The sequence below is a fragment of the Pseudomonas putida group bacterium ESBL64 genome (genome assembly GCF_045277175.1).
Taxonomy (GTDB): Bacteria; Pseudomonadota; Gammaproteobacteria; order Pseudomonadales; family Pseudomonadaceae; genus Aquipseudomonas; species Aquipseudomonas alloputida.
This window is the reverse complement of sequence record NZ_CP145799.1, coordinates 3,168,688-3,224,366: the sequence shown is the minus strand read 5'-3', so window position 1 is coordinate 3,224,366 and position 55,679 is coordinate 3,168,688. Positions and strand designations below refer to the sequence as shown.

Genomic DNA, 55,679 nt, shown 5'->3' with positions numbered 1-55,679 from the left:
GGCAGTGACGCTGATGTCGGCAGTACTGCTGGCGGGCATGCACTATATGCCGGCCTGGGAGCAGGGCATCATGCTTGAGCGCTTCCTGCGGCTTGGGGCGCTGATCCTGGCGGGCGTCGTGACGTATTTTGGCTGCCTGTACCTGTGTGGCTTCAGGCCCCGGCATTTCGCTCGCAAGGCCTTGCACTGAGGCTTTTGGCGGGTCAGGCGTCGGTTTTTCGCATTCCACGCCGCCCTTGGGCGCTGCTGCCTGTCACCAGCGCCCGGGTGTGGTTATAATCGGCCACTTTATGAGCAAGAAGCGCGTTATGCAGCTGGTTCGAGGTCTTCACAACCTGCGCCCCGAGCACCGGGGCTGTGTCGCCACCATTGGCAACTTCGACGGGGTTCACCGCGGCCACCAGGCAATCCTGGCGCGCCTGCGCGAGCGCGGTCAGGCCTTGGGCCTGCCGACCTGCGTGGTGATCTTCGAACCGCAACCACGCGAGTACTTCGCACCCGATACCGCGCCAGCGCGCCTGGCCCGGCTGCGCGACAAGATAGAGCTGCTGGCGACCGAAGGTATCGATCGGGTGCTGTGCCTGGCGTTCAACCAGCGTCTGAGCAAGCTCAGTGCCGATGCCTTCGTCAAGGCCATCCTGGTCGACGGCCTGGGCGTGCGTCATCTCGAAGTGGGCGATGACTTCCGCTTCGGCTGCGACCGCGCTGGCGACTTCGCTTTCCTGGTCGAGGCCGGCAACGCGTATGGCTTTACCGTCGAGGCCGCGAACACGGTCATCCAGGATGGCCTGCGGGTCAGCAGCACCGAAGTGCGCAAGGCCTTGTCCGAGGGCAACTTCGAGCTGGCCGAACACCTGCTGGGCCGCCCGTACCGCATTACAGGCCGCGTGCTGCACGGCCAGAAGCTGGCCCGCCAGCTCGGCACACCAACCGCCAACATCCAGCTCAAGCGCCGTCGCGTGCCGCTGTCCGGGGTATACCTGGCCAGCATCGTGATCGACGGCAAAGCTTGGCCGGGTGTCGGCAATATCGGCGTGCGCCCCACCGTTGCCGGTGATGGGCGCCCGCACCTGGAGATTCATCTTCTGGACTTTGCCGGCGATCTTTACGGCCGGCGCCTGACGGTGGAGTTCCACCACAAGCTGCGTGAAGAGCAGCGATTCGCCTCCCTGGAGGCGCTGAAGTCGGCGATCGATGCGGATATCGCCGCCGCACGTGCACATTGGCACGCTCAACCGCTAACGAAGAGCCTGAAATGACCGACTACAAAGCCACGCTTAACCTTCCGGACACCGCCTTCCCCATGAAGGCCGGCCTGCCTCAGCGCGAACCGCAGATCCTGCAGCGCTGGGACAGCATTGGCCTGTACCAGAAGCTGCGCGAAATTGGCAAGGATCGTCCCAAGTTCGTCCTGCACGACGGCCCGCCCTATGCCAACGGCAAGATTCACATCGGTCATGCGCTGAACAAGATCCTCAAGGACATGATCGTCCGCTCCAAGACCCTGGCCGGCTTCGATGCGCCGTACGTGCCAGGCTGGGACTGCCACGGCCTGCCGATCGAGCACAAGGTCGAGGTTACCCACGGCAAGCACCTTTCTGCCGACCGTACCCGCGAGCTCTGCCGCGAGTACGCTGCCGAGCAGATCGAAGGGCAGAAGACCGAGTTCATCCGCCTGGGCGTGCTGGGTGACTGGGACAACCCATACAAGACCATGAACTTCGCCAACGAGGCCGGTGAAATCCGCGCCCTGGCCGAGATGGTCAAGCAAGGCTTCGTGTTCAAGGGCCTGAAGCCGGTGAACTGGTGCTTTGATTGCGGTTCGGCGCTGGCTGAAGCGGAAGTCGAGTACGCCGACAAGAAGTCGCAGACCATCGACGTGGCCTTCCCGGTTGCCGATGAGGCCAAGCTGGCCGCCGCCTTCGGTCTGGCCTCGCTGACCAAGCCGGCCGCCATCGTGATCTGGACCACCACCCCGTGGACCATCCCGGCCAACCAGGCCCTGAACATCCACCCGGAATTCAAGTACGCCCTGGTCGACACCGGCGAGCGCCTGCTGGTGCTGGCTGAAGAGCTGGTCGAGTCGTGCCTGAAGCGCTACAACCTGGAAGGTTCGGTTGTTGCCACCGCCCAAGGTTCGGCGCTGGAGCTGATCAACTTCCGCCATCCGTTCTACGATCGCCTGTCGCCAATCTACCTGGCCGACTACGTCGAGCTGGGTGCCGGTACCGGCGTGGTGCATTCCTCGCCAGCCTACGGTGAAGACGACTTCGTCACCTGCAAGCGCTACGGCATGGTCAACGACGACATCCTTACCCCGGTGCAGAGCAACGGCGTGTATGTCGAGTCGCTGCCATTCTTCGGCGGCCAGTTCATCTGGAAGGCCAACCCGGCCATCGTCGAGAAACTGAGCGAAGTCGGTGCGCTGATGCACACCGAAACCATCAGCCACAGCTACATGCACTGCTGGCGCCACAAGACCCCGCTGATCTACCGCGCCACCGCGCAGTGGTTCGTGGGCATGGACAAGCAGCCGAGCACCGGCGAGCCGCTGCGTGAGCGTGCGCTGAAAGCCATCGAAGACACCAAGTTCGTCCCGGCCTGGGGCCAGGCGCGCCTGCACGCGATGATCGCCAACCGCCCGGACTGGTGCATCTCGCGTCAGCGCAACTGGGGTGTGCCGATCCCGTTCTTCCTGCACAAGCAGACCGGCGAGCTGCATCCGCGCACTGTCGAACTGATGGAAGAAGTGGCCAAGCGTGTCGAGCAGCAAGGCATCGAGGCCTGGTTCAAGCTGGACGCCGCCGAACTGCTGGGCGCTGAAGCCGATCAGTACGACAAGATCGCTGACACCCTCGACGTGTGGTTCGACTCCGGTACCACCCACTGGCACGTACTGCGTGGCTCGCACGACATCGGCCACGCCACCGGCCCGCGCGCTGACCTGTACCTGGAAGGTTCCGACCAACACCGCGGCTGGTTCCACTCGTCCTTGCTGACCGGTTGCGCCATCGACAACCACGCGCCGTACCGCGAGCTGCTGACCCACGGCTTCACCGTGGACGAGAACGGCCGCAAGATGTCCAAGTCGCTGGGTAACACCATCGAGCCGGAGAAGGTCAACAACACCCTGGGTGCCGATATCCTGCGCCTGTGGGTTTCGGCCACCGACTATTCCGGTGAAATGGCGGTTTCCGAGCAGATCCTGCAGCGCAGCGCCGATGCTTACCGGCGTATCCGTAATACCGCGCGTTTCCTGCTTTCCAACCTGTCCGGCTTCGACCCGGCCCGCGACCTGCTGGCCTCGGAAGACATGCTGGCGCTGGACCGCTGGGCCGTGGACCGCACCCTGCTGCTGCAACGCGAGCTGGAAGAGCACTACAGCGAGTACCGTTTCTGGAACGTCTACTCCAAAGTGCACAACTTCTGCGTACAGGAACTGGGCGGCTTCTACCTCGACATCATCAAGGACCGCCAATACACCACCGGCGCCAACAGTGTCGCCCGCCGTTCCTGCCAGACCGCGCTGTTCCACATCAGCGAAGCGTTGGTGCGCTGGATCGCGCCGATCCTGGCATTCACCGCCGACGAAATCTGGCAGTACCTGCCGGGCGAGCGCAACGAGTCGGTCATGCTCAACGGCTGGTACGAAGGCCTGAGCGAGCTGCCGGAAGGCACCGAGCTTGGCCGCGCTTACTGGGACCGCGTGATGGCGGTGAAGGCATCGGTGAACAAAGAGCTGGAGAACCAGCGTACCGCCAAGGTCATTGGCGGCAACCTGCAGGCTGAAGTGACCCTGTACGCCGACGAAGGCCTGAGTGCCGACCTGGGCAAGCTGGGCGACGAGCTGCGCTTCGTGCTGATCACCTCGGCCGCTAGCGTGGTGCCGTTCGCACAGGCGCCTGCCGAAGCCGTAGCCACCGAAGTCGAAGGCCTCAAGCTGAAAGTGGTCAAGTCCGGTCACGCCAAGTGCGGCCGTTGCTGGCACTTCCGCGCCGACGTCGGCAGCCACCCGGAGCACCCGGAAATCTGCAGCCGTTGTGTCGACAACCTGAGCGGCCAGGGTGAGGTGCGCCACTATGCCTAACCCTGCAGCGGGGCGCTTCGGGCGCCTTGCATGGCTTTGGCTGAGCTTGCTGGTCCTGGTCATCGACCAGGCCACCAAGCTGTACTTCAACAACGCCCTGACCATGTACCAGCAGATCGTGGTCATTCCTGACTACTTCAGCTGGACCCTGGCTTACAACACCGGTGCCGCGTTCAGCTTCCTGGCTGATGGTGCAGGTTGGCAGCGCTGGTTGTTCGCCCTGATCGCCGTGGTGGTCAGCGCGGTGCTGGTGGTGTGGCTCAAACGCCTGGGGCGCAACGAGACCTGGCTGGCCGTGGCGCTGGCGCTGGTGCTGGGTGGGGCGATTGGCAACCTGTACGACCGCATCGTGCTGGGCCATGTGGTCGACTTCATCCTGGTGCACTGGCAGAACCGTCATTACTTCCCGGCCTTCAACGTGGCCGACAGCGCCATCACCGTTGGTGCGGTGATGCTGGCGCTGGATATGTTCAAGAGCAAGAAGTCCGAGGATCCGGTCCATGACTGACACCCGTATCGGCCAGAACACCGAAGTCACCCTGCACTTCGCGCTGCACCTGGAAAACGGCGACACCGTCGACAGCACGTTCGATAAAGCCCCGGCCACCTTCAAAGTGGGTGATGGCAACCTGCTGCCGGGTTTTGAAAACGCCCTGTTCGGTTTCAAGGCCGGTGACAAGCGCACCGTGGTGGTTGCCCCGGAGAACGCCTTCGGCCAGCCTAACCCGCAGAACGTACAGGTCATGCCGCGGTCCAACTTCGAAGGCATGGAGTTGTCCGAAGGGTTGCTGATCATCTTCAACGACGCCGCCAACACCGAGCTGCCGGGTGTGGTCAAAGCGTTCGATGACGACCAGGTCACCATCGACTTCAATCACCCACTGGCTGGCAAGACCCTGACCTTCGAGGTGGAGATCCTCGAGGTGAAGGCCCTGTAAGCCTGGAGCCGAGCATGCAAATCAAACTCGCCAACCCGCGCGGCTTCTGCGCCGGGGTCGACCGGGCGATCGAGATCGTTAACCGCGCGCTGGAAGTCTTCGGCCCGCCGATCTATGTGCGTCACGAAGTGGTGCACAACAAGTTCGTGGTGGAAGACTTGCGTAACCGCGGCGCCATCTTTGTCGAAGAGCTGGACCAGGTGCCGGACGATGTCATCGTCATCTTCAGTGCCCACGGTGTTTCCCAGGCTGTGCGCCAGGAAGCTGCTGGCCGTGGCCTGAAAGTGTTCGATGCCACCTGCCCGCTGGTGACCAAGGTTCACATCGAAGTGGCCAAATACAGCCGCGATGGCCGTGAGTGCATTCTCATCGGCCACGAAGGGCACCCGGAAGTCGAAGGCACCATGGGCCAGTACGATGCCAGCAACGGCGGCGCCATCTACCTTGTCGAAGACGAGGAAGATGTTGCCAACCTGCAGGTGCGCGACCCCAACCACCTGGCTTTTGTCACCCAGACAACACTGTCGATGGACGACACCAGCCGCGTCATCGATGCGCTGCGTGCGCGCTTCCCGAACATCGGTGGGCCGCGCAAGGACGACATCTGCTACGCCACCCAGAACCGCCAGGACGCCGTCAAGCAACTGGCCGGCGAGAGCGACGTGGTGCTGGTGGTGGGCAGCCCGAACAGTTCCAACTCCAACCGTTTGCGCGAGCTGGCTGAGCGCATGGGCACCCCGGCCTACCTGATCGACGGTGCCGAGGACATGCAACGCGGCTGGTTTGATCAGAGCGCGCGGATCGGCATCACCGCCGGTGCTTCGGCACCCGAAGTGCTGGTGCGTGGTGTGATCGAACAGCTCAAGGCCTGGGGTGCTACCGGCGCAGAAGAGCTGGATGGACGCGAAGAGAACATCACCTTTTCAATGCCCAAAGAGCTGCGGGTTCGCTCGCTGATCTAACGGGCTGCACCGCTGCCAATGCTGGGGCTGCTTTGCAGCCCTTGCGCGACTCAAGACTGTTCCTGCAATGACCGCGCTAGCAGCGGTCATTGCTCCGGTCCTCCGTAAGCAACCTGACTCTGCCGCTTGATGCCAGCGCCACTTGATATCGGCTGCGAGCAGCGGCGCGCTCGCACATTTCCAGTGTTGCGCCCAACCAGCTGTTGCCCGACGTCATTGGCACGCCCAGCGCACTGAATTTGAACTGCTCGCCGCGATTGCTGGTTATTTTCAGCGGCTTTGAAAGGCGCTGTTCGCGTAGCACCTGCCGGTTATGCTCCAGCACTACCCGCCAACCATTCCCCCAATTACCGTCCAGCGCCAGCACCAGCACCGGCTGACCCTGCAAAAGCGCATGGCTGCGTGCACTGCGCAGCGCCTGCGCCAGATCACGGGCAGCCGCCGCCCGGTGCAGGTCATCGCTCATTCGGGCGTAGGCCGGCATGCCCAGTTGGGTCAGCAAGACCGCCACGGCCAAGGCCGACAACATTTGTATCAGTGTTACGCCGCGTTGCTTCACCGTGCATTCCTCCCTGGACGTGCTTGGCTATAGCTTCCTGGCGGTTGGACAAGAGGTCCAGTCGCCCAAGTTGAAAGCAATGACGGGAAAAGTCGCAGGAGGTGCAGGGATGCACGCAAGGCAAGGGGGCATGACGCTTCTGGAAGTGTTGTTGGCGATCGTGATCGTGGCCGCAGGTCTGTTCGCAACGGCTGCGATGCAATTGCAGGCATTGCAGGCTGCGGACAGCGCGCGCCGGGATGGCCAGGCGGCGATGGCGCTGCACAGCGAACATGAGCGCAGGCGGCGATGAGGCGCTGTCAGGCAGGGTTTGGCTTGCTTGAGATGGTGGTGGCGCTGGCGATCGGATTGATGCTGCTGGCGGCGGCCAGCCAGCTTTTTGTCTCCGCGCACCAGACTTGGCGCCTGCAAAGTACGGCAGTGCGCATGCAGGATTCTGCGCGGCTTGCATTGCTGCGCATGGCGCAGGATATCCGCATGGCCGGGATGTTCGGTTGCCTGCGCCTGAGCCCAGACGACTTTCTGGTCTCCGGCGCGGAGCAGGCCTTTGCCCGGCCCTTGGCGAGCGGCCCGTCAAGTTTGAGCCTGGTCGTCGCTGAGTTACCAGGGTATGCCGGCGACCCCGACTGGACCTTGCTGACAAACTGTATCAACACGGTGGAGGTACACAAGGAGCGCGCGCAAGGTAGCGACACGCTTATGGCTGTGCCTGTCAGCCGGCATCGCTATGCTCACGTTGGAAGTACGCTTTACTTCGAGCGGCGCGGCCGCAATCAGCCCTTGGTCGATCACGTGCGCGAACTGCGTGTGGTGCAGGTGGCTGGAGAGCGGATCGATCTTCAGCTGACATTGTATGAGCCGACCTTGCAGCTTGAGCAGCACCATGCGCTGAGCGTGGCATTGCGTAACCCGGTGCCGGCTTCATGAACCGCCAGCGGGGTGTTGTCCTGTTGTTGGCGTTGGTGCTCAGCGTCCTGCTGGGCCTGCTTGCCACATCTGCCCTGCGTGACGCGCTGGTGGAAACACGGATGACCGGCTACCTGAGCGATGGCCTGATGGCGCTGGAAGAGGCTGAGGCCACTTTGCTGGCCGGGGTACGCGAACTTGAACGGGCGCCCCCTGACGCTTGTAGCGCGTGCCTGCCACCGCCCAGGCCGCACGATCTGGTGGGGCAGTGGCAAAGTACCCAGACCGGCTTTTTCCAGCTGCAGAACCTGGGTGTCAGCACACGTGCCGCGCACATGCCCGAAGGGCAGCCGGTTAGCCTGTTCCGGATTACCGCCGTCAGCAAGCAAAGCCGCTCACGGCATGTGCTGGAAGCGGTCTACGCCGTGGCCGGCAATCAAACCCAACGCATCACCTGGCGGCAAAGATTGCGAGGAGACTGACATGCAGCAAGGCTTGAGCCTGATCGAGTTGTTGATTGTGCTGGCCGTGACCGGCATTCTGGCAGCCATTGCCTACCCCAGTTACAGCGACCAGCTTCGGCGAGCCGCGCGCAGTGAAGTGGTTGGCCTGCTGCACGACGCTGCCCTGCGCCTGGAGCGCCACCGCGTGCGCACTGGCCAATACGCCGAGGGCGACCTGGTCTTGCCCGAAGGTACCCGCTACTACAGCCTTCAGGCCCAGCGCGACAGTGACACCTTCACGCTGCGCGCCCGGCGGCTACCGCATGGGCTGATGGCGCAGGATGGCTGTGGCGATTTCCAGCTCGACCAGGCTGGCATGCAGCGCAATCCGGGTGCCGTTGAGCACAGCACGCACTGCTGGGGAAGCTGAAGGTTCAATGATGCCCGGTGCATCGCGGTTTTACTTCAGGTGTTGGATCGACAGATGAGCAAGCAAGTAGTGGTGGTCGGCGGCGGGGTGATCGGCCTGCTGACGGCATTCAACCTGGCAGCCAAGGTCGGCCAGGTGGTGGTGTGCGATCAGGGTGAGGTTGGCCGAGAGTCGTCCTGGGCTGGCGGAGGCATTGTCTCGCCGTTGTACCCGTGGCGCTACAGCGCCGCAGTGACCGCTCTGGCGCATTGGTCGCAGGACTTTTATCCACAGCTGGGCGAGCGTCTGTTCGCCAGCACTGGCGTCGACCCCGAAGTTCACACCACCGGGCTGTACTGGCTCGACCTGGACGACGAGGCTGAAGCGTTGGCCTGGGCCGCGCGCGAGCAGCGGCCGCTGAGTGCCGTGGATATTTCGGCGGCCTACGATGCGGTGCCGGTGCTGGGCCCTGGCTTCAAGCACGCCATCTACATGGCTGGCGTGGCCAATGTGCGCAACCCACGCTTGGTCAAGTCGCTGAAAGCGGCGTTGCTGGCGCTGCCAAACGTGACCTTGCGCGAACACTGCCAGATCACCGGCTTCGTGCAGGAAAAGGGGCGCGTGACCGGTGTACAGACGGCTGATGGCGTACTGGCGGCGGATGAGGTTGTGCTCAGTGCAGGCGCCTGGAGTGGCGACCTGTTGCGTACCCTTGGCCTTGAACTGCCGGTGGAGCCCGTGAAGGGCCAGATGATCCTGTTCAAGTGTGCTGAAGACTTCTTGCCGAGCATGGTGCTGGCCAAGGGACGTTATGCAATCCCGCGACGTGACGGGCACATTCTGGTGGGGAGCACGCTGGAACACGCCGGGTATGACAAGACCCCGACCGGGGATGCGCTGGAAAGCCTGAAGGCATCGGCGGTGGAGTTGTTGCCTGAGCTTGAAGGCGCCACAGTGGTGGCGCACTGGGCGGGGCTGCGGCCGGGGTCGCCAGAAGGCATCCCTTACATTGGGCCTGTGCCAGGGCATGAAGGGTTGTGGCTGAACTGCGGGCATTATCGCAATGGGCTGGTGCTGGCGCCGGCTTCGTGCCAGCTGTTTACCGATTTGCTGACAGGGGCCGAGCCGATTATCGACCCGGCGCCGTATGCGCCAGAAGGGCGTTTGGGCTGAGCCTCTTCGCGGGTGAACCCGCTCCCACACGAGCGGGTTCACCCGCGAAAGGGCCGCAGAGGCCAATACAGATTTCAGCCAGTAATCGGTGCGTGTAGGAGCGGGTTCACCCGCGAAAGGGCCACAGAGGCCCATACAGATTTCAGCCAGTAATCGGTGCGTGTAGGAGCGGGTTCACCCGCGAAAGGGCCGCAGAAGCCCATACAGATTTCAGCCAGTAATCGGTGCGTGTAGGAGCGGGTTCACCCGCGAAAGGGCCACAGAAGCCCATACAGATTTCAGCCAGTAATCGGTGCTTGCAAGTGCCGGCTCGGATAATGCTGCTCATACACCTTGCACACCCGCAGCACTTGCTCATCGGCAAAGCGCCCGGCCACCACCTGCAGACCCACCGGCAACCCCTCGCGGGTAAACCCGCAGGGCACCGAGGCTGCCGGCTGTTGGGTCAGGTTGAAGGGATAGCTGAACGGCGTCCACTCCATCCATTGCGCCATCCCCGACCCAGGCGGCACGTTGTGTCCGGCTTCGAACGCCACCAACGGCAGCATCGGCGATACCAGCACGTCGTATCGCTGATGAAAGGCATTCATCTTCGCAATCAATTCTGCCCGTGCCTCTAGCGCCTGGGTGTATTCGCCAAGGCTGATCTGTGCGCCTTGTTCGGCAATCCAGCGCAGCCCCGGGTCAAGCAACGCTTTCTGCTCATCGCTCAAGGCACTGGCCAACCGCGCCGCACCGGCAAACCACAGGGTATTGAAGGTTTCCAGCGGGTCGCTGAAGCCCGGGTCCACTTCCTCTACCTGCGCACCCAACCGCACCAGGCGCTGCACCGCTTGCGCCACCAGTGCCTGGATCTGTGGGTCGACCTGCACGTAACCGAAGTTGGCGCTGTAGGCGATGCGTAGCCCACTCAGATCTTGCTGCTGGCTGAGCCAAGGCGCCTGCCGGGGTGCGCCGGCCAAACCGTCGCGGGCATCGGGGCGCGCTACGCAGTCAAGCATCAGCACCGAGTCGTCCACGGTACGCGTCATCGGCCCCAGGTGCGACAGCACGGTCATGGCGCTGGCCGGCCATTGCGGCACATAGCCGAAGGTCGGTTTGATGCCGAAGGTGCCGGTGAAGGCGCAAGGGATGCGAATCGAACCACCGGCATCGCTGCCCTGATGCAGCACCCCCAGGTTCAGCGCGGCGGCTGCCGCAGCACCACCAGACGAACCACCGGCAGTCAGCCTGGTATCCCAAGGGTTGCGGGTAATGCCGTACAGCGGGTTGTCGGTCACGCCTTTCCAGCCGAACTCCGGCGTGGTGGTCTTGCCCACCAGCACAGCACCGGCTTCACGCATGAAGGCGCTGAAGGGCGCATCGATTTCCCACGGGCCGGTACCCGAGGTTGTACGCGAGCCTTTGCGGGTGGGCATGCCGCGGGTCAGGGTCAGGTCCTTGATCGAGGCGGGTACGCCATCCAGTCGGCCACAGGGCTCGCCGCGCTGCCAGCGTTGTTCGCTGGCGCGGGCGGCGGCGCGGGCACCTTCGCCGTCGACATGGCAGTAGGCGTTGACCGCCGGGTTATGCAGGTCGATGCGCGCCAGCACATCGTCGACCACCTCGACGGGTGACAACTGGCGGCGCTGGTACAGTTCGAGCAGTTCGACGGCGGTGAGTTCGCCAATCGCGGTTTTCTGGGTCATTTCAACGGGCTCCTGGGTTGGCGGCCTGGAACATGGCACGCAACAGGACGTCGCAACCATCGGCCAGGTCCTGGGGCGCGGCATTTTCGATTTCGTTATGGCTGATGCCGCCTTCGCATGGCACGAAGATCATCCCGGCCGGGCCCAGCTCGGCGAGGAAGATTGCATCGTGACCGGCGCCGCTGACGATATCCATGTGGCTCAGGCCCAGCGCACGCGCCCCTTGGCGCACGGCATCCACGCACTGCTCGGCGAAGTACAGCGGCGGGAAGTCGGCTGTCGGGGTCAGCTGATAGCTCAGGCCATGTTTCGCCGTGCTGTTTTCGATGGCTGCGCGCACTTCGCTGACCATGGCGTCCAGGTGCCCAGGGTCGAGGTGGCGCAGGTCGATGGTCATGTGCACCTGGCCGGGGATGACGTTGCGCGAGCCTGGGTGCAAGGTCAGGCAGCCGACCGTGCCGCAGGCATGTGGCTGGTGCGCGTGAGCGACGCGGTTGACCGCAGCCACCACCTCGGCAGCGCCGACCAATGCGTCCTTGCGCAGGTGCATGGGCGTGGGGCCTGCATGCGCCTCGACGCCGGTAAGGGTCAGGTCGAACCATTTTTGCCCCAGGCAGCCCTGGACCACGCCGATGGTGGTGCGTTGGTCTTCCAGCACCGGGCCTTGCTCGATATGCGCTTCGAAGTAGGCGCCCACGGCATGCCCGGTGGGCACGCGCGGGCCGGCGTAGCCGATGCGTTGCAACTCAGCGCCGACCGACAGACCTTGGTCATCGACCTTGTCCAGGGTTTCCTGCAGGCCGAACTTACCGGCAAACACGCCCGAGCCCATCATGCAGGGCGGGAAGCGCGAACCTTCTTCGTTGGTCCATACCACCACTTCCAGCGGGGCTTCGGTGGTCAGGTGCAGGTCGTTGAGCGTGCGCATCACTTCGAGGCCGGCCATGACGCCGTAGCAGCCATCGAACTTGCCGCCGGTGGGTTGGGTGTCGATGTGGCTGCCGGTCATGATGGGCGGTAGGGCAGGGTTGCGCCCGGGGCGGCGTGCGAAGATGTTGCCGATGGCGTCGACGCTAACCGTGCAGCCGGCCTCTTCGCACCAGTGGACGAACAGGTCGCGCGCCTGGCGGTCGAGGTCGGTCAGGGCCAGACGGCATACGCCGCCCTTGGCGGTGGCGCCGAGTTGGGCCAGGTCCATCAATGATTGCCACAGGCGCTCGCGGCTGACCAACGGGCCTTGGCCGAGCAGGTGCTGCGAGGGATCGATGCGGGTGTTCATGGTTCAGCTCTCCTGAAAGTAATCAGTTGCTTGTACTGGCCTCTTCGCGGGCAAGCCCGCTCCTACAGGTCATCCACAGGCCAGAGGTCTTTGCGGGCGTGCTTCTCTGCTGATCAGGCGCTAAGGGCCAGGTAACGGTTCTTGATGCTCGGGTCCTCGCGGAACTGAGCTGCACTGCCTTGGTAAGCGACGCGGCCCTGCTCCAGCACATAGTGGCGATCAGCAAGGGCATCGCAGACCATCAGGTTCTGCTCTACCAGCAGGATCGAAAGGCCTTCGTCCTTGATCCGCCGCAATATCTTCACCAGTTCATCGACAATCACCGGGGCCAGGCCTTCGGTGGGCTCGTCGAGGATCAGCAGCCTGGGGCCGTTGAGCAGGGCGCGGGCGATAGCGAGCATCTGTTGCTCACCACCGGACAGGGCAAAGCCACCGTTGCGGCGACGCTCCTTCAGGCGCGGGAACATGCTGTACACGTCCTCCAGCTGCCAGCGGCTGGTCTTGCGCACGGCAATCTTCAGGTTCTCCTCCACGCTGAGCTGGCGGAAAATGCCGCGGTGCTCCGGCACCAGGGCAATGCCGAGGCGGGCGATATCGAAAATTTCGCGTCCGACCAACTGCTGGCCGTTGAAGCTGATCTGCCCCTGCCGTGGGCGGACGATGCCGAGGATGCTGCGCAAGGTGGTGGTCTTGCCTGCGCCGTTGCGCCCCAGCAGCGTTACCAGTTCGCCAGCCTCAACCTTGAGCGAGACACCTTCAAGCACATGGCTCTTGTCGTAGTAGGAATGGATCGAATCGACGTTGAGCATCAGGCGGCCTCTCCAAGGTAGGCGGTGCGTACGCGCTCGTCGTTGCGCACCTGTTCAGGGGTACCCTCGACCAGGATCTGGCCGTGACTCATCACCGTGATGCGCTGGCTGATCGACATGACAATGCTCATGTTGTGCTCGATCAGTAGCACGGTATGGTCGCGGCCAAGGTCGCTGATCAGGTCGGTCATCACCGGGATGTCGTCGATGCCCATGCCCGAAGTGGGTTCGTCGAGCATCAGCAGGGTGGGCTTGGCGCAGATCGACATGCCCACTTCCAGCACCCTTTGCTGGCCGTGCGACAGCTCGCCCGCCAGTGTTTCGGCACGGGCGCTCAGTTTCAGGCGCTCCAGCACCTGGTCGGCGGTGTTCCAGTGGCTGCGCTTGTGCTCGACGCTGCGCCAGAAGTTCAGCGCGCCCAGGCCATCACGGCCTTGGGCGGCCAGGCGCAGGTTCTCGCGCACGGAAAGGTTCTGGAACAGGCTGGTGAGCTGAAACGAACGCGCCATGCCAAGTGCCACCCGCCCGTGGGACGGCTTGCGAATGATGTCCTGGCCATTGAACAGGATCTTGCCGGCAGTGGCCTGACGTTCGCCGGTCAGGCAGTGGAACAGGCTGGTCTTGCCGGCGCCGTTGGGGCCGATAATGGTGTGGATGGTGCCGGCTCGCACTTTGAGGTCAACGCCCGCGACCGCCTTGAACGGCCCGTAGGCCAGCTCCAGGTCGCGGGTTTCCAGGAGGTAGTCGCTCATCACAGGGTCTCCTTGGTCTTGGCCTGGGGTTTGTCATCGGCATTGCGGGTGGCCAGCAGGCGCTTGCCCAGTTCGGTCAGGCCGCCCCACAGGCCGCCACGCATGAACACCACCACCAGAATCAGGATCACCCCCAGCAGCATCAGCCAGCGTGGCCACAGCTCCGACAGCACATCGCCCAGCAGCACGATGGCACCGGCCCCCAGCAGCGAGCCGAACAGTGAGCCGGTGCCGCCGACGATGGTCATGATCAGGATGTTCTCGCTCATCATCAGGTCGATGTTCGACAGCGGCGCAAAGTGCAGCAGCATGGCGTAGAGCGCCCCGGCGATGCCGGTGATGGCGCCCGACAGCATGAACACCAGAATCTTGAAATGGCGGGTGTCGTAGCCGATGGCGGCGGCGCGGGTCTCGTTCTCACGGATAGCCAGCAGGGTGCTGCCGAATGGCGAACGGATCACCCGCAGGGCTGCGGCGAAGATCAACAGGAACAGCACCGCGACGAACACATAGAAGTGCCGCGGATCGGCCAGGTCGACCAGCACATGGCCGGCGATTTCGATATTCGGCCGTGGCACATCAAGCAGGCCGTTGTCACCGCCGGTCCAGCCGCTGAGGGTATAGGCCAGGAAGTAGGCCATCTGGCTGAAGGCCAGGGTCAGCATGACGAAGTAGATGCCCGTGCGACGGATCGCCAGTGCGCCCACCAGCAGCGCGAGGACGGCGCCGAACACAGCTGCGCCAAGCAGCGCGGCGAACATGCCCCACTGCAGGTGGATCATCAGCAGCGCTGCGCCATAGGCGCCCACGCCAAAGAAGATGCCCTGGCCGAACGACAGCAGTCCGGTGTAGCCGAGCAGCAGGTTGCAGGCCAGTGCGGCCATGGCAAAGATCAGGATCTCGGTGGCCAGGGTGGCTGAGGGCAGCAACAGCGGCAGCGCCACCAGGCTGGCAACTACCAGCGACAGCAGCGCCGGGGCGCGGCCCTTGGCGACTGGCAATGGGTTTTTCTCGCTCATCTCAGGCTCTCCCGAACAGGCCGTAGGGACGGACCAGAATCACTGCTGCCATGGCGCCATAGATCATCAGGCTGGCGCCTTGCGGCCAGAGACTGGTCATCATGCTTTGCACCACACCCACCAGCAGGCCGCCAACCAGCGCCCCGCCGAACGACCCCATGCCGCCAATCACCACCACCACGAAGGCAATGCCGAGGATTTCCGGGCCGACGAAGGGCTGGGCGCCCCGTAGCGGCGCAAACAGCACACCCGCCACACCTGCCAGGCCCACGCCCAGGGCGAATGTCAGGGAGAACAGGCGAAAAATGTTGGTGCCCAACAGCGACACGGTTTCGGTGCTTTCGCTACCGGCCCGCACCAGTGCGCCGAAACGGGTGCGTTCCAGCAGCAGCCACAGGCCAATACCGATCAGCGCTGCGAAGCCGATCAGGAACAAGCGGTAGTAGGGGTAGATGAAGTCGCCGAGTATCAGCACCCCGCGCAGTTCAGGTGGCACGGCAATGTTCTTGCCCACCGGGCCCCAGATCAGCACCGACGCTTCCTGGATGATCAGCGCGATGCCGAGGGTGACGAGGATCTGGAAGGTGTGCGGCAGGTGGTAGATGCGTTTGATCAACAGGCGCTCGACCGCCCAGGCCAGCGCGGCCACCACCAGTGGCGCAATCAGCAGCGCGAGCCAGAAGTTGCCGGTGACGGCCACGGCGGTGTAGCACAGGTAGGCGCCCAGCAAGAAAAACGCGCCGTGGGCGAAGTTAACGAAGTTGAGCAGGCCGAAAATGATCGTCAGGCCCACGGCGATGAGGAAGTAGATCATCCCCAGGCCCAGGCCGTTGAGCAGTTGGAACAGGTACAAATCGAGCATGAGCGTGCCCTCGACAGCGCGCCGGGCGGCTGCCTGTACAAGTGTTTGTGACTAACGCCGCAGCTTCAGGCCAGGGCGCAACCGGTGTGATCGACCTCGACGAACGAGCGGCCCGAACTGATGACTTCGGCCAGGTCGTCCTCGTCGCGCATCTGCCCCTGGGGCTTGCCGCGCAGCAGGTAGTAATCCTTGAGCACCTGGTGGTCACCCGGGCGGATCAGTTCTTCGCCGGTCGGGCCCTGGAAGCGCATGCCCTGCAATGCCGCAGACACGGCGGCCCCGTCCAGGCTGCCGGCCTTGACGATGGCCTCGAGCATCACCTTGGTGCCGATGTAGTCGGCGGCCAGCGGGTAGTTGGGGTTGATGCCATAGGCCTTGCGGGTGGCGGCGACCAACTGTTTGTTCAGCGGGGTGTCGACCTGGTGCCAGTACTGCGCACCCAGGTACACGCCCTCGAGCACGTCGCTGCCCAGCTCCTGGAACTGGTCGAGGCCGGCAGACCACACCATCAGCACTTTCATGCGGTCCTTGATGCCGAAGTTGACCGCCTGGCGCAGGGCGTTGGAGGCCTGGCTACCGAAGTTGAGCAGCACCAGCACGTCGGGCTTGGCGGCGATGGCGTTGGTCAGGTAGCCGGAAAATTCCTGCTCCTGCAGCGAGTGGTAGCTGTTGCCGATGTGTTCCACGCCGAGCTCGGCGAACACTTTGCGGGCGTTGTCCAGCAGGGCATCGCCGAATACGTATTGCGGGGTGATGGTGTACCAGCGCTTGGCCTGGGGCAGCTGGCGGCTCATCGGTACCAGGGTTTCGCGGATGGCACCATAGGTGGGCACCGACCAGCGGAAGGTTGAGGCATTGCAGTCCTTGCCGGTGATTTCATCGGCGCCCACAGGTGTCATGAACACGCCGCCGGCTTTGTGGATTTCCTTGGACACCGCCAGTGCCGATGACGACAGGGTGCACCCCTGGAAGAAGCGTGCGCCATCCTGGCCGATGGCTTCCTGCACCTTGCGCACCGCCTTGCCGGCGTTGCCTTCGGTGTCGATGACTTTGTACTTGAGCGGGTGGCCGAGCAACTGCGGGTGCTCGGCGATGGCCAGGCGCGAGCCCATGTCGGCGTACTTGCCGTAGCTGGCGAAGGCGCCCGACATGGACTTGAGCCCATAGAAGGTCAGCGGTTGGTCGGCGAATGCCCGGTGTGCCCCCAAGGGGAGGCTACCTAAGGCACCCAGGGCAAGGCCTGCCTTGAGCAGGGTACGTCTTTGCATGAGTAACTCCTTGTTTGTGGTTATTAGGCAGGAGTGGCAATGACAAAGCGGGTACGGCCGGGCCTGTGTGCAGGCCTCTTTACAGGCGCATCAGTGGTGGTGATCGAACTCCAGCAGGAAGTTACGGGCAACCTCGCCTTCCAGCGCGGTCATATGGTGCTCGGCGTCGCACATGTGTTCGTGCATCAGCCGGCGTACGGCGGGTTCGTCGCTGGCGCGCAAGGCGGTCAGCAGTTGCTTGTGGTAGTCGATGTTGGCGGCGGCGAACTGCTGGCGCTTGGGCAGGTAGGCCTTTTTCAGCACCACCAGGTCGCGCAGCAGGTCGTTGAGGAACACCGCCATGAAACGCAGCAACGGGTTGGGGCAGCGGTCGGCCAGCAGGGTGTGGAATTCAAGCTCCGCCAAGCGCTGCTCACGCTGGCCTTCTTCGCTGTCTTCCGGCGCGCTGCAGAAGTCGATGTTGGCCTGCAGCGCGGCATAATCGGCCTCGCTCAGCTTGCCCATCACCGACACCGCCAGTTCTACCTCGATGACTTTGCGCAGCTGGTACACCTGTTCGCCGTCCAGGTGCTGGAAATGCAGGTAGTTGCGCAGCGCGCGGCTGGCTGGCTCGGTGCCCACTTCGTTCAGGTAGGCGCCCCCGGTCGGGCCGGTGCGGGTGCTGACCAGGCCTTCGACTTCGAGCGCCTTGAGCGCTTCGCGGGCGGTGCCCTTGGAACATTCGAAATGCTCCATCAGCTCACGCTCGGTGGGCAGGCGGTCGCCGGGGTGCAGCGCTTCGGTGACGATCGAGCGCTTGACTGATTCGACGATCACATCGGACAGCTTCTGGCGCTTGCGTTTGGGTTTGAGCATTTCGCTATTTTTCATATTTATGCGGATAAATAGGATTTAGCGAATTTTGGCCGGGCGGGTCAATGCTGGTGCTGGGGGAGGGGTCGTAAATGGTGTGAAAGGGTCGGGGAGGGATATGTGGAACACGAAATTGCAGATAAAAACTGTGGGAGCGGGCGTGCCCGCGAACACCGGCGAAGCCGGTGCCATACACCGTGGTGCCTGCTTCGCGGGCAAGCCCGCTCCCACAGATTTCGAATTGGTTTCAGGATTGAACAGACATCGTGTTCAGCCTTGGTGGCCAGGGCCCTGCTGCAGGTGGGCCTGGCTGCAATACCACTCATTGCCCTGCTGCAGCGCCCGGTCGTTGGGCAGGTGCACGCCGCAATGGGCACAGCGCACCATCTTCAGCGGCGCATCCAGCTTCGCCTCGGGGTGCGACTGCTGGCTGACTTTGAACTTGCGCCACAGCCAGAACGCGGCGGCGATCAGGGCGATCCAGAAAAGTAGGCGAACCATGGTGTCCAGCTTGTTGATTGAAGAAGCCAACAGTCTAGGACGCGGCCAATAAAAAAGGGAGGCCCAAGGCCTCCCTTTCATTCACCGCTGAAGGTCAGTCGAACAGACCAAAGGTCATGTAGCTGAACCAGGAACGGTCTTTCTCGGCTTCTTTCGGGCCTTCCGGCACGATCGGGTCGCCGTTCTCGTCTTTAGGCAGCAGCTCTCGCGGCATCTCGTCGCGCGCGTCCTGGAACTGCTTGACCACGTCCTGGTTGGCGCGGGTTTCGCCTGGCGGCAGCGGGGTATCGGTTTCGATCAGGCCCAAGGTGGCCTTGGACAGCCAACCGCGGCCGTCAGACTCGGTCTGCTTGGGCTGGAACTCGCCATCGACCAGGCTCGGGTGGTCCGGGTAGTTGAGCTTGAGGGTTTCCAGGCTCGTGGCGGCCAGTTCGTCCAGGTGCAGCTTCTGGTACGACTCGACCATCACCGCCAGGCCGTCACCGACGGACGGGGTTTCCTGGAAGTTTTCGACCACGTAGCGGCCACGGTTGGCAGCCGCTACATAAGCCTGGCGGCTCAGGTAGTAGTCGGCCACGTGGATTTCGTACGAAGCCAGCAGGTTGCGCAGGTAGATCATGCGCTGCTTGGCGTCTGGCGCGTAGCGGCTGTTGGGGAAGCGGCTGGTCAGCTGGGCGAACTCGTTGTACGAGTCGCGGGCGGCACCCGGGTCGCGTTTGGTCATGTCCAGCGGCAGGAAGCGCGCCAGCAGGCCACGGTCCTGGTCGAACGAGGTCAGGCCCTTGAGGTAGTAGGCGTAATCGACGTTCGGGTGCTGCGGGTGCAGGCGGATAAAGCGCTCGGCGGCCGACTTGGCGGCCTCGGGCTCAGAATTCTTGTAGTTGGCGTAGATCAGCTCGAGCTGCGCCTGATCGGCATAGCGGCCGAACGGGTAGCGCGACTCCAGGGCCTTGAGCTTGTTCACGGCGCTGGTGTAGCTGGAGTTGTCCAGATCAGCCTGGGCCTGCTGGTACAGTTCGGCCTCGCTGAGGTTCTCGTCAATGACCTCTTTATTAGAGGAACAGGCCGCGGTAAGCCCGAGGATGGCGATCAGCAGCAGGTGTTTCACTCGCATGGCGGCTTGCGTCCCTTTGACGGCCGCTGTCTTGGGCGGTGCCGTCCTGTTATGATGAGCGCCCCGGCCAACCCCGGGACAAAAGAAGCCGTATTTAACCACAAGCTCGCAGCCGAAACCAAAGGCTGTGCGCCCGCCGAATCGAGCATGTCCGAGATCATTCAACTTAGCGCAGAGGTACCGTCCGAACTGGGCGGCCAACGCCTCGACCAGGTCGCCGCCCAATTGTTCGCCGAGTACTCGCGTTCGCGGCTAACTTCGTGGATCAAAGAGGGCCGCCTGACGGTCGATGGTGCAGTCGTGCGCCCTCGAGACCTTGTTCATGGTGGCTCTCTGCTTGCCCTGGAGGCCGAACAAGAGGCCCAGGGCGAGTGGATCGCAGAAGATATCGAACTGGATATCGTCTACGAAGACGACCACATCCTGGTGATCAACAAGCCTGCCGGGCTGGTTGTGCACCCGGCGGCCGGGCATGCCAGCGGCACCCTGCTCAACGCGCTGCTGCACCATGTGCCAGACATCGTCAATGTACCGCGCGCCGGTATCGTGCACCGCCTGGACAAGGACACCACCGGCCTGATGGTGGTGGCCAAGACCCTGCAGGCGCAGACCAAGCTGGTCGAGCAGATGCAGGCCCGCAAGGTCAGCCGCATCTACGAGTGCATCGTGATTGGCGTGGTGACTGCCGGTGGCAAGATCGACGCGCCCATCGGCCGTCACGGCGGCATGCGCCAGCGCATGGCTGTAACCGACGGCGGCAAGCCGGCGGTCAGCCACTACCGCGTACTCAAGCGCTTCCGCTCGCACACCCATGTGCGGGTCAAGCTGGAAACCGGCCGTACCCACCAGATTCGCGTGCACATGGCCCACGTGGGTTTCCCGCTGGTTGGCGACCAGACGTACGGCGGGCGCTTCCGTATTCCGCCCGCTGCCAGCCCGACCATGGTCGAGGCGGTCAAGACCTTCCCGCGCCAGGCGCTGCATGCGCGTTTCCTTGCCTTGGCCCACCCGATTACCGGTGAAGTCATGAAGTGGGAATCGCCACTGCCGGATGACTTCGTCTGGTTGCTGTCGCTGCTGAACCAGGACCGCGAGAGCTTCATCGGATGAGTGACCTGACGCAGGCGTTGCTGTTCCCCGACTGGCCGGCCCCGGCCTCGGTGCGCGCCTGTGTCACCACCCGTCAGGGCGGCATCAGCTTGCCGCCTTACGAAACCTTCAACCTCGGCGACCATGTTGGGGATGACCCTGCCGCGGTCGCCGAGAACCGCCGCCGCCTGAGCGAACAGTTCACCATCCAACCGGCCTGGCTCAAGCAGGTGCATGGGCGGGTGGTGGCGGATGCCGACCCGGCGGTGGTCGCCGAGGCCGATGCCAGCTGGACCCACCAGCTTGGCATTGCCTGCACCGTGATGACCGCCGATTGCCTGCCTGCGCTGTTCTGCGACCGTGCCGGCACCCGCGTGGCGGCGGCACATGCGGGCTGGCGCGGGCTGGCGGGTGGCGTGCTGGAAGCCACGCTGGACCGGCTGGCGCTGCCGCCAGCAGAGGTGCTGGTGTGGTTGGGGCCTGCCATCGGTCCGCAAGCGTTCGAAGTGGGGCTGGAAGTGCGTGATGCCTTTACCGCCGTGCACCCGCAAGCAGCTCGGGCATTCGTCGACGGCGAACGGCCAGGCAAGCTGTTGGCGGATATCTATGAGCTGGCGCGTATTCGCCTGGCTGCCCGTGGCGTGACTGCTGTTTATGGCGGTGGTTTGTGCACGGTCAGTGATGCGCGGTTCTTCTCCTATCGCCGTACCCCGCAGGGTGGGCGTTTTGCATCGTTGGTCTGGCTGGACCCGCGCTAGCCTGTACCGGCCTCTTCGCCGGCACGCCCGCTCCCACAGAGATTCCGCAAACGTTGAAACCGGTGGTGTACCTGTGGGGGCGAGTATGCCCGCGAATGGCCCCCATTAATCCAACAGGTTGACTTTGGTCAACCCCGCTACGCTTGAATCTTCCAGAATCAGCCTTATCTATAAAGGCATCTCAGGCAGGTTTCTTTATAAACAGGCGCTGTCCATCGCTCCGACCTGCCCTTTAAAGGAAGGTACACCATGCGAATAGACCGTTTAACCAGCAAGCTGCAACTTGCAATATCCGATGCCCAGTCTTTGGCCGTTGGCATGGACCACCCTGCCATCGAGCCCGTGCACCTGTTACAGGCGCTGCTCGAACAGCAGGGCGGCTCCATCAAGCCGCTGCTGATGCAGGTAGGCTTCGACATCAATGGCCTGCGCCAGGGGCTGGTGAAAGAGCTCGACCAACTGCCAAAAATACAGAACCCTACCGGCGACGTGAACATGTCGCAGGACTTGGCACGCCTGCTTAACCAGGCAGACCGCCTGGCACAGCAGAAGGGCGACCAGTTCATTTCCAGCGAGCTTGTGCTGTTGGCCGCCATGGACGAAAACAGCAAGCTCGGCAAGCTGCTGCTGAGCCAAGGCGTGAGCAAGAAAGCGCTGGAAAATGCCATCAACAACCTGCGTGGCGGCGCGGCAGTGAATGACGCCAACGCCGAGGAATCGCGCCAGGCGCTGGACAAATACACCGTCGACCTGACCAAGCGTGCCGAAGAGGGCAAACTGGACCCGGTCATTGGCCGTGACGATGAAATCCGCCGTACCGTGCAGGTGCTGCAACGCCGTACCAAGAACAACCCGGTGCTGATCGGTGAGCCTGGCGTGGGTAAAACCGCCATCGCCGAAGGCCTGGCCCAGCGCATCATCAATGGTGAAGTGCCCGACGGCCTCAAAGGCAAGCGGCTGCTGGCGCTGGACATGGGCGCGCTGATTGCCGGTGCCAAGTACCGCGGTGAGTTCGAAGAGCGCTTGAAAAGCCTGCTGAACGAACTGTCCAAGCAGGAAGGCCAGATCATCCTGTTCATCGACGAACTGCACACCATGGTCGGCGCCGGCAAAGGCGAGGGTGCCATGGACGCCGGCAACATGCTCAAGCCGGCTCTGGCCCGCGGCGAGCTGCATTGCGTAGGTGCCACCACGCTGAACGAGTACCGCCAGTTCATCGAAAAGGACGCCGCCCTGGAGCGCCGTTTCCAGAAGGTGCTGGTCGAGGAGCCGAGCGAGGAAGACACCATCGCCATCCTGCGTGGCCTGAAAGAGCGCTATGAAGTGCACCACAAGGTGGCCATCACCGACGGTGCAATCATCGCTGCGGCCAAGCTCAGCCACCGCTACATTACCGACCGCCAGCTGCCGGACAAGGCCATTGACCTGATCGACGAAGCGGCCAGCCGCATCCGCATGGAGATTGACTCCAAGCCGGAAGTGCTCGACCGCCTTGATCGCCGCCTGATCCAGCTGAAGGTGGAGTCGCAGGCGCTGAAGAAAGAAGAAGACGAAGCGGCGAAAAAGCGCCTAGAGAAGCTGACCGAGGAAATCGAGCGGCTGGAGCGTGAGTATTCCGACCTGGAAGAAATCTGGGCTTCGGAGAAAGCTGAAGTGCAGGGCTCGGCGCAGATCCAGCAAAAGATCGAGCAGTCTCGCCAGGAGCTGGAAGCCGCCCGTCGCAAAGGCGACCTGAACCGCATGGCCGAACTGCAGTACGGGGTGATCCCGGACCTGGAGCGCAGCCTGCAGATGGTCGACCAGCACGGCAAGACCGAAAACCAGTTGCTGCGCAACAAGGTCACCGAGGAAGAAATTGCCGAAGTGGTGTCGAAGTGGACCGGCATTCCTGTGGCCAAGATGCTCGAAGGCGAGCGTGAGAAGCTGCTGAAGATGGAAGAGCTGCTGCACCAGCGCGTGATTGGCCAGAGCGAGGCGGTAACCGCCGTAGCCAACGCCGTGCGCCGCTCGCGTGCCGGCCTGTCCGACCCGAACCGGCCAAGTGGTTCGTTCCTGTTCCTCGGCCCGACCGGTGTGGGCAAGACCGAACTGTGCAAGGCGCTGGCCGAGTTCCTGTTCGACACCGAAGAGGCGATGGTGCGCATCGACATGTCCGAATTCATGGAGAAGCACTCCGTAGCGCGCCTGATCGGTGCACCGCCAGGCTATGTAGGGTATGAAGAGGGCGGTTACCTGACCGAGGCCGTGCGGCGCAAGCCTTACTCGGTGGTGCTGCTGGACGAGGTGGAAAAAGCCCACCCGGATGTGTTTAACGTGCTGCTGCAGGTGCTGGAAGACGGCCGCCTGACTGACAGCCACGGGCGCACCGTGGACTTCCGCAACACCGTGATCGTGATGACCTCCAACCTGGGCTCGGCGCAGATTCAGGAACTGGTGGGTGACCGCGAGGCACAGCGTGCGGCAGTGATGGATGCGGTGGGGGCGCACTTCCGTCCGGAGTTCATCAACCGCATCGACGAAGTGGTGGTGTTCGAGCCATTGGGCCGCGAGCAGATTGCCGGTATTACCGAAATCCAACTCGGCCGCCTGCGCAGCCGCCTGCTGGAGCGCGAACTGTCGCTGAGCCTGAGCCCAGAGGCGTTGGACAAGCTGATTGCCGTGGGTTACGACCCGGTGTACGGCGCACGGCCGCTGAAGCGGGCGATCCAGCGCTGGATCGAGAACCCGCTGGCGCAGCTGATTCTGGCCGGCAAGTTCCTGCCCGGTACGGCGATCACCGCCAAGGTGGAAGGCGACGAAATCGTCTTCGGCTGATTGTGTTGCACCATGAGCCCCGCGTTTGCGGGGCTTTTTTCTGCCTGTTGCCCATGCCGGCCCCTTCGCGGCCAACCCTGCGCAGATTTTTGCAGGCTATGCAGCCCCTCGTAGGCGCGGGTTTAGCCGTGAAAGGGCCGGCACAGCCCAGCTATTTCGGGCCTTTGCGCCAATCTTGGATAACCGCCTGAAATTTTTGAAATTTTTGCTTGCATCAAATTTAGAGTGCCCCTAATATACGCCGCGTTGTCAGGCACTAAGCGAATCACCAGCAACATCAGTGATCGCAAAACAACTTACAAATCAGTAAGTTGAATGAAAAAAAGTGGTTGACAAGCAAAACGAAGAATGTAGAATAGCCGGCCTCAGCAGCGACAACGCGAAAGCGAAGAAGCTAAAGAGTCCGAAGCGAACACAGTCTTCGGAGTTGTACCGAAGTTCAGTTCCGCGATAGCTCAGTCGGTAGAGCAAATGACTGTTAATCATTGGGTCCCTGGTTCGAGTCCAGGTCGCGGAGCCAATCTCGGGGTGTAGCGCAGTCCGGTAGCGCGCCTGCTTTGGGAGCAGGATGTCAGGAGTTCGAATCCCCTCACCCCGACCATTTTCCGGGTCGTTAGCTCAGTTGGTAGAGCAGTTGGCTTTTAACCAATTGGTCGTAGGTTCGAATCCTACACGACCCACCATGTAGAAAAGGGCATCTCAAAGAGATGCCCTTTTTTTTGAAACACTCGGGGTGTAGCGCAGTCCGGTAGCGCGCCTGCTTTGGGAGCAGGATGTCAGGAGTTCGAATCCCCTCACCCCGACCATTTTTGGGTCGTTAGCTCAGTTGGTAGAGCAGTTGGCTTTTAACCAATTGGTCGTAGGTTCGAATCCTACACGACCCACCATGAACAAAGGGCATCTCGCATGAGATGCCCTTTTTCTTTTGCCTCGAAAAATGCGCCCATCGGTGCAAATCCCACCTGCATCTATTTGCCACACCGCCCCCTTTGTAGGAGCGGGTTCACCCGCGAATGCGGCAGTGCAACCACCATCGCATTCACAGGTAAACCCGCGCCTACAGGGCATGCGGGCGCCTGTTAGTGCAGCTTCAGGCGCGGCTCGGTACCCCGGCCAATCTTGCTGCCCAGCATCATCAACGCCGTGCGGAAGAACCCGTACAGCGCCATCTGGTGCATGCGGTACAGCGACACATAGAACATCCGCGCCAGCCAGCCTTCCAGCTTCACGCTGCCCATCAGGTTACCCATCAGGTTGCCCACCGCCGAGAAGCGCGACAGCGACACCAGCGAGCCATAGTCCTTGTACTCGTAAGTCGGCAGGGCCTTGTTCTCCAGGCGCGCCTTCAGGCTTTGCGCCAGCATCGAAGCCTGCTGGTGCGCCGCCTGTGCGCGCGGCGGCACGTTACGGTCGCTGCCAGGTTGCGGGCAGGCGGCGCAGTCACCGAAGGCGAAGATGTTGTCGTCGCGGGTGGTTTGCAGGGTAGGGCGCACGACCAGCTGGTTGATGCGGTTGGTTTCCAGGCCATCGATGTCCTTGAGGAAACCTGGCGCTCGGATACCGGCTGCCCACACTTTCAGGCTGGCCTGGATCACTTCACCGTCCTTGGTTTTCAGGCCGTCCTCGGTCACTTCACTGACTGCGGCGTTGGTCATCACCTTCACCCCGAGTTTTTCCAGGGTTTTGTGAACCGGTACGCTGATGCGCTCCGGCAGCGCCGGCAGAACGCGCGGGCCCGCCTCGATAAGGGTGATGTGCATGTCCTTGGGCTGGATGCGGTCCAGGCCATAGGCCGCCAGCTCGTGGGCAGCGTGGTGCAGCTCGGCCGCCAGCTCTACACCGGTGGCACCGGCGCCGACAATGGCCACGCTGATTTTCTCGCTGGCCACGTCGCCGGCGTGGGCTCGCAGGTAGTGGTTCAGCAGTTGCTGGTGGAAACGCTCTGCCTGCTTGCGGGTATCCAGGAACAGGCAGTGCTGCGCTGCGCCCAGGGTGCCGAAGTCGTTGGTGTTGGAGCCCACGGCAATCACCAGGGTGTCGTAGCCCAGGGTGCGCGCAGGCAGCAGCTCGCGGCCCTCTTCGTCGAGGGTGGCAGCCAGTTGAATCTGCTTGCCTTCACGGTCCAGGCCGCTCATGCGCCCCAGCTGGAAATTGAAGTGGTTCCACTTGGCCTGAGCCACGTAGTTCAGTTCGTCTTCCGAGGAGTTCAGCGAGCCGGCGGCCACTTCGTGCAGCAGTGGCTTCCAGATGTGCGTGAGGTTGGTGTCCACCAAGGTGATTTCGGCCTGCTTGCGCTTGCCCAGGCTTTTACCCAGGCGGGTCGCCAGTTCCAGGCCGCCGGCGCCGCCGCCGACAATCACGATGCGATGAGTCATGGGAATATCTCATAAGGTTTACGGAATTCGTGGCCCTGGGGGCCGGCCGCAAACTGCGCGAGGGGAGGGCGAGCGCGAAGCAGCTCATAGCACCAGTCCACTCAGCAGGCGGCTGATGAGACCCAACCCGATGGTCACGGCCAGCACCAGCACAAGGAGCAGCCACGGCCGGAAGGGCCTGCGCTCGACTTGGTGCTGGGGGGCTCGCAGATACTCATCGACACGACGCTGATCTTCCGGGTTCAGGCGACTGGTCATGGTGGGCCTCGTCAGGTAGACGTTTGTGACTGCGCAAACGCTACAGCGTTCGCGCAGGCGCTTGAAACAAATGATAATGCTTTCTATCCCTGGCGCCGAGTGTACGCCATCGCAAACAGTCGCTGCACTGGATCAAAGACTGATGCCTACGTCGAAGACGATGCTGCGGCCCAGGTTGCCGCGCAGGAAATCCGGCGCATCGGGGTGGGCAAACAGTACCCGGGCAAAGGTTGGCCCGACCAGCGACAGCGAGCGCCAGCCTTGGCGCAGGTATTCGGTAGGCGGCGGGAAGTGGGTGTTGAGGTCGAGCACTTCGCGCTTGAGGCTGGAGAACGCGATGATGTCCAGCTCGTTCAGCTCCAGCCCGCGTTCCCGGTAGTTGTGCGCCTTCTTGCGCAAGGTGGGCGCCAGGCGCCCCAGCAGTTCGGTGGCACTGATGCGCCGTGGGCGTGCTTCGCGGCGTACCAGCTGCGCCAGGGAAAACGCACTGCGCCGCCGCTGCAGCTCCTCGCGCCATTCATCGTTCAGCCGGCGGCCCTCGTCGAGCACGAAAAACACCTCGAAGGCGGCGTCGCGGAACAGCACGTCTGGTGGCTCCTGCCCCGCCGGGGTGAAGTCCTCGCTGCGGTAGGGAATGTTCAGCCCCTGCAACAGGCGCTGGCACACCCAACGCTCCCGCTCCCACTTACGGGCGTTGGAGAGAAAGGCATTGGCTTGTTCGGCCTGGATGGTAAGCAGGCGCAGGTAGTCTGAGTCATCCATGCAGACAAGCTTAGCCGCTAATCGATGACGGTAAGATGCTGTTTAAGCGTGAAAATCAGCCCAGCACCGGCCACTGCTGCACCAGCCCGACCAGATGCACCACGCCAAAGCCCAGGCAGATCAGCGAACTGACCACGATAAAACGCTGCGAACGCCCGGTGCCCGCCAGCAATCCTGGCCCCAGCAGGCCGCGTAGCAAGTACACCAGGGTGATCAGGCAAATGACTGGCAGCAGCAAGGGCAGCCGCCCGATCGCCCCGGCAGCCGACAGCGCATAGGCCGACCAGGCCAGCAACACGCAGGCGATGGCGGCGGTGATCAGCGCCGGGTAGCAGTGGCCCTTTTCGGCGGCCACCGCCATGCGCTCACCGGCCCCGAACAAACGGTACCAACGCGGCCCCACGGCGATGATGGCCAGGTGAATTACACCGATGATGGCGTTGAGTGCCGCTGCCAGTAGCAGGGCGGGGTTGGTTCCTTCCAGCATGACCAATGCTTCCTGCATCGAACGGAAGCGTCAGCCTACCGCAGCCGAAGGAATGGGAGAATGGGTGTAGACTCGGTTTTATCCACATGGCCGCAAAGGGTATTGTTCAGGTGATCAGCGCGCAGGTGTTATCCGGCACCACCCTTACCCTTGGCTGGCTGGGTTATGTGCCGTTGTTGATCTGGGCGGTGAGCCGGGTTCGCTGGGTTGAACTGTTTACCGACCGGCGCCGCCAGCATTTGCTGTTTGGCACGGTGTTCTGCCTGTTTGCGCTGTGGCTGGTGCGGCGCGACTTTGATACCGGGGTGTCGTACCACTTTATTGGCATGACGGCGGTTACCCTGTTGCTGGACTGGCCGCTGGCGGTGCTGGGTGGCTTCATGGCCCAGCTTGGCTTGCTGGCGCTTGGGCGACAAGACCTGGCGGCGTTGGGGGTGAACGGCTTGTTGCTGATTGGTTTGCCGGTGCTGATTACCGAGGTGTGCGCGATAGTGGTCGAGCGCGCCCAGCCGCGAAACCTGTTCGTTTATATCTTCTGTTCGGGGTTCTTCCCGGCAGCGCTGACCGTGCTGATTTGCGTCCCCGCAGCGCTAGGGGTGTTGTGGCTGGACGGGCGTTTTGCCCTGCCGGAGTGGCTCAGCGACTTTGTGGGCTACCTGTGGCTGATGATGTTCCCCGAGGCGTTCATCAACGGCATGGTGATCAGTGCGCTGGTGGTGTTTTGCCCCGAGTGGCTGGAAACCTTCAACCGCACACGGTATTTGCAGGCGCCCTGGAAGGAAGATGAGCGGTGATCATGCGGCGGCTCTGCCATCACATCTAAAACCTGACGCGGTCTCTGTGGGAGCGGCCTTGTGTCGCGAAAGGGCTGCGAAGCAGCCCCAGATTCGGTGGTAACTCAAAAAATGCCGGGGCTGCTTCGCAGCCCTTTCGCGACACAAGGCCGCTCCCACAGGCCGGCACAGCCGCCTTGCAATCAGCTCAATGCCGCGGCTCCAGGTCCCCCGAATACAGCTCATCTTCGGACCCTTCCGACCCCGCAATCTTGTGCTCCTCGGCTGCCCAGGCGCCCAGGTCGATCAGCTTGCAACGGTCCGAACAAAACGGTCGGAACGCGTTTTTTTCGCTCCATTCCACAGGCGCGCCGCAAGTCGGGCAATCGACGGTCAATGGCTGGCTCATGGCTGGCCTCCTTTCAAAGTCAGGTAAAAGTGGTGCAGGCGGTCAATCTGCTCATGCAGCGCGGCCAGGCCGCCGTCGTTGACCACCACATCATCGGCATGGCGCAGGCGATCCTCACGGGCCAACTGCGCCTGCAAAATGGCCTGCACGTGCTCGGCACTGGTGTTGTCCCGCGCCAGGGTACGGGCTATTTGCAGGTCCTGCGGCGCATCGATCACCAGTACGCGTTGGGTCTTATGGTGCTGGCCCGATTCGATCAGCAGCGGCGACACATAGACCGCATAAGGCGACTGCGCCTTGGCCAGATAGCTGAAAATCTCCTGACCGATCAGCGGGTGCAGCAGTTGCTCCAGCCATTTGCGTTGCGCTGGGTCGGCGAAAATCAGCTGGCGCAGGGCGGCGCGATCGAGCTGGCCGTCGCCCTGCAGCACGCCCGGGCCGAAGCGCTCGACGATGCTGGCCAGGGCCGGGCGACCAGGTTCGACAACCCAGCGCGCCGCCTGGTCGGCATCGACCAGGTGCACGCCAAGCTCGACAAAGCGCTCGGCAGCGGCGCTTTTGCCGCTACCAATGCCGCCGGTCAGGCCGAGAATCCAGGGGGTAAAGGCCGCAGTGGTCATCAGTATCCAAGCAGTTGTATGTATGAGGCGTATATTTCATCACCCCAGAGCACGGCAATCCACCCCGCAATTGCCAGATAAGGGCCAAACGGGATAGCCGTGCCCAAGGCATGCCGGCGAAAACGCAGCAGGCACAGGCCAAACAGCGCCCCCACCACCGACGACAACAGCAGTGTCAACGGCAGCACCTGCCAACCCCCCCACGCCCCGATCAGCGCCATCAGCTTGAAATCGCCATAGCCCATGCCTTCCTTGCCGGTGACCAGCCTGAACACCCAGTACACCGTCCACAGGCTGAGGTACCCGGCCACTGCGCCCCACAGTGCGTCGGCCAGGGGCACATGGATGCCAAAGGCATTGACGATCAGCCCTAGCCACATGGTCGGCAGCACCAGCACATCCGGCAGCAGCTGGTGGTCCGCATCGATCAGGCTCAGCGCCAGCAGGCACCAGGTCAGCGGCAACGCCAGCAACGCCTCTACCGAAGCGCCGAAGCGCCAGGCCACTACCAGCGACAGCAGCGCGCTGGCCACTTCCACTGCCGGGTAACGCAGGCTGATGCGGTTTTTGCAGGACGAACAGCGCCCGCCCAAGGCCAGGTAGCTGATGACCGGAATGTTCTCCCACGCACGAATCCGGTGCGCGCAGTGTGGGCACCGGGAGGCGGGCAGGCACAGGTCGAAACGCGGGTGCTGCGTGGTCGGCAGCCCCAATACCTCTTGCGCCTCACGCTGCCATTGGCGCTCCAGCATGATCGGCAGGCGATACACCAGCACGTTGATAAAGCTGCCCACCAGCAGGCCGAGCACCGTGGCAAGGGTGAGGAAATACGCTGGCTGTTCAGCCAGCAAAGCCCATAAAGTCATGTTCAGATCAAACTACCCAACTGGAAGATCGGCAGGTACATCGCCACCACCAGGCCACCCACCAGCAAGCCCAGGATCAGCACGATGGCCGGCTCCAGCAGGCTGGTCAACTGGTCCAGCGCCTGGCTGACCTGTTCCTCGTAATGGCTGGCGGCTTTTTCCAGCATCTGGTCCAGCGTGCCGCTGGATTCACCGATGGCCGTCAACTGCACCAGCAAGGGGGGAAACAGCGGTTCACCGGCCATCGCCTGGTTCAACCCTTGCCCATTGGCCATGCCTTGGCGCAGCCGCAACACCGCCTGCTCGTGAAGGTCGCCACCCGTTACCCGCGCCACCGTACCCAGCGCATCCAGCAACGGCACCCCGGCGCCGTAGGACGTTGCCAGGCTGCGCGCAAACCGCGCCAGCGCTGCCTGCCCCAGCAACTTGCCAAACACCGGCAAGCCCAGCACCCGCCGAGATATCCACAGGCGCGCTGGCGCGTGCTGCCGGTACAGCTGGCGCACGGCAACACCCAGCACCAAGCCCATCACCAGCAGCAGCGGCGCAAACCGGCTCAGCCCTGTGGACAAGTTGATCACCCATTGGGTAAATGCCGGCAACGCCGCGCCCATGCCCGAGAACATGCTCTCGAATTTAGGAATCACCTCCAGCAACAAGATCGCCGACACCCCCAGCCCGGTCAGCAACAGCAGCAGCGGGTAGATCATCGCCTTGCGCACCTTCTTGTGCAGCACCCGACGCTGCTCCAGCATGCCGGCCAGCTGCTCCAACTGCCGGTCGAGCGTACCGGACTGCTCGCCCACCCGTACCAGGTTGCAATACAGCGCATCGAACCATGCCGGGTGACGCTGCAACGCATCCGCCAACCCCAGGCCCGAGGCCACATCCTGTTTCAATCTTTCCAGCAACGCCGCCTGCGCCGCATCGCAACCACTGCGGCCCATCACCTCGAACGCTTGCAGCAGCGGCACGCCGGCCTTGAGCAACGTCGCCAACTGCCGGCTGAACCCCGCCGGGTCTGCCTTTTCGCGCCGCTTTGGCAAGCTGAACGCCAGCCCGCTGGCCGGCCGCAAACTCGCCACCGTGATGCCCTGGCGAATCAGCCCGGCGCGCACATAAGCCGGGCTGCGCCCGGGTGTTTGGCCGCTGACCGGCGCGCCATTGGCGTCGGTGCCGTGCCAGCGGTAGAGAAGTGAAGATGAAGTCATGCAAAGGTCCTTGTTCAGCCCCGTCGACAAGCCTGGAAACAGCTTGCCGCGTCCATGCAAGGGCACGCGTCCGTGATGCTCACTAGAGTAGTTCAGCGAAGATGACGCCCGTGCGGGCAGGGGTGACAAAAGGTGTCTGTTCAGGCCTACTGCGCCGCTGCCGGTTGGGGCGCAACTGACCTCAATGTGTAAGCGAATCAAAAAGGAACTACGTTCATGAAAGGGCAACGCGGTATCACCCTGATCGAACTGATGATCGTCGTCGCGATCATCGGCATTCTGGCGACCATCGCCTTACCGATGTACACCAACCACCAGGCACGCTCCAAGGCCGCGGCCGGGTTGCTGGAGATCAGCGCGCTGAAGACGGCGATGGATCTGCGGCTGAATGATGGAAAGGATGTAGCGGATGTAGCCGCCCTGGGTGGCCAGCCGGCGACGGCGCATTGTGCGATCACGGCCAGCGGCAAGGCCGCGGATGGCAGCGGCAGCATTGTCTGCACCCTGGTGGATGCGCCGGCCAACGCGCTGGGCAAGGCCCTGACCCTGACGCGTTCGGCCAGCGGCTGGGCGTGCACGACCGACATCGAGGAAGACCTAGCGCCCAAAGGGTGCAAGGGGGCTTGAGGGCAGGGCAATAAACCAGCGGAAACAGGGGTTTGCGTTACGGGTGTGAGCAGTGGTACGTTGCGCTACACGCCGGTGTAGCTCAGTCGGTAGAGCAGCGCACTCGTAACGCGAAGGTCGCAGGTTCGATTCCTGTCCCCGGCACCATTAAAATCAAAGGCTTGCAGCAGTGCGGGCTTTTTTATCATGGGTCGGGCTAGCATGGGGCTAGCTGAAATGACGGTTCGCTCTGCGGAAATCTTAGGGTTTCTTTCTTTCGCGTTAAGCATCTCGCAGATTCATGTCATATAGCTCACACACCCCGCACCTTAGAGCTCTCGCCGTGCCGCGGGCTTCCTTTTGCTCACAGTTTCTCATCATCCGCACATCTCCACATCCTCCCGCCATGTCTCCAAAGATGTTTTGCAGCCGATTTCTTGGCCGGTTGCATCAGTGTGAGGAAGGGCGTGCCGATAGCGATCGGCCCATTAGGTACTCAGCTACTCCGGTACAGCATGACGATCATGCATCTCGTATAGTCGCAGCTACTCAAACAGCCGGTTCGATTCAGGCAGGTCACTACGGGGTTCCCATGGACTTATTCTCAAGAAAACCGCCTACAGACGGTAGTGATACCTTGAGCTTTCTGCGACCGGCCGCAGCCATAATCTACTTACCGTCGGAAGCGGTTATTGTGATATAGCCTCCCATTCGCTGCGCTGTCCGTGCGGAGGTGCACCTATGAAAGATGACCGGCTGCGTCCAAGTCGGTCTGGTGGGGTAGGCGGGGGCTGTAAGGGCTCCTGCTTTTCCACCGTTGTTAGTGAATGGATCGCAGGGGGAGTCAGGATTCGTCATAAGTCACCGACTCATACTTTGCTCAATAGGTCAGACATCATCCACGTGAGAATAAAAGGAGAGCGATACTATGGAATATAATTCGGCACGTGCTTTGGAGCTACTACGCTTGGGTTCAGGGCGCCTAGATGCCACATTCCGGGAAGGCCAAGAAGAAGCTATACGCCATATCGTTGAGGGTAAAGGGCGCTTATTGGTCGTTCAAAAAACCGGTTGGGGCAAGAGCTTCGTATACTTCATTGCTACGAAACTTCTCAGAGAAGGTGGTGTTGGGCCCGCCCTGTTGATCTCACCGCTTCTGGCTCTGATGCGAAATCAGGTTGCAGCGGCAGAACGGATGGGTGTTCGAGCCGCCATGATCAACTCAGATAACAAGCAAGACTGGGCAACAATTGAATGCCAGCTTGTTGACGGTAGCATTGACATCCTCCTGATTTCTCCGGAGCGTCTCGCAAATGAGCGCTTCCGTGCGCACGTCCTAGCGCTGATCGCCGCGCGAATCTCCCTTCTGGTCATTGACGAAGCGCATTGCATCTCAGATTGGGGGCACGATTTTCGTCCACACTATCGATTGCTGGAGCGCATGATCAAAATTATGCCTTCCAATCTTCGCTTACTAGCTACCACCGCTACTGCTAACAATCGAGTGATGGGGGACTTACAGGCAGTGCTTGGTCCCACTATTGACGTTGTCTGTGGAGATCTCAATCGTGCATCGCTGACTTTACAGACACTTCGCCTTCCTAGCCAAGAAGAGCGCCTTGCCTGGCTTGCTGAGCAATTGAGCGCGTTGGTTGGCCACGGCATAATTTACACTTTGACCGTGCGTGATGCTCTCATGGTGACTGGATGGTTGAAGAGTCGAGGCTTTGCCGTTGAGGCCTATACAGGGCAGACAGGCCCTCGTAGAGAAGAGTTTGAGCACGCCCTGTCTAATAATGAAATTAAAGCTCTTGTTGCAACCCAGGCATTGGGAATGGGGTACGACAAGCCCGATTTAGCGTTCGTGATCCACTACCAAATGCCAGGCTCGGTAGTTGCGTACTACCAACAGGTCGGTCGAGCAGGGCGTGCTTTAGACACTGCGTATGGTGTTTTACTCAGTGGTGAAGAGGAAAATAAAATAACCGATTGGTTTATAAGTAGTGCATTCCCGACGAAAGACGAGGTTGCTGAAATTCTTGAGGCGCTTGAACATGCGCCGCTTGGATTGTCTATTCCGGATCTGCTTGGTAAGGTGAATTTGAGTAAGGGGCGGGTCGAAAATACTGTAGCGTTGCTATCACTTGAATCTCCTTCGCCTATCGCTAAGCAAGATACTAAATGGCAACTTACAGCGGCAAGGTTGGGGCAAGAGTTTTGGGATCGTGCGGAGCGGCTCACCGCGCTGCGACAGCACGAACACCAACAGATGAAAGACTATGTAAAACTGCCATTCGGGCAACATATGGCGTTTTTGATTGATGCACTGGATGGCCTTCCAGGCACAGTCAACATGCCAACTCTGCCTCCGCTGCCTAGCACGGTAAATCCTGATCTAGTTAAATCTGCAGTTGCTTTCTTGCGACGTACAAATCTTACTATCGAACCTCGCAAAAAGTGGCCTGCCGGAGGTATGCCATTAAATGGTGTAAAGGGAGCGATTTCTGTCGATCGCCAAGCCCGTCCCGGTAAAGCCCTTTGTATATGGGGGGACGCTGGCTGGGGCAGCATGGTAAGAGATGATAGGTATCTCAAGGGGTATTTTTCCGATGAACTAGTTCAGGCATGTGTTGAAATGATAAAAAATTGGGGGCCGAACCCTGCTCCGCAATGGGTTGCCGCTATTCCTTCTTTGAAGCATCCAGAAATCGTGCCTAATTTTGCGCAAAGGTTAGCCACGGCGCTAGGTCTTCCATTCTTCAACGTTCTCTCAAAAACGGAGCACAGGCCTGAGCAAAAAACTATGGCAAACTCTACTCAGCAAGCGCGCAACATTGATGGCTCCCTTAGGGTCAATACAGTAGTACCCTATCAGCCAGTGCTTTTAGTTGATGATATTGTTAACTCTCGATGGACTCTGACTGCCGCTGCTTGGCTGTTACAGGAGGCCGGCTGCCAAGCTGTATGGCCTATGGCTCTATCTCTTACCGGCCATGAAGAATGATGCTATCAATTTCCAATAACACCCAGGCGATATTGCTGTTAACCGCTCCGTTAATCGTTGGTCGCGGATCGCAAGCGTCAGACTTGCTATCGCCTGCAGAATACAAGCGCCTAGCTAGCTGTTTACATCGAAACCAAAAGCAACCTGCCGATCTTCTCGCTCCGGAGTACCTTGAGACTCTTCGACTTTGCCAGTCCCTAATTGACGAAGCTAGATTGCAACGGCTATTGGGACGGGGCTTTTTGTTGAGCCAGGCGGTTGAACGGTGGCAGGCCCGAGCTATCTGGGTCATCAGTCGTGCCGATCCAGAGTATCCAAGGCGTCTTAAGGCTCGGCTCCGTGGTGATGCTCCAGCATTGCTATACGGCTGTGGAGATATCTCGTTACTTGAGACTGGGGGGCTAGCTGTCGTTGGGTCTAGAAAGATCGATGATAACTTGGTCGATTATACAACATCGATCGGCCGACTAGCAGCATATGCTAACAGAACGATTATATCAGGTGGGGCAAAGGGGGTTGATCTAGCTGCGATGCGAGGCGCATTGCAGTCTAGCGGTAAAGTTATTGGTGTACTTGCTGAAAATTTAGAGCGAACCGCCATGAATCGCGAGGAAAGGAACTACTTGCGAGATGGTAAGCTGGTGCTTGTTTCTGCATATGATCCTAACGCCGGCTTCAACGTTGGTCATGCTATGCAACGTAATAAGCTTATTTATGCGCTGTCTGATGTGTCCTTGGTGGTCAATTCGGATGTTAATAAGGGTGGAACTTGGGCGGGTGCTGTTGAGCAGTTAGATAAGCTTAGATATGTGCCTGTATTTGTTCGCTCTACCGGTGAGCCCTCGATCGGTCTCGATGCATTGTGCAGTCGAGGGGCAGAGCTCTGGCCGAATCCTCAGGATGCCGAGGCGCTTAACAAAATATTTCTCACTAAAAATTCAAATTCGAGATCAGATGAGCCTCGGCAGCCAGAGCTATTATTATCATCAGCTGATTTAATTGAAGATTACCCTAGCGAGCGTCGGACATTACCTGAAGCTCCAGTTCAACATCTTTCATCTAAAGGGTATAGTTCTCGCGTTGTCCCAGTCACGTCAGAAGTAGAGGCAGTCGATGAAGCGATCAAACAACGATCTGAAGTGGAGAAGGAATGTGCAGAGTTACTATTTATAACAGTTAGAAAGCTAATTCTTAAGCTGCTTGAAAGCCCGGCAAAAGATACTGACGTTGCAGCGGCCTTAGATGTCACAAGCAAGCAGGCTAAAGTCTGGCTTCAGCGTCTCGTTGATGAAGGTTTGGTCGAAAAACAAAAAAATGACTTAGAGTATGTTATTAGATAGTCGTACTTACAAGGAAAAGTGCATTAATCAAGGGGGAGTGTATTGATGGTTGTTCCGCCTAAGATTCATGTCAGTTAGACATTGTCCGGTAGGCTAGAAAATCTTTTTCATGCAGCTTTCCCCCAGGAGTGGTTCCTGCGATCGGCTGTGATGGATAAAAATCAAGCGCAGCAGGTCGTGCCGTATAGAAAATGGTATCGCGCTTGTGAGTTGCAGACTATTTAGTCAGGCAGGAGCGTTTGGTGGCCGATGTAATCTTTGGGTGATGCGAGGATCTTAATTTTAAGCTGCGACTTATTAGGTGTGGTATGAACTAAAGTTAGCGCTGCCTGAACCTCAGATTAACTGCAATCAAATCATTCTGGGGCGTGCTAATGTAAAGTGAAATTACGACTATCCTGTGCACTGGTTGCTGCCGGCTATTAAGACCCATTGCACTCGATATGAGTATCGCAAATTAAAACGTTGACTCTTAATCTTACTGTGAAATCACCTCCCAGTCAGCAGAGCTGCTGGGAGATATGATTTTTTAAGTGGCTGGATGAACGCTCGAAGAGTACGCGTTGTTAATATTTTTATTTCGCCGAGCAGCACCATCCACAAAGATATCTGTAATATAAACAATCTTGAGATTCAGAGACGACTAATTGTGTAGTCTACCTAGCGCTGCCTTAAGATCGTCTTTCAAGTCCTCCATGTCCTCGAGTCCGATCTGTAGTCGCAATGCTGTACCCTTTGGAATTCTGCTCGTTACGGTGCGATAGGGAGAGCAGTCGAAAGGTGTTATTAAGCTCTCGAAGCCACCCCAAGAGTAGCCCATTCCAAAAATGCACAAATTATCAAGCATTAAGGCTAGAGCTTCATTTGTATAGACTTTTTTGAGTACTATTGAAAACACGCCCGTCGAGCCCAGGAAATCACGCTTCCAAAGGTCGTGACCAGGACATGACTCAAGGGCTGGGTGCAAAACAGTTTCAACTTCGGGTTGTTGGGAGAGCCAACGAGCCAGTTCCAGCCCACGCTTTTGGGCCTCGTGAACCCGAAGATGAAGCGTACGAAGTCCTCTGAGTGCAAGAAAACAATCTTCTGGACCAGGTAGCATTGCTATCGCATCGTAAGTCTTACGAAGTAGCGGCCAAGTAACTTCATTCGCCGTGACTAATCCCATCAGCAGATCGGAATGCCCCCCCAAATATTTAGTGCCGGCCTCTACAGATATATCACAGCCATGATCATGCGCTCTGAAAAATAAGGGGGTGGCCCATGTATTATCTAAGATTGTCTTTACACCAGCTTGCTTTGCAACACCTACGATCGCGGGTACATCTTGAATCTCAAAAGTCTGAGAGCCCGGAGACTCAAGCAAAATCGTGGACGTATTGCTCTTAATCAGATCGCTTATGCCCTCTCCGATTAGCGGGTCGTAATAATTTACTTCGATACCAAACTTTTCAATCAGGCTGTCGCATAGTTGCCGGGTAGGCCTATACGCAGTATCGGGAATGAGGATATGGTCCCCACTTTTTATTGTCGTAAAAAATGCCAAAGCTAAAGCGCCAAGGCCGGACGGAGAAATTACAGTGCCGGCCGCACCGGAGAGCTGTGTCCAAGCATCCTCTAAGGCTTGGATGGTTGGCGTGCCTAACGTGCCGTACGCAAATTTCGCTCGAGCGTTTTCAAAGTCATCCAAGGTTTTAAAGACAACGGTTGATCCCCGATAGACTGGCATATTGACGAAGCCAAGTTGAAGATCATGGTCGCGTCCGCTTCGGGTTAGTTGTGTCGAAACTCCTAACTTACTATTCATAGAATTCATGTAGTTCTCCCTAGAAACTTCCGAGATTTTTCATTCAAAAAACTTTAGGAAAGGCGAGATAATCAGAAGGACGCCATATCCTACTACATAATACGTAGCTTTAGATCTCAAGCTCTTGAGTGATTCTACTTTCCAGATTAGGTAGCAAGGTACGAGACATGTAGTTATGCCATAAACGGGGCCAATGACCTGGAGAATTAGTACAGTCGAAAAATTTGCTTGAATCCATACCCAGAGCATTAGAACAACCATTATGCAGAGGATGAAATTAAACGCTCTAGAATCATTTGCATCAAAATTAATTAGTCTCTTAAGCAGGTTTCGCACAACCCCTTTGAGCGCTTCCATAAATCCAAGATAAATGCCAAAAAATGCGCTGAGGATAGCCGCAATGTTGAGCGTGACCGACATGATCTTCACCCATGAACCGGGCACGACCTTCGCTGCGATAGCGAGCGCTGATATATTTTGTGCCAATGCATTTTCGGCGTCAGCCTTGCTCACTGTAAACGCAAATGAAATTGTAAAAAACAGAACTGCGACCACTAAAACTACGTAAGCAATACGGTTGACACGAACACTTTTCATCGCTGCAACATATGGGTCGGGCTCAAGCTTTCTATAGGCTATATTCATTGGGTTAAGGATCTGAACATAGAGTATTGAGAAAAGCGCGAAAGGCAAAGTTAGAAGTACATCTCGAATATAGGAGGTAGCATCACTTAATGCGCTGACTTTAGTGAGATCCCAATAAGGAACCATAATCATCGCTAAGATCACAATGATTCCAAATTTCGCAACAACCATTGGCCCAGCTACTCTAAATAGCACTCGTTCGCCTTGCGCCGATATGGCGACTAGAACGGCCATCAAGATCAAGCCGTACCACCATGTTGATGACAACGACGTCTGAGAGACCCCAAAAGTGTTTAAATATGATGCGCTATCGTGCGCGATTGAGCTCGCATAGGTTACGATCCCTGCGAATAACATTACGAAGTAGATCAATCCCAGGGCAACCCCCCAGTTTTTTCCTAGATAATAGCTGATCGCACTAGTGTAATCTTCGCAGTTGCCTGATTGAATGAGGGTTCTCAGAAAAAGATTCTGGATATGGTAGACGGCGGGATAAGACAATGCTACAGCACCAAGAAATACCCACAATCCTTTTAACCCAACTTGAACTGGCATGAAAATTATGCCAGAACCGATCGCCATCCCAATACATAGCACTACCCAGCCAAAGTCATAGGTCGTAAACGGTATTTTACGGCGCTCGCTGTTAACGCCAACAAATCCAGGGCTGATTTCCATGATACCACCACTTGTTGTATTTATAGGGCAGGTCAACATATGTGTAATCCGTGAAGCAACTACGGCATTAATTGCATTCATGATGTGCTCTCGCACTAGCGCGAAGGCATTTTCACCGGCTTTCCACTGTGCGGCAGAAGGCGTACTTCCCGGAATCATCATTTCGACTAGGATGATATTCCATGCATTCGGAGCTTGTGCTGTATAATTTTCAGCTGCAGATGCAGGATTTTCAGAGCTTTTGTATTAATTGCTCATTTGATGATTTGATTGGTGCTTTTAATTATGGAGGGGGTTCGGCTAGCATGGCCTACTAGCCGATTTCTGAAGCCATTTGCCAGGTCATAACTCCCTTGGTACGCCGAGCCATGATATCAGCTGTTCTTTCATCCATTTAGTAGCATCGTTCTGGTGAAGGTTTTTAGGGGTGTAAATCTTGAGTCCATACATAGGAGATGGGAACGGTGCGTCATAGACACTCAGCGGTGCTGCGCATGATATCTGCAGAGCGACTCTTCTTGGCATTGTCATAAGATAGTTTGTCTGTGCAACTATGAATGGAGCGGCCATCATACTTGGCAGCCTCACAGCAACCTTTCTGGTTAGACCGTTTTTCTTTAGCGTTTTCGATATTGCGCTAATCGAATCTCGCCAGGGTGTTACCACTACATGACGCTCATTCATATAAACTTCTAGGGTCAAGCTGTCGCCTATTCTCGGATGTCCGCTTCTAGAGACCACTACATAGTCATCAGTAAAACAATCTATTACTTCGACTTGCTCTGATATATGTCTATCGTCTTCGGCATAACCTAGTGCAAAGTGTACTTTGCCAGCAATCAAATCTTCAACTGAGTCGTAGTGTGTTGAGTAAACAACTTGGATCTCAATGTTTGGTGCTTGTGACTCCAGCTTGGATATAAACAAAGGCAGCAAAGCATAAGAAGTGAAGTCTGTAGCCGCAAATACAAAAGTCTGTGTACTAGATTCGGGTTGAAATTTTACCGCGGGACTTAGGACAAAATTTAGCTGATTCAAGACTTGAGAAACGCCTCGTGCCAACTCTTCAGCATGGATGGTCGGCACCATCGTATTGCCTGCTCGAATGAAAAGATCGTCAGCTAGGGCAAGGCGCAGTCTGGCCAGGGCATGGCTGCACGCAGACGGGCTCATGGACAGCTCGTCTGCGGCAGCTGTCACGCTGCGGTGCCTCACCATTGCCTCGAATACTAGTAGTAGATTCAAGTCAAGTCGCCGTAGTAAGTCATGCATAGAATTCAATCACCAATGAAAATGTTGCAGTACCTTGTGCGTTTTTCTTGACTATCATGTATACCGATTTTACGCAACACGATCAACACATGTGCCTAACTGGTCGCCCTCGCATCAAATATATTGTCGTACCGGGCGCTCCTAAAGACTAGCTGCCTCTGGAGTTAACATGAGCTGGAATGAATCACTCAATACCGTTCTCAATCGTTTCGCAGAATTTTCGAAATTGAGCCCAGATACTAGCCGTGGCTTAGCAACAGTTGCCAATGTCCCTGTTAAACACTTGGACAAGAAAACTCATGAACTCATCGCGCTGGCAGTCGCTATTACAACTCGATGCGATACCTGCATCGCGTTACATGCTAAGGAGGCGGTAAGCATAGGGGTGACGAAAGAAGAGGTAGCAGAGGCGTTGAGTGTAGCAATCTCTTTGAATGCCGGGGCCGCTGCATCATACACTGCTAAAACCTTCGATGCATTGTCTAGCTTCAGTGTTACGCAATAGCCCGTAACCTTCGAGGTTCATAAGTCATTCAATGCCCTCGCTTACTAAGGAGCTAACATGATGACATCAAAAAGTCAGACCTCGGTGGCCATCATAGGCGCCGGTTTTACTGGGTTGTATACTGCAAAAAGGCTTTCCGACCTAAATATAAGCGCCGAAATACTTGAGTCCTCATCGGTAATCGGTGGGGTCTTAGCGGATGCGGGGCCTGGCACAAGCGGTCTCATTACTGTGTGGCCAAGCTGCCAAACAAATGTTTACAACTTGGCAAAAAATTTGGGCGTTCATTTAAGTCGCACCGCTTGGCAAGGAAAAGACATAATTGAATCCCTTCCAAATATTTTTGAGTTTAGAGATGCTACCCAGCGCTACGCGGAATCGGTTGGCGTAAAAATAGTTAACGCAGATTTGATTTCAGCTCTGGTTCGATCTATAAGAACGCCCATCCGATTTAATGCTGAAGTAAAAGAAATCGTTAAGACTAATAATCGGTTCAAACTCAGGGGGAGGATACTAGACGAGGAAAAAAGCTATACCCACGTTGCGCTAGCGATTCCTCAGTCCTCGATAAATATTTCCGGATCTCCTCTGTTTCATATTAAGAAAGCCGACACACCTATAATATGGAGTTCATCTAAGTACCAGGCATTTTATTCTACGGATTTTTGGTCTGAAATGGGGCTCAGCGGCAACGCATTCAGTCAGTGCGGGCCTCTTAGAGAGGTGCATGGTTTTGAAATTAATAGCAGATTCGGCGTCGAATGCACGATTGGATTTCATGAAAAACGTGTAGCGCAAATGACCGATGAAGAGCTCAAATTTCAATGTCGTCAGCATTTGCAAAGATTATTTGGCTCTGACTGTGGCAGTCCAGTAGTTGAAAGAATTATTCGGGGCCAAAGCAAGTCGAATGATTTAACTTCCTCTGAAGTAAATCATTATCTTTCAATGGGAGACGATAGTACGGCAATGGCTTCTGAAATTTCCTATCTACATCGTAATCTGCTTGAGATGTCTGTATGCGCAGTTGATCAATTCTTGCGTAAGCTTAATGAATGACCACTATGTGAATGAAGCGAGAGTCAAAATGACAAAATCTAAGCAACAAATATTTTTACTAATAGGTGCGCTTGCAGTATTGGTTAGCGTATCGGCGTGGATTACAGATTTTGCTAGCATAGTCTACCCATGCCCATATTGCAGAATTCAGCGGTCAATCATTGGCTTATTGGGATTGCTAATTCTTTTGGGTAACAACGTCAACTTCTTGGTTGCTCGATGGTTAACTATCTGCTTGGGTTCATACGGATTCATTATCGCTGTATTGCAAAACTTTAACTCCGGTTGGCTTCTCATGTTTCAAGATAAGTTCGAGTTTTATACGCCGATATACTTGGACTCTTTCCTACTTTCAACCTGTGCGGCTCTCATTATCAGTGCTGAGATAGTTGTTTTGCTGGAAATGACAGGTTTTAGACGGACTGCTGGATCTAGCATTGGCGTGAGGACGTAGTTAAGCTAGAGCTCTGACTCGCCATAAGACAGAAGCAACTGCCGGTGTCTTAGGGTTTGTAAGTAAAACTGCTAGCCTCTCTATGTGACTTTAACCCTTGGTATACGGTAAATCGTAAGCCAGGGGTTTTTTGACAGGGCAACATTCATAATTGTTCTCCTTTCAACTCGTTTGCCTCTAAGAGCATTAGTAAGCGCTCAATGAGCTCCACATTCAATGCTCCGGCCTGACATCTTATGAAATGCTCCATTCCTTTCGAAAGTCCATCTAGCATTTCGTATGAATTCAGTCTCCGGGACCCCTTCGGCGACTATGTTCTGTCCAAATAGTTGCTAGAGTAAGTGGTCAGCCAGAGCACGTATGACAAAGCTGTAATCGTTCACATCGAAAATATTGCGCTGCTGCGCTAGCTGGTGTTTGGCCCTAGATCCGAGCAGACAAACTATCCTTCAACACTGCAGTTGCATCGCTTAAGGGATCCTTGGCGGAGCCAAATCTTGGTGATCGATTCAACCGCAGTACGCGCAGCCCGAGCCTCATCTGGCGCCGGGACAAAAGGGGGCCTGACGAGCCTGGCGATCATGCTCTAGGGCGCAGTCGCGGCGGCCTGATTACCAAAATCCACGCGCTCTGCGACGCCAACGGAACACCGCTGCGCTTTCTCCTCTCTGGCGGTCAATCTAGTGACATCAGCTACGCGCAACCACTGCTGGACGAGGTCCAGCATTCCGTCGAGCCAACGTGGCCGCCCGCGCAAGCGCTGCAGATGGCTGCTCGCAGACAAGGGCTACGACGCCGAAGCGCTACGCCGCTACTGCGACCAATATCGAATGCAACCCGTCATCCCGCTCGATGCAGCGCGAGCCCAAGCCTGGCTTACCCAGACTGTTTGACCTGCCCAAATACCGACAGCGCTGGACCTCAGCTTGGACTCGAAAGAACGCTGGGATTTTCAGATCGAAGGTTTGCGGATGAGTGGGGGAAAGGTCCTCGCTAACGTCACTTACGAAGATGTAAAACGTTTCCATGAGAGCAAGGCATACACAATCCAATTGGCGAGGGAGCATCACATTCGAATAGAAATGAGCCTGCTTCAGACCATTGTCCCTCTGCTTTCGGCGCGTAACTGGTCTCTGATTCGCTCCGATGATGACAGCGGCTCATTCATCACTACTGATCGTCCGGTCTTAGTGGAGTTCGAGGAGCCGGATAATGTCCCCGCCTTCTACCGCAGATCTCCTGGCTTTGGCTTGGACAAGACTTACCTCTATTTCCCTGTTTCGAAACATGTCTCTTTGCTCGGGCAGTTTTCTGAGCGGCAGGCGGAGATGGGGGTGACACGCACTATTGTAGCCAGTCTCAACTCTGCAATGTTGGGGTCGGTTTACCGCTAGGTGTACGCCCCTGGCCTGGATTTTCCAGTGATGTCAGCCGATGGCGAAGTCATAAGCGGGAAGGCGTTGGTCAAGTAATGAAGCTTCGAGGTCGTTTTTATCGCGCTGTCCCCCCTGCCGACACGATCCAAAGCCACGATGCCGTTGTTCGTGTCCGCTTCTGGCCGATTGCTTCCCTTCGTGAAGGGCAGCACTGGGTCGTTTTCTACCGGTCCTTACCTAGCATATTACGCGGGTGTAGGTAGCTCTCACTGGATCCTTCGCAAGTCCCGATTCGATTCCACTGAAAGCCATAACTAGCTGATTTATTTATAGATACCTTATGAGGTACGGCTATAAATCCACCAAATTCCAGCCCCGAGAAAACCGGGCCCTCACGGCCAACAACCGTCCGTCTGTCTCCGCACCAGACAATTTGGCCGATGGTGATTTTTGCTATCGGGCCATCAATGTAAGCCAGCCTAATGCGGGCTTTCTTATGCCTGTCTTTTCTCATCAGGCCTGCAAACCTCGGACTTAGCCGTTCCACCCCCCTGTAGGAGCGGGTTTACCCGCGAACACGGGCGAAGCCCGTGCCATCCACCACCTACCCAACGCAATTAAACATGGTCCTATAACCCAAAGGCCGAATCACATGCAGTTCCTGCTTCCCAGGCGCAGCAACGACCTCTAGCACCCTCCGGCGCGCTGTGAATGCATAATCGGTAGTGTGGTGCCGGTTTTGCCCGTGCTTAAGCTTTTAATCGGCAAAATATTGCTGGTTCCTGCCGTGCGCACTAGTTTAATCGGCATTCAAATACTGATTAATGGTGTCGCGATGCCGCTCAGACTCACGATCCTGGCTTCTCCGATGGTGCATGGCGCGAGGCAGCGAAGAACCCCGAGCGTATTGCTGATGGAAGCTGCCTTGTCGCCTACGACGACTACTTCATCACGATCTGCTGAACCGCATTCTAGGGAACACCGATAACCAAGGCCGCAACACCTCCATCATGCGTGTGGGTGGGAGGTTTCGTTTGGCGCCAATCTATGACCTCGCGGCAACGATCCTGGATGAAGAGGGCATCACACGGACGACGAAGTGGGCGGCGGAGCGCAAGGGGTCTTCTAATTGGCGCGACAACTGCGCCGAGCTTGTTGGTTACACTGATCCCGATGTCCTGCTGCAACGGTTGATGCATGCGCCTGAGGCATTCAGGGCGTTGCCCGATCTGTTGACCGATGCGCCTGAATCGATGCGCAATGCAGCCTCTCTACCTGTGAATAACCTGGATAAACGACTCGTGGAGTGGGGACTGCGATGAAAAAACTACAGCCTGAAGACCGCGCCCAGCTCGTAGAGGATATCGTCAAGCGCAACGCGGCAGGGTTCGATCCAATTAGGACATCCATCCGCCGTCTGCGGCTCGAAGTCACAGGGCTTGATCAAAAGACCTTCGCGGCCATGTGCAAGATGTCCACGAAAAGCCTGTACGAACTGGAAAGCGGGAAGTCGAATCCGAAGCTCAGCACTTTGGAGGGTGTGCTGCGTCTCTTTGGCGTGCGGATGGGTATGGTGATGACTGCCAAAGATAAGCCCACTGCAACGCTCGTCGGCAACACGGTCGGCCAGTTGAAGGCTGGTGGGGCAATCGCGGTGGGCGCGCCGCTGGCCAGTTCCTGCGTGGTGGCCGGACCGAAACGAGGGAAAAGCCCTGCGGCAGCCAAAGCGAAGAAGGCAGTGTCGAGGCCGGCATCGCCACGGGCACGGAAAAGCAGTCAGGAACAGTGAGATTGATGTGGGATGCAAATGAAGTCTCATCCCATTTTCTTCTTACTGATCGGTTGCGGTATTAAGTCTGGTTGCTCGCAGTGGTTCTGAACCACGACGGCTTCATGCTTGTAACGATCATGGGCGCTCGTGCGCCAAACACACCGTATCTCGCTGCCCTGCAGGAACCTATTCGCTTGGTCGACTATTGCGCCAACCTGTGCCCGTCTCTTTCTCTGGAAAGAGACGGGCACTTCTAGCACTGCTGCAGCCCTCTTCGCATTAGGGGTTGCGGCAACTCCCCTCGTGACAATCGGCGTGACAAACGCCGATGTCACCAGCAACAGCGCTCTAGATGATGGTGCCGCAGACCAAGGAATGGATTGCACCTGACTGACAGTCAGGCATGCCCCGGTCATCGCATTGCTGCTTGCGCCCGCCTCAGAATCTCGCGGCACAGGTCTTGTCATCCAATGCAGCCTCCACCCGCCCACCGGTAACGGCGCTCAAAAGGCCGTGTTGAGCGACTACGCGGCGTATCTACGCGACTTAGAAGATTCGGTGGCCTTGCTGTCAGCACCGCGCCAAACCGACGATCCAGCGTCAGCAGGACCATGGCCGCACTTCGCGGTGATCAATACCTGAAGTTGGCCAGTCATGAGGCGGGTGGCGGTGTGTCGTTTAACTGAAACTGTGGAGCAGGTGATAGTTAATTAGGCTTCATGGGTTTGAAAAAACGCTCCAGCATCCAGAGCGGTGCCTGTCAATTTTTTGTTTGGCGAAGTGGTCGAAGAAGGCTTCCTATTTTGGCGAGTTTCCAATACTCAAAGCGCATCTTGCTCACTTTGCTCTTGGCTCTCCCCGTCAGCTTCATCTTGAGTGCGTACCCAACTCCCGGAGAACATCCCAGAAACGCCGCAATACTCGCTTGGCATGGACGACGTAATTTCTGCTATTGACCTTTTAAACACGACATCAAAAGTTTCATCAGTGACTTTTTTATTTTCATCTACCACTCGCATCGTTGTGGACACCTCACCATTGGATTCGATTCTGGCTACAGTATTTTCCATAGCCCATACATCACATTCATGATGAGTGCTCGTATCTACGGTCTGAATGTGGACTGCGATGGGTTGTACTGGGGTGCCATGTGCAAATTCGTTTGCAACAAGCATTCTCCCGGCGTATCCACCTTCTTGGTATGAGAAGTAGGTGAACGGCTCGGAAAATGCAAGCGTAGAAAAACTTGAAATTGCCGCGATGGTAAGACATTTAAATAGTTTCACAGAGGTTCCTTTTTATAGATGCTGTATAGGTCGAATTTAAATTACTATAGGGATTTAAATGTCATTTTATGGCTTAGGTCAAAAATTAGCGGGTCAATGACTATGTTTCTTGTATTAGGGTCGCCTATGACTTGCCCTTTAGCTATAAAGTAAATGCCTTCTACCTTCACCCTTTTTCCATTCAGTGCTTTGAATGTTTCGGCCTCGTCACCGTCAACGCCAGCGACTTGTACTATTCCGATGCCGTATTGTTCGCCTCGTCGTGCTTCCCATTCAAAATACAACCAGTCTTTCCAAGGTCCGACACCTATCTTTACTTGACCTATAAACCTTCCGTTCTCTCGTCGGTATTCCTCTGTGCCCGGTATCAAATATCCCGGGGTTGCGTTTATTACATAGTCAAAATTAGTTATTGGAAAATCTATGGCAACATCTTTCGCATATGCTATTGTTCTTTCTGAAACAGCATTGGCTTTGATGAATGCATCAGCGATAGCAGCATTCTTCAGGCCGTCAGCATATACGGTGAGATTTAGTTTTTGCGAGAATAAGATATTTGGCTTGCCCGCACTCCCACCAGATGGACCTCCGGATTTGAAATACGCATATAGAGTTTCGTCCAAACTATAGCCGGCTTTTGCGAAAGCTTTGTTCATATAGTTAGCGTAAACATATGACTGTTCCGGTGTCGGGAATACGGATTGTGCTACTTTAGACATATCATGTTTAAAGTCTTCTTCATAATGAGCTCTGAATATGTTTGCCACTTCTTGCGCCCCAGAAATTGTCAAGGGAGCGGCTGGCAAAGCGGCATGGGTCAATGAACATAGCAGCGTGAAACAGAGCGTCAAACAGAGTCTGAGCATATCTAATTTCCTTATCAGTATTCAGTTAATGGTTTTTATAAGTGGTATTTTGTTGCGAGTAAGTTCATGTTTGAATCGCCCCTGGTTTTCTAGGCACTCTCCAAGCTCAGAAAATGGCGTTTCTCCTACTCTGCTGGCGACAGCTGCAGAGCGCTGCTGTGTCGGTGCTCAGGATTATAAAACATCTCGATGGAATCGAAAATATCACTACGGACTTCGGCACGTGTTGCGTAGATCTTTCGTCGGATCCGCTCCCGCTTCAAAAGCTGGAAGAGCTCTCGGCTACGGCACTATTATGGCAGTTTCCTCGGTGGCTCATGCTGCTGATCACATTGTTGGCCTTCAGGAAGCTTTGCCAATCTGAGTTACTGAGGTGTCTAGGAAACCAGAGGCGATTCATGAGTCGTTACGTGAAGTGTTAGGTCTGAATGCTAAAGCTCAGCAATCCGCTGACTTCCGGACTTGAGACCAGAAATAAGTGTGCTGATTAAAACTTATACGACTAAAGTTTAGTACAGCGAGCAGGCAAAAGGTCATTTTCTGGTCTATATGAGAGGACCCCATCATAGGAGCTTCATCATGAGCAAACCTCAAGACCGCACCATTTCCCAGCGCCCAGATGGAAAGTGGGAGAACAAGCGGAACGATTCTGACCGCGCTTCAAGCGTCCACGATACACAGGCCGAGGCTCAGCAGGCCGCACGAGAAATGCTAAAAAACCAGGGTGGTGGTGAGATGACGACTAAAGGGCGCGACGGACAATTCCGAGCCAAGGACACCATCAAGCCGGGTAATGATCCACGTAATATCAAAGGCTGAGGTATTGGCCCCTCAGAGGTGGAGAGTCCAGCTACGTTGAAGTCGAAACCACGCCTGCTCTGGCAGATTAGCGAATAATCCTTAGCAGATTGCTATAGCCGCAGAAGTCGCTGGTTTTTAAGGGTTGTCATCCTATTCGGCGCGATTCATACGTCATTCGTAGACGTTTCCTACAAGTTATCCTATTGCCCGACCAACCAATGTGAGGCTAAATCTCTCCGTCACGGTAAATCCCGTGACCGGGCGTAGGAACCCGTTGGTAAACTTGGCGCACGCACTAGGCGCCCCTGCATCACAGCTGGCGCTTTTTTTGCGTCTGCCGTGCTGTGTCATGGCGGCTGTGTGTGGGCAGGCTTCGGCCTGGCCGGGTTTCCAAGTTTCCCGGTATTCCTACCCCGCACACAGCTGCCACCCAATCCCGTAGGAAGGATCGTGGCAGCTCCAACTAAAACTTGGAGCCTCATGCATGCTTATCTCAAGTCCAAGCGGGACCCTCGCATCCGTTCTCCTCCGCCGTTCTTCAACGGCCCCCAGCTATTTCACCCTCAACCAACCCCGCTTCGTCTCCACCCAACCGGAGGCCCGCCATGTCTGACCAAGAACGCCTCTCCACCATCCAAAGCTACGCCTGGACCCTCGAACTGCTAGGCGAGGCCCTGGTCCAGCACGACGAAATGCTGGAATGCGAACACAACCCGCGTCTGAGCTTTCGCAACACGGCCGGTATCCACCAGGCGATCCGGATCATCAGCCGGTTGGCCAGTGAGCAGTGTGGGAAGGTGATGGAGCAGGGTGGGTAGGACCCAGCTGATTAGTGGGCACCGCGGAAGAGGGCATGGCACTCCGGTGTGGATGCATGAACTGCTGCTTTGCAGTCCTTGGACATGCAACACAAAAGCAGCCCCTTCTGCGGGGATGGTAGCAACTGCCTCAAGTTGAGTAGAACGCTCGCGCCTCTGTAGTGCATGGTAATCAGGCAAAGCGCACTTAAAGCGCTTTGCCCTGACCATTTGCCTGGCCATGTGCCAACTACCGAGGATTCTGCATGGATCAAAACAGAGACAGCCTGAAAACCACCAACCCTATTGCCGGGCTGCCGGGCGCGGTGTTCGAAAAGGCGTGGGAAGTACGCTGGGCATTGAAGCTGGCCTATGTAGGCTTGTTCATCGATATCGCGCTCATGCACTCACTGGGTACAACCTTGCTGGGTTTCTCAGGGGACATGGCGATCGTCTGGGAAAATGTCGGGCGTATATTCGTGGGCATCATGGTCTTCTGCCTGGTGGTGTCGGTGGTAATCCCGGTGCTGGCGCAGGTGGCGGCGATCTTGGGCAGCTTCATCCCGTGGCATCGGCTTCAGGGTCCGCGAGATTATTCGCTGTTTCCCAACTACGTGACCTTCAGTGCACTGCGAGAGCACAGCCTTCGTGAAGGCAACGAATTCCTCTACAACTATTGGAAACGCAGGACCATGCAGCGCGAGGAGTGGCGGCAACAGCGCTTCCAAGCCGGGGTACTGGTGTTCGGCCTGGTGCTGATGGCAATTGCAAATGCTGGGGTGAGTGCTCATTTCCAGCTGCCCGGGTTGATGGCCTATATCACCTTTTGGTTTGGCTGGAAGGGCTATGCGCTACTGAGCATCGTCACCCTGTACCTGCTGCACTGGGCGTGGTGGTCATCGGATGAGATCGGCCAGATCTACTATCCGCCCTTGGCCGAGAAGTTGAAGAAAAACCAGTACTGATGTCAGTGTGAACCTGCTTTGCAGCCCATCGCGACCCAAGGTCCGCACCGTCCGTGCAGACCTTTGAATGATCTCGGGCAGTTGTTGCAAGGCGGTTCAGCTCACAGCAATCGCCGCGTTCAGCAGCAACACCACGATCAAGCCAACCACCGCCACAATCGACTGCACCACCGAGATGGTCTTGGTGGCTTCGCCCATGGTCATGCCAAACGACTCCTTCACCATCCAGAAGCCCGCATGGTTCGCATAGTTGAAAAACAGCGAACCGCAGCCGATGGACAAGGCCAGCAAAGGCAGGTTAAGGCTGGGGTCTGCACCTGCCAGCGGTGCCAGCAAGCCGGCAGCACCCACGATGCCGACGGTGGCAGAGCCGGTAGACACCGAGAGCAACATCGCGATCAGCCACCCCAGAATCAGGGGAGGGAACGCAGATTGCTGGGTCAGGTGCACAATGGCATCGCCAACCTTGGCGCTGGTCAGCATTTCCTGAAAGGCACCGCCACCGGCAATGATCATGATGATCGAGGCGATCGGCTTGAGGCTTTTGCCCAGTGCATCGCGCAGCTGTTCGGCGTCGCCGCCGCGCGCAAGCACCAGGCTGGCGCCGGCGAACAGCACGCCCAGCAGCATGGCGATCAGCGGGTTGCCCAGGAAGCTGGCCATCTCCAGCAGCGCATTGCCTTTGGGCAGCAGCATCTCGGCGACGGCATGCACCAGCATCAGGATGGCCGGCAGCAATGCGGCCAGCATGCCGACCATTACCCCGGGGCGGGGTTGGCCATCGGCTTTTTCGGCCAGTGTGAACTGGTCCAGCAATGCCTGATCGGGCCGCGTGTTCATGCGCGGTGAAATGAACATGCCGTACAGCGGGCCGCCCAGGATCATTGCCGGAATGGCGGCAAGGAAGCCATAGAGCATGGTGGGCCCGACCGAGGTCTTGAGCACGGCAATGGCGGTCAGGGGGCCTGGGTGCGGCGGTACCATGCCGTGCATGGCGGCAAGCGCCGAAATGACCGGCACACCTACATACACGTACGCCGAGCCTTTGAAGCGCGCCTTGCTTTCCAGTTTGCGCGCCACGCTGAATATCAGCGGCAGCATGATCACCAGGCCGACTTCGAAAAACATGGGGATGCCAATGACGAAGGCAACCAGCATCATGGCCCAAGGGATCATGCGGTCGGAGGTGCGCTTGAGGATGACATCCGCGACCTGTTCCGTGACGCCTGCGTCAGCCAGGATCTTGCCGAGCATCGCACCCAGCGCGATCACCACCCCCACTGCGCCCAGTGTCTTGCCGGCGCCGGTGAGCAGGTGGGAGACGATGCTGCCTGGCGCCATATGCGTCGCGAAGCCCACGCCAATGGACACCACCAGCAAGGCCAGCAGCGGGTGCATTTTCAGGCGCGAAACGATGAGCGCCACCAACACCAGAACACTGGCCAAGGCTGTCAGTAATAGCTGTATATCTAAGGGAGTCATTCAAGGAGTCTCGGTTGGGCTGGCGCTCGGCTGCACTCAGGGTTTGAAGGCGTGACGGGCGTTTCCACGGGCATGCCCAGGTGGCTGCCGTTGCGGCTGCTGCTACGGTTTCGAGGAAGGGAGCGCGGCTTTGCGCTAGCTGCCGCTCACAGGCGGGCGCCTGTTAACGGAAGGTGGGCAGCAGGGAGGCGTGGCGCTGAGGCCGGTGGGCGGTGGTGTGGCGACAGGGCGCTTGGGCAGCATGTTCATTGGTTGATTCACCTTGTTGTATGGTCATCTATATGAATCTGGCCAAAGTATTCGCGCTGCCATGGAATACTGTCAAGTGAAGGTAGTCGCATCGTCTTGGGTGGCCATTTAGCCCCGGCAGGCAATACTTCTCTCTATACGCAGGCGTGTTCCTGGTGGCGCGCGCCGCTGGGAGGTGTCTGGTGAACAAATTAACGATTGTGGGTGCCGGCCTGGTCGGCGAGGCGGCGGCGCAGATCATCGCCCGGGATGAGTTGTGCCGTGAGCTGGTGTTGATGGACGTGCAGGGTGAACTGGCGCAGGGCAAGGCGCTGGACGTTTGGCAGGCGGCTGTGGATTCAGGTTCCGATACCCATGTTCACGGCGGGGCCAAAGCCGAGATGCTGGAGGGGTCCGAGCTGGTGGTGATCACGGCGGGCGTGCCGCGCAAGCCCGGCCAGTCGCGCCAGGATGTATTGAGTACCAACCTGCCAATCCTCGACAGCATCATGGCGGATATCAAGCACCACGCGCCGACAGCGACGGTGCTGGTGGTGTCCAACCCGGTCGATGTGCTCACCTACCGCGCCTGGAGCGTCAGCGGGCAGGGGCGCGACAAGGTGTTCGGGCAGGCGGGGGTGCTGGATACCGCGCGCATGAAGTGCTTCATCGCCGAGCAAACCGGGTTTTCTGCACGGGATATCACGGCGTTGGTGCTGGGCGGGCATGGCGACAGCATGGTGCCGCTGATGCGCTACTGCCAGATCGGCTCGGTGCCGTTGTCGCACTTCCTGTCCAGCGAGCAGATCGAACAGATTGTCGAGCGCACCCGTAAGGGCGGCGGCGAGATTCTGGGGCTCAAGAAGATGGGGAGCGCCTGCGATGCACCGGGCGTGGCCATTGCGCAGATGGTCGATGCGATCGCCAATGGGCGGAACCGTATTTTGCCGGCGGTGGCGATTCTCGAGGGCGAGTATGGGCGAACGGATATCGCCATGGGTGTGCCCTGCGTACTGGCAGAGAAGGGGCTTGCGCGGATTATCGAGTTGCCGCTGGATGCGCAGGAACAGGCGATGTTCGACCACTCGGCAGACCAGGTGGCGCGGGATATTGCAGAGATGAAGGCGTTGTAGGGCTTGAAGCGTCATGCATCGGGTGTGGCGGCTCGGGCAGTGGGGGAACATTTTGCCTCCGTACCTGTCACACCCGTTCATTGGGGTTCAGACCCACCATTACCAAGGAGAGGTAGGCATGGCTTTCGACGCTTTTATCCAAATCGACGACATCGCTGGCGAAGCGCTGGATGAGCAGTACACCAACTGGATCGAGATCAACGGCTACAACTTCGGTGTCAATCAAAGCACGTCCGCTACCGCAAGCTCTTCCGGCGGTGCAACATCGGGGCGTACCACCTTGACCAACTTTACGTTCACCAAGTTTCTCGACAGCGCGAGCTGCAAGCTGCTGGAAGCCAGCTGCTCGGGCCAGCATCTCAAGGAAGTAAAACTTGCGCTTTGCCGGGCAGGCACCGACAAACTCAAATATTACGAGATCGTGCTGGAAGAGGTCATCATCGCCGACTACTCGCAGAATGCAAGCTCGGGCGTTCCCATCGAAATCGTCCAGTTGAACTATGGGCGTATCAAGACCACCTATACCCGCCAGAAACGTTCCGACGGCAGCGGTGGCGGGAATGTCGCCGGCGGTTGGGACCGGATCAACAACAAGAAGTACGCGTGAGGTAGGGCCATGTCCGAAGCACGCAGCTTCATCAACCCCAGAACCCAGTCTTATCAGTCGCTTAAAGCCAGCACACCGTTGTCGGGGTATGCCAAGAGCAAGTTCGATGTGTTGAATGCCCACATTGCCAACAGCGTGGTCATGGCCGGGGAGTTGGTCATCCTGGGTGACGCTGGTACTCCTTCCTGCACCAGCCACGAAGCATTACTGATGGCCAAAGCTGTCGAGGTGCACGCTGGCCTGCTAACTAGCGGCGTAGACGCGGATGATTTTTTTCTCGAGCACTTCGACTTGCTGCAGAGCTTGCTGGCTAACGCCTCGATTGGGGCGGGCGCCGCTAGCGAGGGCTGGAGCAAGCACCTGACCAATATCAAGACCACCCTTGAAGAAATCGAGAAACTGCACCGCGACTACCTCAGTTCTGGCACTCTCGCTGCCCGTGATGCTTTCTACGCCAAGCGCTCTGCACTTTTCATGAAGCTTGAAAAGCAATTGGGCAACGTTGCTGCGTATGGTTCTGGTTTACGCCGTCAGGGCAAGATCAAGCAGGCATTGGGCATCTCGACCCGCAGTTATCTGCATACCGGCGAGATTTCGGGTTATGCCGAAAAGGTGTCTGGCGTTGCCAGGGCGTCGAACTTGGTGAAAAGGGGCACTTATATCGGTACTGCGCTGGATGTGGCGTCCACCGGCCTCTCAATTCATAAGGCCTGCACCACGGGCCGGGAGGATCAGTGTCGGCGCGCCAAGTATGTTGAAACCTCTACGTTGATGGGGAGCCTGGCGGGCGGCAGTGCCGGGGGCTATTTGGGGGGTATGGCAGGCACCGGTATTTGTGCCGTCGTTCTGGGGGTCACTACAGGCGGTCCCGGTGCACTTGCTTGTGCTGTCGTCGGAGGAGCAGTAGGCGGTAAAGTCCTCGGAGATGCCGGGGGCAAGGGGGGCGAGATATTT

The 55,679-nt window shown here is 58.3% G+C and carries 55 protein-coding genes, 6 tRNA genes and 3 pseudogenes (2 of these 64 only partly in view); 38 read left to right on the top strand and 26 right to left on the bottom strand.

Going from position 1 to position 55,679, the window contains the following annotated elements:
* From murJ to ispH, 6 genes are all read left to right on the top strand, one after another.
* Positions 1-190, top strand: the end of a protein-coding gene (gene murJ / locus V6093_RS14730; protein ID WP_003247616.1) for a murein biosynthesis integral membrane protein MurJ. 1,349 nt of this gene lie to the left of the window's left edge; the window shows 190 of its 1,539 coding nt (coding positions 1,350-1,539); its start codon lies off the left edge, out of view; it ends in the stop codon at positions 188-190.
* Between the two features lie 118 nt (positions 191-308).
* Positions 309-1,259, top strand: coding sequence for a bifunctional riboflavin kinase/FAD synthetase (ribF, locus tag V6093_RS14725; RefSeq protein ID WP_003247613.1), 951 nt, complete (start codon positions 309-311; stop codon positions 1,257-1,259).
* Positions 1,256-4,087: an isoleucine--tRNA ligase gene (gene ileS, locus V6093_RS14720; protein ID WP_121782816.1), complete on the top strand. Its 2,832-nt coding sequence runs from the start codon at positions 1,256-1,258 to the stop codon at positions 4,085-4,087. The genes ribF and ileS overlap by 4 nt, the downstream gene beginning before the upstream one ends.
* On the top strand, positions 4,080-4,595 hold the full coding sequence (gene lspA, locus V6093_RS14715) for a signal peptidase II (protein ID WP_003247609.1): 516 nt from the start codon (positions 4,080-4,082) through the stop codon (positions 4,593-4,595). The genes ileS and lspA overlap by 8 nt, the downstream gene beginning before the upstream one ends.
* The gene (gene fkpB, locus V6093_RS14710) at positions 4,588-5,025 is read left to right on the top strand and encodes an FKBP-type peptidyl-prolyl cis-trans isomerase (protein ID WP_003247607.1); all 438 of its coding nucleotides are present in this window, start codon (positions 4,588-4,590) and stop codon (positions 5,023-5,025) included. Before lspA ends, fkpB begins: the two co-directional genes overlap by 8 nt.
* A 14-nt stretch (positions 5,026-5,039) precedes the next feature.
* Entirely contained in the window at positions 5,040-5,987 is a 948-nt protein-coding gene (gene ispH, locus V6093_RS14705) for a 4-hydroxy-3-methylbut-2-enyl diphosphate reductase (RefSeq protein ID WP_003247605.1), read from the top strand.
* A 76-nt stretch (positions 5,988-6,063) separates the two neighbouring features.
* Here the strand turns inward: ispH and V6093_RS14700 are convergent, their stop codons facing one another.
* Positions 6,064-6,546, bottom strand: coding sequence for a GspH/FimT family pseudopilin (locus tag V6093_RS14700; protein WP_047605143.1), 483 nt, complete (start codon positions 6,544-6,546; stop codon positions 6,064-6,066).
* A 109-nt stretch (positions 6,547-6,655) separates the two neighbouring features.
* On the opposite strand from V6093_RS14700, the gene V6093_RS14695 reads away from it, so the two are divergent.
* The 5 genes from V6093_RS14695 to thiO are packed head-to-tail and all read left to right on the top strand — an operon-like array spanning position 6,656 to position 9,477.
* Positions 6,656-6,838, top strand: coding sequence for a prepilin-type N-terminal cleavage/methylation domain-containing protein (locus tag V6093_RS14695; protein ID WP_003247582.1), 183 nt, complete (start codon positions 6,656-6,658; stop codon positions 6,836-6,838).
* Complete coding sequence (locus V6093_RS14690) at positions 6,835-7,473, top strand: PilW family protein (RefSeq protein ID WP_004577284.1); 639 nt, start codon at positions 6,835-6,837, stop codon at positions 7,471-7,473. Before V6093_RS14695 ends, V6093_RS14690 begins: the two co-directional genes overlap by 4 nt.
* On the top strand, positions 7,470-7,934 hold the full coding sequence (locus V6093_RS14685; RefSeq protein ID WP_047605142.1) for a hypothetical protein: 465 nt from the start codon (positions 7,470-7,472) through the stop codon (positions 7,932-7,934). Before V6093_RS14690 ends, V6093_RS14685 begins: the two co-directional genes overlap by 4 nt.
* 1 nt (position 7,935) lies before the next feature.
* Positions 7,936-8,325 (top strand): type IV pilin protein, encoded by a 390-nt coding sequence (locus V6093_RS14680; protein ID WP_003247577.1) that lies wholly within the window; start codon positions 7,936-7,938, stop codon positions 8,323-8,325.
* Positions 8,326-8,379: 54 nt separating this feature from the next.
* Positions 8,380-9,477 (top strand): glycine oxidase ThiO, encoded by a 1,098-nt coding sequence (thiO, locus tag V6093_RS14675; RefSeq protein WP_004577282.1) that lies wholly within the window; start codon positions 8,380-8,382, stop codon positions 9,475-9,477.
* 278 nt (positions 9,478-9,755) lie between these two features.
* On the opposite strand, the gene V6093_RS14670 is transcribed toward thiO, so the two are convergent.
* From V6093_RS14670 to V6093_RS14625, 10 genes are all read right to left on the bottom strand, one after another.
* Positions 9,756-11,165, bottom strand: a complete 1,410-nt coding sequence (locus V6093_RS14670) for an amidase (protein ID WP_070096746.1) — start codon at positions 11,163-11,165, stop codon at positions 9,756-9,758.
* A gap of 1 nt (position 11,166) precedes the next feature.
* Entirely contained in the window at positions 11,167-12,444 is a 1,278-nt protein-coding gene (locus tag V6093_RS14665) for a Zn-dependent hydrolase (protein WP_019436796.1), read from the bottom strand.
* 113 nt (positions 12,445-12,557) lie between these two features.
* Entirely contained in the window at positions 12,558-13,253 is a 696-nt protein-coding gene (locus V6093_RS14660) for an ABC transporter ATP-binding protein (protein ID WP_010951881.1), read from the bottom strand.
* Complete coding sequence (locus tag V6093_RS14655) at positions 13,253-14,005, bottom strand: ABC transporter ATP-binding protein (RefSeq protein ID WP_003247568.1); 753 nt, start codon at positions 14,003-14,005, stop codon at positions 13,253-13,255. Before V6093_RS14655 ends, V6093_RS14660 begins: the two co-directional genes overlap by 1 nt.
* Positions 14,005-15,024, bottom strand: a complete 1,020-nt coding sequence (locus V6093_RS14650) for a branched-chain amino acid ABC transporter permease (protein ID WP_047605139.1) — start codon at positions 15,022-15,024, stop codon at positions 14,005-14,007. Before V6093_RS14650 ends, V6093_RS14655 begins: the two co-directional genes overlap by 1 nt.
* Position 15,025: 1 nt before the next feature.
* Complete coding sequence (locus V6093_RS14645) at positions 15,026-15,886, bottom strand: branched-chain amino acid ABC transporter permease (RefSeq protein ID WP_003247565.1); 861 nt, start codon at positions 15,884-15,886, stop codon at positions 15,026-15,028.
* 65 nt (positions 15,887-15,951) lie between these two features.
* Complete coding sequence (locus V6093_RS14640) at positions 15,952-17,154, bottom strand: ABC transporter substrate-binding protein (RefSeq protein ID WP_003247562.1); 1,203 nt, start codon at positions 17,152-17,154, stop codon at positions 15,952-15,954.
* 90 nt (positions 17,155-17,244) lie between these two features.
* Positions 17,245-18,009, bottom strand: a complete 765-nt coding sequence (locus tag V6093_RS14635) for a FadR/GntR family transcriptional regulator (RefSeq protein WP_003247561.1) — start codon at positions 18,007-18,009, stop codon at positions 17,245-17,247.
* A 267-nt stretch (positions 18,010-18,276) separates the two neighbouring features.
* Positions 18,277-18,507: a PP0621 family protein gene (locus V6093_RS14630; RefSeq protein WP_014755231.1), complete on the bottom strand. Its 231-nt coding sequence runs from the start codon at positions 18,505-18,507 to the stop codon at positions 18,277-18,279.
* 94 nt (positions 18,508-18,601) lie between these two features.
* On the bottom strand, positions 18,602-19,621 hold the full coding sequence (locus V6093_RS14625; protein ID WP_004577276.1) for an outer membrane protein assembly factor BamD: 1,020 nt from the start codon (positions 19,619-19,621) through the stop codon (positions 18,602-18,604).
* Between the two features lie 147 nt (positions 19,622-19,768).
* Between V6093_RS14625 and rluD the strand changes: the two genes are divergently transcribed.
* The 8 genes from rluD to V6093_RS14585 all read left to right on the top strand — a co-directional run bounded on the left by rluD (position 19,769) and on the right by V6093_RS14585 (position 25,169).
* Positions 19,769-20,731, top strand: a complete 963-nt coding sequence (rluD, locus tag V6093_RS14620) for a 23S rRNA pseudouridine(1911/1915/1917) synthase RluD (RefSeq protein ID WP_003247554.1) — start codon at positions 19,769-19,771, stop codon at positions 20,729-20,731.
* Positions 20,728-21,468 carry a peptidoglycan editing factor PgeF gene (pgeF, locus tag V6093_RS14615; RefSeq protein WP_265980257.1) on the top strand — a complete coding sequence of 247 codons (741 nt, stop codon included), beginning with the start codon at positions 20,728-20,730 and terminating at the stop codon, positions 21,466-21,468. The genes rluD and pgeF overlap by 4 nt, the downstream gene beginning before the upstream one ends.
* A gap of 249 nt (positions 21,469-21,717) precedes the next feature.
* Positions 21,718-24,282 (top strand): ATP-dependent chaperone ClpB, encoded by a 2,565-nt coding sequence (gene clpB / locus V6093_RS14610; RefSeq protein ID WP_003247550.1) that lies wholly within the window; start codon positions 21,718-21,720, stop codon positions 24,280-24,282.
* Positions 24,283-24,726: 444 nt separating this feature from the next.
* A tRNA-Asn gene (locus tag V6093_RS14605) sits at positions 24,727-24,802 on the top strand.
* Between the two features lie 4 nt (positions 24,803-24,806).
* Positions 24,807-24,883 (top strand) — tRNA-Pro (locus tag V6093_RS14600).
* Between the two features lie 6 nt (positions 24,884-24,889).
* Positions 24,890-24,965, top strand: a tRNA-Lys gene (locus tag V6093_RS14595).
* 46 nt (positions 24,966-25,011) lie between these two features.
* Positions 25,012-25,088 (top strand) — tRNA-Pro (locus V6093_RS14590).
* Positions 25,089-25,093: 5 nt separating this feature from the next.
* Positions 25,094-25,169: transfer RNA gene (locus V6093_RS14585), tRNA-Lys, on the top strand.
* A 192-nt stretch (positions 25,170-25,361) separates the two neighbouring features.
* Here the strand turns inward: V6093_RS14585 and V6093_RS14580 are convergent.
* The 4 genes from V6093_RS14580 to V6093_RS14565 form a co-directional block, all read right to left on the bottom strand.
* Entirely contained in the window at positions 25,362-26,657 is a 1,296-nt protein-coding gene (locus V6093_RS14580; protein ID WP_003247549.1) for an NAD(P)/FAD-dependent oxidoreductase, read from the bottom strand.
* 84 nt (positions 26,658-26,741) lie between these two features.
* Positions 26,742-26,915 (bottom strand): DUF3094 domain-containing protein, encoded by a 174-nt coding sequence (locus V6093_RS14575; RefSeq protein ID WP_008091951.1) that lies wholly within the window; start codon positions 26,913-26,915, stop codon positions 26,742-26,744.
* 132 nt (positions 26,916-27,047) lie between these two features.
* Complete coding sequence (locus V6093_RS14570) at positions 27,048-27,677, bottom strand: DUF1780 domain-containing protein (protein ID WP_003247546.1); 630 nt, start codon at positions 27,675-27,677, stop codon at positions 27,048-27,050.
* A gap of 55 nt (positions 27,678-27,732) precedes the next feature.
* Entirely contained in the window at positions 27,733-28,164 is a 432-nt protein-coding gene (locus V6093_RS14565) for a hypothetical protein (protein ID WP_014859438.1), read from the bottom strand.
* 86 nt (positions 28,165-28,250) lie between these two features.
* Between V6093_RS14565 and V6093_RS14560 the strand changes: the two genes are divergently transcribed.
* Positions 28,251-28,958, top strand: a complete 708-nt coding sequence (locus tag V6093_RS14560; RefSeq protein WP_014859437.1) for an energy-coupling factor ABC transporter permease — start codon at positions 28,251-28,253, stop codon at positions 28,956-28,958.
* A 187-nt stretch (positions 28,959-29,145) separates the two neighbouring features.
* On the opposite strand, the gene yacG is transcribed toward V6093_RS14560, so the two are convergent.
* Genes yacG through V6093_RS14540 form a run of 4 tightly spaced genes read right to left on the bottom strand, consistent with a single transcriptional unit; the run spans position 29,146 to position 32,043 of the window.
* The gene (gene yacG, locus V6093_RS14555) at positions 29,146-29,346 is read right to left on the bottom strand and encodes a DNA gyrase inhibitor YacG (RefSeq protein ID WP_003247540.1); all 201 of its coding nucleotides are present in this window, start codon (positions 29,344-29,346) and stop codon (positions 29,146-29,148) included.
* Entirely contained in the window at positions 29,343-29,966 is a 624-nt protein-coding gene (gene coaE, locus V6093_RS14550) for a dephospho-CoA kinase (protein ID WP_004575721.1), read from the bottom strand. The genes yacG and coaE overlap by 4 nt, the downstream gene beginning before the upstream one ends.
* On the bottom strand, positions 29,966-30,832 hold the full coding sequence (locus V6093_RS14545) for an A24 family peptidase (protein WP_143999535.1): 867 nt from the start codon (positions 30,830-30,832) through the stop codon (positions 29,966-29,968). Before V6093_RS14545 ends, coaE begins: the two co-directional genes overlap by 1 nt.
* Before the next feature lie 2 nt (positions 30,833-30,834).
* Entirely contained in the window at positions 30,835-32,043 is a 1,209-nt protein-coding gene (locus V6093_RS14540) for a type II secretion system F family protein (RefSeq protein ID WP_047605132.1), read from the bottom strand.
* 216 nt (positions 32,044-32,259) lie between these two features.
* On the opposite strand from V6093_RS14540, the gene V6093_RS14535 reads away from it, so the two are divergent.
* From V6093_RS14535 to V6093_RS14520, 4 genes are all read left to right on the top strand, one after another.
* On the top strand, positions 32,260-32,670 hold the full coding sequence (locus V6093_RS14535; RefSeq protein ID WP_012051131.1) for a pilin: 411 nt from the start codon (positions 32,260-32,262) through the stop codon (positions 32,668-32,670).
* Positions 32,671-32,741: 71 nt separating this feature from the next.
* Positions 32,742-32,817: transfer RNA gene (locus tag V6093_RS14530), tRNA-Thr, on the top strand.
* Between the two features lie 760 nt (positions 32,818-33,577).
* On the top strand, positions 33,578-35,653 hold the full coding sequence (locus tag V6093_RS14525) for a RecQ family ATP-dependent DNA helicase (protein WP_047605131.1): 2,076 nt from the start codon (positions 33,578-33,580) through the stop codon (positions 35,651-35,653).
* The gene (locus tag V6093_RS14520; RefSeq protein ID WP_406669539.1) at positions 35,650-36,993 is read left to right on the top strand and encodes a DNA-processing protein DprA; all 1,344 of its coding nucleotides are present in this window, start codon (positions 35,650-35,652) and stop codon (positions 36,991-36,993) included. The genes V6093_RS14525 and V6093_RS14520 overlap by 4 nt, the downstream gene beginning before the upstream one ends.
* Positions 36,994-37,636: 643 nt before the next feature.
* On the opposite strand, the gene metC is transcribed toward V6093_RS14520, so the two are convergent.
* From metC to V6093_RS14505, 3 genes are all read right to left on the bottom strand, one after another.
* Complete coding sequence (gene metC, locus V6093_RS14515) at positions 37,637-38,809, bottom strand: cystathionine beta-lyase (RefSeq protein ID WP_080756809.1); 1,173 nt, start codon at positions 38,807-38,809, stop codon at positions 37,637-37,639.
* A gap of 30 nt (positions 38,810-38,839) precedes the next feature.
* Positions 38,840-40,204: an amino acid permease gene (locus tag V6093_RS14510; RefSeq protein WP_230623092.1), complete on the bottom strand. Its 1,365-nt coding sequence runs from the start codon at positions 40,202-40,204 to the stop codon at positions 38,840-38,842.
* Between the two features lie 261 nt (positions 40,205-40,465).
* The gene (locus V6093_RS14505) at positions 40,466-41,395 is read right to left on the bottom strand and encodes a LysR substrate-binding domain-containing protein (protein ID WP_080756808.1); all 930 of its coding nucleotides are present in this window, start codon (positions 41,393-41,395) and stop codon (positions 40,466-40,468) included.
* 169 nt (positions 41,396-41,564) lie between these two features.
* Between V6093_RS14505 and V6093_RS14500 the strand changes: the two genes are divergently transcribed.
* The 8 genes and pseudogenes from V6093_RS14500 to V6093_RS14465 form a co-directional block, all read left to right on the top strand.
* The gene (locus tag V6093_RS14500; RefSeq protein ID WP_406669538.1) at positions 41,565-41,900 is read left to right on the top strand and encodes a carboxymuconolactone decarboxylase family protein; all 336 of its coding nucleotides are present in this window, start codon (positions 41,565-41,567) and stop codon (positions 41,898-41,900) included.
* A 57-nt stretch (positions 41,901-41,957) separates the two neighbouring features.
* The gene (locus V6093_RS14495) at positions 41,958-42,959 is read left to right on the top strand and encodes an NAD(P)-binding protein (protein WP_406669537.1); all 1,002 of its coding nucleotides are present in this window, start codon (positions 41,958-41,960) and stop codon (positions 42,957-42,959) included.
* On the top strand, positions 42,952-43,413 hold the full coding sequence (locus V6093_RS14490; protein WP_155293980.1) for a disulfide bond formation protein B: 462 nt from the start codon (positions 42,952-42,954) through the stop codon (positions 43,411-43,413). The genes V6093_RS14495 and V6093_RS14490 overlap by 8 nt, the downstream gene beginning before the upstream one ends.
* A 500-nt stretch (positions 43,414-43,913) precedes the next feature.
* Positions 43,914-44,328, top strand: a pseudogene (locus V6093_RS14485) (transposase); the annotation flags it as partial.
* Positions 44,329-44,339: 11 nt separating this feature from the next.
* Positions 44,340-44,807, top strand: coding sequence for a DUF4238 domain-containing protein (locus tag V6093_RS14480; RefSeq protein ID WP_406669536.1), 468 nt, complete (start codon positions 44,340-44,342; stop codon positions 44,805-44,807).
* 902 nt (positions 44,808-45,709) lie between these two features.
* Complete coding sequence (locus V6093_RS14475) at positions 45,710-46,111, top strand: HipA domain-containing protein (RefSeq protein WP_258230014.1); 402 nt, start codon at positions 45,710-45,712, stop codon at positions 46,109-46,111.
* On the top strand, positions 46,108-46,578 hold the full coding sequence (locus tag V6093_RS14470; protein WP_047605126.1) for a helix-turn-helix domain-containing protein: 471 nt from the start codon (positions 46,108-46,110) through the stop codon (positions 46,576-46,578). Before V6093_RS14475 ends, V6093_RS14470 begins: the two co-directional genes overlap by 4 nt.
* A 468-nt stretch (positions 46,579-47,046) precedes the next feature.
* A pseudogene (locus tag V6093_RS14465) lies at positions 47,047-47,213 on the top strand (integrase); the annotation flags it as partial.
* A gap of 168 nt (positions 47,214-47,381) precedes the next feature.
* Here the strand turns inward: V6093_RS14465 and V6093_RS14460 are convergent.
* From V6093_RS14460 to V6093_RS14450, 3 genes and pseudogenes are all read right to left on the bottom strand, one after another.
* The gene (locus V6093_RS14460) at positions 47,382-47,846 is read right to left on the bottom strand and encodes a hypothetical protein (RefSeq protein ID WP_146175948.1); all 465 of its coding nucleotides are present in this window, start codon (positions 47,844-47,846) and stop codon (positions 47,382-47,384) included.
* A gap of 44 nt (positions 47,847-47,890) precedes the next feature.
* Positions 47,891-48,712, bottom strand: a complete 822-nt coding sequence (locus V6093_RS14455) for a hypothetical protein (protein ID WP_146175949.1) — start codon at positions 48,710-48,712, stop codon at positions 47,891-47,893.
* Between the two features lie 125 nt (positions 48,713-48,837).
* Positions 48,838-49,082: pseudogene (locus V6093_RS14450) on the bottom strand (IS3 family transposase); the annotation flags it as partial.
* A 209-nt stretch (positions 49,083-49,291) separates the two neighbouring features.
* On the opposite strand from V6093_RS14450, the gene V6093_RS14445 reads away from it, so the two are divergent.
* The 3 genes from V6093_RS14445 (at position 49,292) to V6093_RS14435 (ending at position 51,275) form a co-directional block, all read left to right on the top strand.
* Complete coding sequence (locus tag V6093_RS14445; RefSeq protein ID WP_047605123.1) at positions 49,292-49,531, top strand: DUF2188 domain-containing protein; 240 nt, start codon at positions 49,292-49,294, stop codon at positions 49,529-49,531.
* 587 nt (positions 49,532-50,118) lie between these two features.
* Positions 50,119-50,331, top strand: a complete 213-nt coding sequence (locus V6093_RS14440) for a hypothetical protein (RefSeq protein ID WP_014589611.1) — start codon at positions 50,119-50,121, stop codon at positions 50,329-50,331.
* A 245-nt stretch (positions 50,332-50,576) separates the two neighbouring features.
* Positions 50,577-51,275, top strand: coding sequence for a hypothetical protein (locus tag V6093_RS14435; protein WP_047605121.1), 699 nt, complete (start codon positions 50,577-50,579; stop codon positions 51,273-51,275).
* Positions 51,276-51,371: 96 nt separating this feature from the next.
* Here V6093_RS14435 and V6093_RS14430 read toward each other — a convergent pair whose 3' ends face one another.
* A complete protein-coding gene (locus V6093_RS14430) occupies positions 51,372-52,757 on the bottom strand; it encodes a GntP family permease (RefSeq protein WP_047605119.1) in 1,386 nt (461 codons plus the stop codon).
* A gap of 431 nt (positions 52,758-53,188) precedes the next feature.
* Here V6093_RS14430 and V6093_RS14425 point away from each other — a divergent pair, with 431 nt between their 5' ends.
* The 3 genes from V6093_RS14425 to V6093_RS14415 all read left to right on the top strand — a co-directional run.
* Positions 53,189-54,118 (top strand): malate dehydrogenase, encoded by a 930-nt coding sequence (locus V6093_RS14425; protein ID WP_180688878.1) that lies wholly within the window; start codon positions 53,189-53,191, stop codon positions 54,116-54,118.
* A gap of 118 nt (positions 54,119-54,236) precedes the next feature.
* Complete coding sequence (locus tag V6093_RS14420; protein WP_047605116.1) at positions 54,237-54,725, top strand: type VI secretion system tube protein Hcp; 489 nt, start codon at positions 54,237-54,239, stop codon at positions 54,723-54,725.
* A 9-nt stretch (positions 54,726-54,734) separates the two neighbouring features.
* Positions 54,735-55,679, top strand: partial view of a hypothetical protein gene (locus V6093_RS14415; RefSeq protein ID WP_047605112.1) — the 5' portion only. The gene runs 33 nt beyond the window's last position; the window shows 945 of its 978 coding nt (coding positions 1-945); the start codon lies at positions 54,735-54,737; its stop codon lies off the right edge, out of view.

Bases quoted from the DNA above. Each gene is read 5' to 3' on its own strand.
- ribF (WP_003247613.1), top strand. From the start codon at position 309: ATGCAGCTGGTTCGAGGTCTTCACAACCTGCGCCCCGAGCACCGGGGC.
- ileS (WP_121782816.1), top strand. From the start codon at position 1,256: ATGACCGACTACAAAGCCACGCTTAACCTTCCGGACACCGCCTTCCCC.
- lspA (WP_003247609.1), top strand. From the start codon at position 4,080: ATGCCTAACCCTGCAGCGGGGCGCTTCGGGCGCCTTGCATGGCTTTGG.
- fkpB (WP_003247607.1), top strand. From the start codon at position 4,588: ATGACTGACACCCGTATCGGCCAGAACACCGAAGTCACCCTGCACTTC.
- ispH (WP_003247605.1), top strand. From the start codon at position 5,040: ATGCAAATCAAACTCGCCAACCCGCGCGGCTTCTGCGCCGGGGTCGAC.
- V6093_RS14695 (WP_003247582.1), top strand. From the start codon at position 6,656: ATGCACGCAAGGCAAGGGGGCATGACGCTTCTGGAAGTGTTGTTGGCG.
- V6093_RS14690 (WP_004577284.1), top strand. From the start codon at position 6,835: ATGAGGCGCTGTCAGGCAGGGTTTGGCTTGCTTGAGATGGTGGTGGCG.
- V6093_RS14685 (WP_047605142.1), top strand. From the start codon at position 7,470: ATGAACCGCCAGCGGGGTGTTGTCCTGTTGTTGGCGTTGGTGCTCAGC.
- V6093_RS14680 (WP_003247577.1), top strand. From the start codon at position 7,936: ATGCAGCAAGGCTTGAGCCTGATCGAGTTGTTGATTGTGCTGGCCGTG.
- thiO (WP_004577282.1), top strand. From the start codon at position 8,380: ATGAGCAAGCAAGTAGTGGTGGTCGGCGGCGGGGTGATCGGCCTGCTG.
- V6093_RS14670 (WP_070096746.1), bottom strand. From the start codon at position 11,165: ATGACCCAGAAAACCGCGATTGGCGAACTCACCGCCGTCGAACTGCTC.
- V6093_RS14665 (WP_019436796.1), bottom strand. From the start codon at position 12,444: ATGAACACCCGCATCGATCCCTCGCAGCACCTGCTCGGCCAAGGCCCG.
- V6093_RS14660 (WP_010951881.1), bottom strand. From the start codon at position 13,253: ATGCTCAACGTCGATTCGATCCATTCCTACTACGACAAGAGCCATGTG.
- V6093_RS14655 (WP_003247568.1), bottom strand. From the start codon at position 14,005: ATGAGCGACTACCTCCTGGAAACCCGCGACCTGGAGCTGGCCTACGGG.
- V6093_RS14650 (WP_047605139.1), bottom strand. From the start codon at position 15,024: ATGAGCGAGAAAAACCCATTGCCAGTCGCCAAGGGCCGCGCCCCGGCG.
- V6093_RS14645 (WP_003247565.1), bottom strand. From the start codon at position 15,886: ATGCTCGATTTGTACCTGTTCCAACTGCTCAACGGCCTGGGCCTGGGG.
- V6093_RS14640 (WP_003247562.1), bottom strand. From the start codon at position 17,154: ATGCAAAGACGTACCCTGCTCAAGGCAGGCCTTGCCCTGGGTGCCTTA.
- V6093_RS14635 (WP_003247561.1), bottom strand. From the start codon at position 18,009: ATGCTCAAACCCAAACGCAAGCGCCAGAAGCTGTCCGATGTGATCGTC.
- V6093_RS14630 (WP_014755231.1), bottom strand. From the start codon at position 18,507: ATGGTTCGCCTACTTTTCTGGATCGCCCTGATCGCCGCCGCGTTCTGG.
- V6093_RS14625 (WP_004577276.1), bottom strand. From the start codon at position 19,621: ATGCGAGTGAAACACCTGCTGCTGATCGCCATCCTCGGGCTTACCGCG.
- rluD (WP_003247554.1), top strand. From the start codon at position 19,769: ATGTCCGAGATCATTCAACTTAGCGCAGAGGTACCGTCCGAACTGGGC.
- pgeF (WP_265980257.1), top strand. From the start codon at position 20,728: ATGAGTGACCTGACGCAGGCGTTGCTGTTCCCCGACTGGCCGGCCCCG.
- clpB (WP_003247550.1), top strand. From the start codon at position 21,718: ATGCGAATAGACCGTTTAACCAGCAAGCTGCAACTTGCAATATCCGAT.
- V6093_RS14580 (WP_003247549.1), bottom strand. From the start codon at position 26,657: ATGACTCATCGCATCGTGATTGTCGGCGGCGGCGCCGGCGGCCTGGAA.
- V6093_RS14575 (WP_008091951.1), bottom strand. From the start codon at position 26,915: ATGACCAGTCGCCTGAACCCGGAAGATCAGCGTCGTGTCGATGAGTAT.
- V6093_RS14570 (WP_003247546.1), bottom strand. From the start codon at position 27,677: ATGGATGACTCAGACTACCTGCGCCTGCTTACCATCCAGGCCGAACAA.
- V6093_RS14565 (WP_014859438.1), bottom strand. From the start codon at position 28,164: ATGCTGGAAGGAACCAACCCCGCCCTGCTACTGGCAGCGGCACTCAAC.
- V6093_RS14560 (WP_014859437.1), top strand. From the start codon at position 28,251: ATGGCCGCAAAGGGTATTGTTCAGGTGATCAGCGCGCAGGTGTTATCC.
- yacG (WP_003247540.1), bottom strand. From the start codon at position 29,346: ATGAGCCAGCCATTGACCGTCGATTGCCCGACTTGCGGCGCGCCTGTG.
- coaE (WP_004575721.1), bottom strand. From the start codon at position 29,966: ATGACCACTGCGGCCTTTACCCCCTGGATTCTCGGCCTGACCGGCGGC.
- V6093_RS14545 (WP_143999535.1), bottom strand. From the start codon at position 30,832: ATGACTTTATGGGCTTTGCTGGCTGAACAGCCAGCGTATTTCCTCACC.
- V6093_RS14540 (WP_047605132.1), bottom strand. From the start codon at position 32,043: ATGACTTCATCTTCACTTCTCTACCGCTGGCACGGCACCGACGCCAAT.
- V6093_RS14535 (WP_012051131.1), top strand. From the start codon at position 32,260: ATGAAAGGGCAACGCGGTATCACCCTGATCGAACTGATGATCGTCGTC.
- V6093_RS14525 (WP_047605131.1), top strand. From the start codon at position 33,578: ATGGAATATAATTCGGCACGTGCTTTGGAGCTACTACGCTTGGGTTCA.
- V6093_RS14520 (WP_406669539.1), top strand. From the start codon at position 35,650: ATGATGCTATCAATTTCCAATAACACCCAGGCGATATTGCTGTTAACC.
- metC (WP_080756809.1), bottom strand. From the start codon at position 38,809: ATGAATTCTATGAATAGTAAGTTAGGAGTTTCGACACAACTAACCCGA.
- V6093_RS14510 (WP_230623092.1), bottom strand. From the start codon at position 40,204: ATGAATGCAATTAATGCCGTAGTTGCTTCACGGATTACACATATGTTG.
- V6093_RS14505 (WP_080756808.1), bottom strand. From the start codon at position 41,395: ATGCATGACTTACTACGGCGACTTGACTTGAATCTACTACTAGTATTC.
- V6093_RS14500 (WP_406669538.1), top strand. From the start codon at position 41,565: ATGAGCTGGAATGAATCACTCAATACCGTTCTCAATCGTTTCGCAGAA.
- V6093_RS14495 (WP_406669537.1), top strand. From the start codon at position 41,958: ATGATGACATCAAAAAGTCAGACCTCGGTGGCCATCATAGGCGCCGGT.
- V6093_RS14490 (WP_155293980.1), top strand. From the start codon at position 42,952: ATGAATGACCACTATGTGAATGAAGCGAGAGTCAAAATGACAAAATCT.
- V6093_RS14470 (WP_047605126.1), top strand. From the start codon at position 46,108: ATGAAAAAACTACAGCCTGAAGACCGCGCCCAGCTCGTAGAGGATATC.
- V6093_RS14455 (WP_146175949.1), bottom strand. From the start codon at position 48,712: ATGCTCAGACTCTGTTTGACGCTCTGTTTCACGCTGCTATGTTCATTG.
- V6093_RS14445 (WP_047605123.1), top strand. From the start codon at position 49,292: ATGAGCAAACCTCAAGACCGCACCATTTCCCAGCGCCCAGATGGAAAG.
- V6093_RS14440 (WP_014589611.1), top strand. From the start codon at position 50,119: ATGTCTGACCAAGAACGCCTCTCCACCATCCAAAGCTACGCCTGGACC.
- V6093_RS14435 (WP_047605121.1), top strand. From the start codon at position 50,577: ATGGATCAAAACAGAGACAGCCTGAAAACCACCAACCCTATTGCCGGG.
- V6093_RS14430 (WP_047605119.1), bottom strand. From the start codon at position 52,757: ATGACTCCCTTAGATATACAGCTATTACTGACAGCCTTGGCCAGTGTT.
- V6093_RS14420 (WP_047605116.1), top strand. From the start codon at position 54,237: ATGGCTTTCGACGCTTTTATCCAAATCGACGACATCGCTGGCGAAGCG.